Source organism: Thermovenabulum sp., assembly GCF_049723235.1.
In the GTDB taxonomy this organism is placed as follows: domain Bacteria; phylum Bacillota; class Thermosediminibacteria; order Thermosediminibacterales; family Thermosediminibacteraceae; genus Thermovenabulum.
On sequence record NZ_JBNARB010000011.1, the window covers coordinates 1 to 57,671 of the forward strand.

The 57,671-nt window shown below is 35.5% G+C and carries 58 protein-coding genes and 1 tRNA gene (1 of these 59 running past the window's edge); 56 read left to right on the forward strand and 3 right to left on the reverse strand.

The window, feature by feature from the left end; genetic code table 11:
- Positions 1-194 precede the first annotated feature (194 nt).
- Positions 195-437, forward strand: coding sequence for a hypothetical protein (locus ACPLOV_RS06810; RefSeq protein ID WP_424909425.1), 243 nt, complete (start codon positions 195-197; stop codon positions 435-437).
- A gap of 98 nt (positions 438-535) precedes the next feature.
- On the opposite strand, the gene ACPLOV_RS06815 is transcribed toward ACPLOV_RS06810, so the two are convergent.
- Positions 536-769: an FmdB family zinc ribbon protein gene (locus ACPLOV_RS06815; RefSeq protein ID WP_424910872.1), complete on the reverse strand. Its 234-nt coding sequence runs from the start codon at positions 767-769 to the stop codon at positions 536-538.
- A 159-nt stretch (positions 770-928) separates the two neighbouring features.
- Between ACPLOV_RS06815 and scfB the strand changes: the two genes are divergently transcribed.
- The 3 genes from scfB to ACPLOV_RS06830 all read left to right on the forward strand — a co-directional run bounded on the left by scfB (position 929) and on the right by ACPLOV_RS06830 (position 4,141).
- Entirely contained in the window at positions 929-2,299 is a 1,371-nt protein-coding gene (gene scfB / locus ACPLOV_RS06820) for a thioether cross-link-forming SCIFF peptide maturase (protein ID WP_424909427.1), read from the forward strand.
- A 178-nt stretch (positions 2,300-2,477) separates the two neighbouring features.
- Positions 2,478-2,657, forward strand: a complete 180-nt coding sequence (locus ACPLOV_RS06825) for an aspartyl-phosphate phosphatase Spo0E family protein (protein ID WP_424909428.1) — start codon at positions 2,478-2,480, stop codon at positions 2,655-2,657.
- 98 nt (positions 2,658-2,755) lie between these two features.
- Positions 2,756-4,141 carry an aspartate aminotransferase family protein gene (locus ACPLOV_RS06830; protein ID WP_424909429.1) on the forward strand — a complete coding sequence of 462 codons (1,386 nt, stop codon included), beginning with the start codon at positions 2,756-2,758 and terminating at the stop codon, positions 4,139-4,141.
- Positions 4,142-4,179: 38 nt separating this feature from the next.
- On the opposite strand, the gene ACPLOV_RS06835 is transcribed toward ACPLOV_RS06830, so the two are convergent.
- A complete protein-coding gene (locus tag ACPLOV_RS06835) occupies positions 4,180-4,824 on the reverse strand; it encodes a hypothetical protein (RefSeq protein ID WP_424910873.1) in 645 nt (214 codons plus the stop codon).
- 40 nt (positions 4,825-4,864) lie between these two features.
- Positions 4,865-4,941, reverse strand: a tRNA-Pro gene (locus ACPLOV_RS06840).
- Positions 4,942-5,139: 198 nt separating this feature from the next.
- Here ACPLOV_RS06840 and yfmF point away from each other — a divergent pair.
- From yfmF to thrB, 52 genes are all read left to right on the forward strand, one after another.
- Positions 5,140-6,408: an EF-P 5-aminopentanol modification-associated protein YfmF gene (gene yfmF, locus ACPLOV_RS06845; RefSeq protein ID WP_424910874.1), complete on the forward strand. Its 1,269-nt coding sequence runs from the start codon at positions 5,140-5,142 to the stop codon at positions 6,406-6,408.
- 25 nt (positions 6,409-6,433) lie between these two features.
- Positions 6,434-7,702 carry an EF-P 5-aminopentanol modification-associated protein YfmH gene (gene yfmH / locus ACPLOV_RS06850; protein ID WP_424909432.1) on the forward strand — a complete coding sequence of 423 codons (1,269 nt, stop codon included), beginning with the start codon at positions 6,434-6,436 and terminating at the stop codon, positions 7,700-7,702.
- A 134-nt stretch (positions 7,703-7,836) separates the two neighbouring features.
- Entirely contained in the window at positions 7,837-8,268 is a 432-nt protein-coding gene (gene mraZ, locus ACPLOV_RS06855) for a division/cell wall cluster transcriptional repressor MraZ (protein ID WP_424909433.1), read from the forward strand.
- Positions 8,269-8,280: 12 nt separating this feature from the next.
- A complete protein-coding gene (rsmH, locus tag ACPLOV_RS06860; RefSeq protein WP_424910875.1) occupies positions 8,281-9,192 on the forward strand; it encodes a 16S rRNA (cytosine(1402)-N(4))-methyltransferase RsmH in 912 nt (303 codons plus the stop codon).
- A gap of 16 nt (positions 9,193-9,208) precedes the next feature.
- Positions 9,209-9,571, forward strand: coding sequence for a cell division protein FtsL (ftsL, locus tag ACPLOV_RS06865; protein WP_424909435.1), 363 nt, complete (start codon positions 9,209-9,211; stop codon positions 9,569-9,571).
- Positions 9,572-9,588: 17 nt separating this feature from the next.
- Positions 9,589-11,655 carry a stage V sporulation protein D gene (locus ACPLOV_RS06870; protein ID WP_424910876.1) on the forward strand — a complete coding sequence of 689 codons (2,067 nt, stop codon included), beginning with the start codon at positions 9,589-9,591 and terminating at the stop codon, positions 11,653-11,655.
- A gap of 21 nt (positions 11,656-11,676) precedes the next feature.
- Positions 11,677-13,137, forward strand: coding sequence for a UDP-N-acetylmuramoyl-L-alanyl-D-glutamate--2,6-diaminopimelate ligase (locus tag ACPLOV_RS06875; protein WP_424910877.1), 1,461 nt, complete (start codon positions 11,677-11,679; stop codon positions 13,135-13,137).
- Position 13,138: 1 nt separating this feature from the next.
- Positions 13,139-14,533: a UDP-N-acetylmuramoyl-tripeptide--D-alanyl-D-alanine ligase gene (locus tag ACPLOV_RS06880; RefSeq protein WP_424910878.1), complete on the forward strand. Its 1,395-nt coding sequence runs from the start codon at positions 13,139-13,141 to the stop codon at positions 14,531-14,533.
- A 1-nt stretch (position 14,534) separates the two neighbouring features.
- Entirely contained in the window at positions 14,535-15,497 is a 963-nt protein-coding gene (mraY, locus tag ACPLOV_RS06885) for a phospho-N-acetylmuramoyl-pentapeptide-transferase (RefSeq protein WP_424909397.1), read from the forward strand.
- Positions 15,498-15,517: 20 nt separating this feature from the next.
- Positions 15,518-16,882, forward strand: a complete 1,365-nt coding sequence (gene murD / locus ACPLOV_RS06890; RefSeq protein WP_424910879.1) for a UDP-N-acetylmuramoyl-L-alanine--D-glutamate ligase — start codon at positions 15,518-15,520, stop codon at positions 16,880-16,882.
- 12 nt (positions 16,883-16,894) lie between these two features.
- Entirely contained in the window at positions 16,895-17,992 is a 1,098-nt protein-coding gene (gene spoVE, locus ACPLOV_RS06895) for a stage V sporulation protein E (protein ID WP_424910880.1), read from the forward strand.
- A gap of 5 nt (positions 17,993-17,997) precedes the next feature.
- A complete protein-coding gene (gene murG, locus ACPLOV_RS06900) occupies positions 17,998-19,116 on the forward strand; it encodes an undecaprenyldiphospho-muramoylpentapeptide beta-N-acetylglucosaminyltransferase (protein WP_424910881.1) in 1,119 nt (372 codons plus the stop codon).
- Positions 19,117-19,245: 129 nt separating this feature from the next.
- Complete coding sequence (gene murC, locus ACPLOV_RS06905) at positions 19,246-20,631, forward strand: UDP-N-acetylmuramate--L-alanine ligase (RefSeq protein ID WP_424910882.1); 1,386 nt, start codon at positions 19,246-19,248, stop codon at positions 20,629-20,631.
- A 34-nt stretch (positions 20,632-20,665) separates the two neighbouring features.
- Positions 20,666-21,928, forward strand: coding sequence for a UDP-N-acetylglucosamine 1-carboxyvinyltransferase (murA, locus tag ACPLOV_RS06910; RefSeq protein WP_424909392.1), 1,263 nt, complete (start codon positions 20,666-20,668; stop codon positions 21,926-21,928).
- Between the two features lie 41 nt (positions 21,929-21,969).
- The gene (locus ACPLOV_RS06915; protein WP_424909391.1) at positions 21,970-22,728 is read left to right on the forward strand and encodes a cell division protein FtsQ/DivIB; all 759 of its coding nucleotides are present in this window, start codon (positions 21,970-21,972) and stop codon (positions 22,726-22,728) included.
- Positions 22,729-22,771: 43 nt separating this feature from the next.
- On the forward strand, positions 22,772-23,500 hold the full coding sequence (locus tag ACPLOV_RS06920) for a DUF881 domain-containing protein (RefSeq protein WP_424909390.1): 729 nt from the start codon (positions 22,772-22,774) through the stop codon (positions 23,498-23,500).
- A gap of 1 nt (position 23,501) precedes the next feature.
- Positions 23,502-23,849 carry a DUF1290 domain-containing protein gene (locus ACPLOV_RS06925; protein ID WP_068748202.1) on the forward strand — a complete coding sequence of 116 codons (348 nt, stop codon included), beginning with the start codon at positions 23,502-23,504 and terminating at the stop codon, positions 23,847-23,849.
- 78 nt (positions 23,850-23,927) lie between these two features.
- Complete coding sequence (gene ftsA / locus ACPLOV_RS06930) at positions 23,928-25,145, forward strand: cell division protein FtsA (protein WP_424910883.1); 1,218 nt, start codon at positions 23,928-23,930, stop codon at positions 25,143-25,145.
- Positions 25,146-25,165: 20 nt separating this feature from the next.
- Positions 25,166-26,215, forward strand: a complete 1,050-nt coding sequence (gene ftsZ / locus ACPLOV_RS06935; RefSeq protein ID WP_068748082.1) for a cell division protein FtsZ — start codon at positions 25,166-25,168, stop codon at positions 26,213-26,215.
- A 137-nt stretch (positions 26,216-26,352) separates the two neighbouring features.
- Positions 26,353-27,243 carry a sigma-E processing peptidase SpoIIGA gene (locus ACPLOV_RS06940; RefSeq protein WP_424909998.1) on the forward strand — a complete coding sequence of 297 codons (891 nt, stop codon included), beginning with the start codon at positions 26,353-26,355 and terminating at the stop codon, positions 27,241-27,243.
- Between the two features lie 50 nt (positions 27,244-27,293).
- Positions 27,294-28,022: an RNA polymerase sporulation sigma factor SigE gene (gene sigE / locus ACPLOV_RS06945; protein ID WP_424910904.1), complete on the forward strand. Its 729-nt coding sequence runs from the start codon at positions 27,294-27,296 to the stop codon at positions 28,020-28,022.
- Between the two features lie 77 nt (positions 28,023-28,099).
- A complete protein-coding gene (gene sigG / locus ACPLOV_RS06950; RefSeq protein WP_424910884.1) occupies positions 28,100-28,873 on the forward strand; it encodes an RNA polymerase sporulation sigma factor SigG in 774 nt (257 codons plus the stop codon).
- Between the two features lie 14 nt (positions 28,874-28,887).
- A complete protein-coding gene (locus ACPLOV_RS06955) occupies positions 28,888-29,040 on the forward strand; it encodes a hypothetical protein (protein WP_424910885.1) in 153 nt (50 codons plus the stop codon).
- Between the two features lie 94 nt (positions 29,041-29,134).
- On the forward strand, positions 29,135-29,386 hold the full coding sequence (locus tag ACPLOV_RS06960; RefSeq protein WP_424910886.1) for a YlmC/YmxH family sporulation protein: 252 nt from the start codon (positions 29,135-29,137) through the stop codon (positions 29,384-29,386).
- A gap of 75 nt (positions 29,387-29,461) precedes the next feature.
- Entirely contained in the window at positions 29,462-31,117 is a 1,656-nt protein-coding gene (locus ACPLOV_RS06965; RefSeq protein ID WP_424910887.1) for a radical SAM protein, read from the forward strand.
- A gap of 20 nt (positions 31,118-31,137) precedes the next feature.
- Complete coding sequence (gene pgeF / locus ACPLOV_RS06970; RefSeq protein WP_424909586.1) at positions 31,138-31,920, forward strand: peptidoglycan editing factor PgeF; 783 nt, start codon at positions 31,138-31,140, stop codon at positions 31,918-31,920.
- A gap of 14 nt (positions 31,921-31,934) precedes the next feature.
- On the forward strand, positions 31,935-32,630 hold the full coding sequence (locus ACPLOV_RS06975) for a winged helix-turn-helix domain-containing protein (RefSeq protein WP_424909587.1): 696 nt from the start codon (positions 31,935-31,937) through the stop codon (positions 32,628-32,630).
- A 20-nt stretch (positions 32,631-32,650) separates the two neighbouring features.
- A complete protein-coding gene (locus tag ACPLOV_RS06980; RefSeq protein WP_424909588.1) occupies positions 32,651-34,042 on the forward strand; it encodes an ATP-binding protein in 1,392 nt (463 codons plus the stop codon).
- A gap of 102 nt (positions 34,043-34,144) precedes the next feature.
- Positions 34,145-34,888, forward strand: a complete 744-nt coding sequence (gene pstB / locus ACPLOV_RS06985; protein WP_424909594.1) for a phosphate ABC transporter ATP-binding protein PstB — start codon at positions 34,145-34,147, stop codon at positions 34,886-34,888.
- Between the two features lie 22 nt (positions 34,889-34,910).
- A complete protein-coding gene (phoU, locus tag ACPLOV_RS06990) occupies positions 34,911-35,573 on the forward strand; it encodes a phosphate signaling complex protein PhoU (RefSeq protein ID WP_083947349.1) in 663 nt (220 codons plus the stop codon).
- Between the two features lie 91 nt (positions 35,574-35,664).
- On the forward strand, positions 35,665-36,363 hold the full coding sequence (locus tag ACPLOV_RS06995) for a DUF1614 domain-containing protein (protein ID WP_424910888.1): 699 nt from the start codon (positions 35,665-35,667) through the stop codon (positions 36,361-36,363).
- On the forward strand, positions 36,353-37,600 hold the full coding sequence (gene spoIIP, locus ACPLOV_RS07000) for a stage II sporulation protein P (protein ID WP_424909590.1): 1,248 nt from the start codon (positions 36,353-36,355) through the stop codon (positions 37,598-37,600). The genes ACPLOV_RS06995 and spoIIP overlap by 11 nt, the downstream gene beginning before the upstream one ends.
- A gap of 9 nt (positions 37,601-37,609) precedes the next feature.
- Positions 37,610-38,047: a DUF3189 family protein gene (locus tag ACPLOV_RS07005; RefSeq protein ID WP_424910889.1), complete on the forward strand. Its 438-nt coding sequence runs from the start codon at positions 37,610-37,612 to the stop codon at positions 38,045-38,047.
- A 15-nt stretch (positions 38,048-38,062) separates the two neighbouring features.
- Entirely contained in the window at positions 38,063-38,536 is a 474-nt protein-coding gene (locus ACPLOV_RS07010; protein WP_424910890.1) for a DUF3189 family protein, read from the forward strand.
- A gap of 56 nt (positions 38,537-38,592) precedes the next feature.
- On the forward strand, positions 38,593-39,927 hold the full coding sequence (locus ACPLOV_RS07015; RefSeq protein WP_424910891.1) for a DUF512 domain-containing protein: 1,335 nt from the start codon (positions 38,593-38,595) through the stop codon (positions 39,925-39,927).
- Entirely contained in the window at positions 39,906-41,228 is a 1,323-nt protein-coding gene (der, locus tag ACPLOV_RS07020) for a ribosome biogenesis GTPase Der (protein WP_424910892.1), read from the forward strand. Before ACPLOV_RS07015 ends, der begins: the two co-directional genes overlap by 22 nt.
- Before the next feature lie 20 nt (positions 41,229-41,248).
- Positions 41,249-42,244 carry an NAD(P)H-dependent glycerol-3-phosphate dehydrogenase gene (locus tag ACPLOV_RS07025; protein WP_424910010.1) on the forward strand — a complete coding sequence of 332 codons (996 nt, stop codon included), beginning with the start codon at positions 41,249-41,251 and terminating at the stop codon, positions 42,242-42,244.
- Between the two features lie 397 nt (positions 42,245-42,641).
- Positions 42,642-44,120, forward strand: coding sequence for a stage IV sporulation protein A (gene spoIVA / locus ACPLOV_RS07030; protein ID WP_424910893.1), 1,479 nt, complete (start codon positions 42,642-42,644; stop codon positions 44,118-44,120).
- A gap of 298 nt (positions 44,121-44,418) precedes the next feature.
- Positions 44,419-44,832: a methylaspartate mutase subunit S gene (gene glmS, locus ACPLOV_RS07035; RefSeq protein ID WP_424909138.1), complete on the forward strand. Its 414-nt coding sequence runs from the start codon at positions 44,419-44,421 to the stop codon at positions 44,830-44,832.
- 8 nt (positions 44,833-44,840) lie between these two features.
- Entirely contained in the window at positions 44,841-46,229 is a 1,389-nt protein-coding gene (glmL, locus tag ACPLOV_RS07040; RefSeq protein ID WP_424910894.1) for a methylaspartate mutase accessory protein GlmL, read from the forward strand.
- Between the two features lie 12 nt (positions 46,230-46,241).
- Positions 46,242-47,693: a methylaspartate mutase subunit E gene (locus ACPLOV_RS07045; protein ID WP_424910895.1), complete on the forward strand. Its 1,452-nt coding sequence runs from the start codon at positions 46,242-46,244 to the stop codon at positions 47,691-47,693.
- A gap of 31 nt (positions 47,694-47,724) precedes the next feature.
- On the forward strand, positions 47,725-49,023 hold the full coding sequence (locus ACPLOV_RS07050; RefSeq protein WP_424910896.1) for a methylaspartate ammonia-lyase: 1,299 nt from the start codon (positions 47,725-47,727) through the stop codon (positions 49,021-49,023).
- Positions 49,020-49,283, forward strand: a complete 264-nt coding sequence (gene citD, locus ACPLOV_RS07055) for a citrate lyase acyl carrier protein (protein ID WP_068748104.1) — start codon at positions 49,020-49,022, stop codon at positions 49,281-49,283. Before ACPLOV_RS07050 ends, citD begins: the two co-directional genes overlap by 4 nt.
- Positions 49,284-49,329: 46 nt before the next feature.
- A complete protein-coding gene (locus tag ACPLOV_RS07060) occupies positions 49,330-50,199 on the forward strand; it encodes an HpcH/HpaI aldolase/citrate lyase family protein (RefSeq protein ID WP_424910897.1) in 870 nt (289 codons plus the stop codon).
- Between the two features lie 4 nt (positions 50,200-50,203).
- Positions 50,204-51,742 carry a citrate lyase subunit alpha gene (gene citF, locus ACPLOV_RS07065; protein WP_424910898.1) on the forward strand — a complete coding sequence of 513 codons (1,539 nt, stop codon included), beginning with the start codon at positions 50,204-50,206 and terminating at the stop codon, positions 51,740-51,742.
- A 4-nt stretch (positions 51,743-51,746) separates the two neighbouring features.
- Positions 51,747-52,763, forward strand: a complete 1,017-nt coding sequence (citC, locus tag ACPLOV_RS07070) for a [citrate (pro-3S)-lyase] ligase (protein ID WP_424909131.1) — start codon at positions 51,747-51,749, stop codon at positions 52,761-52,763.
- On the forward strand, positions 52,760-53,251 hold the full coding sequence (gene citX, locus ACPLOV_RS07075; protein ID WP_424910899.1) for a citrate lyase holo-[acyl-carrier protein] synthase: 492 nt from the start codon (positions 52,760-52,762) through the stop codon (positions 53,249-53,251). Before citC ends, citX begins: the two co-directional genes overlap by 4 nt.
- A gap of 50 nt (positions 53,252-53,301) precedes the next feature.
- Positions 53,302-54,180 (forward strand): triphosphoribosyl-dephospho-CoA synthase CitG, encoded by an 879-nt coding sequence (gene citG, locus ACPLOV_RS07080; RefSeq protein WP_424909129.1) that lies wholly within the window; start codon positions 53,302-53,304, stop codon positions 54,178-54,180.
- 157 nt (positions 54,181-54,337) lie between these two features.
- The gene (locus ACPLOV_RS07085; protein ID WP_424909128.1) at positions 54,338-54,781 is read left to right on the forward strand and encodes an ACT domain-containing protein; all 444 of its coding nucleotides are present in this window, start codon (positions 54,338-54,340) and stop codon (positions 54,779-54,781) included.
- Positions 54,782-54,803: 22 nt separating this feature from the next.
- Positions 54,804-56,075, forward strand: coding sequence for a homoserine dehydrogenase (locus ACPLOV_RS07090; RefSeq protein WP_424910900.1), 1,272 nt, complete (start codon positions 54,804-54,806; stop codon positions 56,073-56,075).
- Positions 56,076-56,078: 3 nt separating this feature from the next.
- Positions 56,079-57,128 (forward strand): threonine synthase, encoded by a 1,050-nt coding sequence (thrC, locus tag ACPLOV_RS07095; RefSeq protein WP_424909126.1) that lies wholly within the window; start codon positions 56,079-56,081, stop codon positions 57,126-57,128.
- 48 nt (positions 57,129-57,176) lie between these two features.
- A protein-coding gene (gene thrB / locus ACPLOV_RS07100) for a homoserine kinase (RefSeq protein ID WP_424909125.1) crosses the window boundary here: on the forward strand, positions 57,177-57,671 show its 5' portion. Its footprint extends 402 nt past the window's final position; 495 of the gene's 897 nt are visible here — the first part of the coding sequence; the start codon lies at positions 57,177-57,179; its stop codon lies beyond the right edge, outside the window.

Sequence of the window (57,671 nt, forward strand, 5' to 3'; positions counted from 1 at the left end):
CTGTTAACCGGAGGGTCGCAGGTTCGAATCCTGCTCGGGGAGCCAATTTTTTTTTTATGCAATAAAAAAGCTATTGGAGATTTTCCAATAGCTTTTTTTATCTTTTATAGGATGTTTTACAGGACATGCACATAAAAATATTTAATGCAAAGGTTATATTATAAAAAATTAAAAATGATAAAGGAGAAAATAATATGACAGAATCAGTAAAAAATGTAGTTGTTGAAGAAGTAAGCAAGCAAATAATTGAAAATGCTACAACCATCCCTTGTTCTGAAGGTATGCTTGGCAAAATAGCAGTTACTGGGTTCATCGATGTAGAAAAATTAATCAAAGTATGCGGATATAAAACAAAATTCTACTTTTTGGAAAAGAAACTGCCATTTTCTTATGTGCTTCTAAATTTGGATCCTGTTCGGGAAAGAGATGAACAATAATACGTTTAAAGTAATCTATAAAAAAATTAGCTTTATAGTGTAAACATAGGATAACGAATAATCAGGTGGGATGCTGAATCAAAAATCAGCAGCCTTTATTACTTATTGTTTTCATTAGTCGAATTGCTATTGTCAAAAGATTTTGTTTCATTTTTATGCACATAATCTGTTATATGAAAACCCGATCCCTTAAAAACCAGGCCGACATTTCGGCTTATTATTCTTTTTACAGGTCCACCGCATTTTGGACAGGAAGACAGAGGAGATTCTTTTATATTTTGCTCGTATTCAAAGTCACCGCAAACTGCACATCTATAATCGTACATTGGCATGGTCGTTGCACCTCCTGAAAAATATAGATTTTTAATTATCAATAAAATTTATACTCTGTTTTTAATTAATAGTCAAGTTGTTTTAATTCAGAAGCTATTATGATAAAATGTATTAATGTATTGGATAAATTATAAATATAATACGAAAGGGTGTAGGTTTTGAAGGGGCAAATTCATGCCTTTAAAATATTTGATAAAAATCTTGTTCTGGATGTGGGAAGCGGTTCAATATTTGAGGTGGATAATATTGCATATGAGGTGTTAAAGCTATTTGAAGAAGGCTGTAATGAAGAAGAAATTACTAAAAGATTGGCAGGAGTAATTGATTTAAAAGAAATTGAGGAGGCCCTGGAGGAGATTAACCAACTAATCAAAGAAGGTATTATCCTCAGTGAAACAAATGCTGAATCCATTTTAAATAAGATAAAAAATGAAAATAGGGTGAAAGCATTGTGTTTAAATATAGCCCATGATTGTAATCTTTTTTGCAGATACTGTTTTGCTTCGAAAGGAGATTATAATTTAAAAAGGAACATAATGTCAAAAGAAGTGGGTGAAAAGGCTATTGATTTCCTTTTAAAAAATTCAGGGGATTTAAAGAATCTTGAAATTGATTTTTTTGGTGGAGAGCCGTTGATTGCTTACGATACGGTAAAACATATTATAGAGTATGCACGTTTTAAAGAAAAAAATTACGGGAAGAAAATAAAGTTTACCATTACGACCAATGCATTGCTTTTGGATGATGAAAAAATAAAATTCCTCAACGAAAATATGGACAACATAGTAATGAGCTTGGATGGTAGAAAAGAAGTAAACGACAGGATGAGGGTGAGAATTGATGGTAAAGGGAGTTACGATGATATTCTCCCAAATATAATAAAATTAACGGAATTGAGAAAGAAGGATAATAAATCCTATTATATAAGGGGAACATTTACAAGGTACAACCTTGATTTTGCTGAGGATGTAAAACATCTATCCGATTTAGGATTTTCAGAAATATCCATAGAACCGGTTCTCGCAGAAAAAGAGGATTACGAAATAAGGGAGGAAGATCTAAATATAATATACGATCAATATGAAAAAATAGTGGAAGAATTTTTAAATAGAAAGAACAGCAATAAGAAATTCAGGTTTTACCATTTCAATATAAACCTTTATAAAGGACCCTGTATATATAAAAGGATTATTGCCTGTGGTGCGGGAAGGGAATATTTTGCCGTATCACCGGAGGGAGATATTTATCCTTGCCACCAATTTGTAGGATTGGAAGAATTTAAAATGGGAAATGTATCCCGGGGAGACCTGGATGAAAATATAAGGGATAAATTCAAAAATACACATATTTTCTCAAAAGAAGATTGTATAAATTGCTGGGCGAAATTTTTCTGCAGCGGAGGTTGCAGTGCATATAATTATAAGAAAAATAAAGATTTGAATATACCTGATAAAATATTTTGCAGGATGCAGAAAAAAAGGATTGAATGCGCTCTTTATTTAAATTTTTTAAATCAGCAGGATGCATGACAAATTTTTTATTGAAGTAAAAAAATACAAAAAATGATATAATTTGTAAAAAATTAATGAAAAATGAAGCCATCAGGCAATATATATTAAAATATTAAAAAAATGATAGTTTGCTAATTGAATACTAAATTGTTAGAATAACTTTGTTATTATAAAAAATAAAGGGGAAAAATTAACAATGCATTTTAAAAATTCTCTTGAGAAAAAAATCTTTGAATTAAAAAGGGAGTTGTATGAAAAATTAAACGAAAAACCTTTTCTGGAAACTGACATTTACCTTCTAAGCCAAAAACTTGACCTTTTGATACTGGCGTACCAAAAAAGATATTTAGCAAAGAATAAAATAATTTTTGAGTAGTGCACAAAAGACGCTGCATCAAAGCAGCGTTTTTTACTTTACTTTTAATATAAATTTTATTAATATTCAATTATAGAAAAATATAAGGGGTGTTTTACATGGAACTTTATGACATTAATGATGTCGAGAAATTTGATAGACAGGAAGTGAAGAAACTTTATTCGGATTACGTAAATCCCGGACTTGCTTCTATGATAGGATTATTGAACTTTGACAGGGTTTATGTCCGGGCAAAAGGTGCATACGTATGGGATAAAGAAGGCGAGAAATACATAGATTTTCTGGGTGCTTATGGAGCAATAAATTTAGGCCATAATCCTGATGAAGTCATAGATGCTTTAAAAGAGGTTTTTGAAAGACCAAATTTATTACAAGCGACAATTAATCCTTTTGCGGCTGCTCTGGGTGCCAATCTTTCAAAAATAGCTCCCCAGGGTCTAAAGCATTCTTTTTTCTGCAATAGCGGAGCCGAGGCGGTAGAAGGGGCATTAAAGACTGCAAGAGCAGCTACCGGGAGAAAGAAAATTATTTCCTGTGAAGGTTCTTTCCATGGAAAGACTTTTGGAGCTTTATCAGCGACGGGCAGGACCAAATATCAGGGGCCTTTTATGCCATTGGTTCCCGAATTTGAAAGAGTGCCTTATGGGGATATAAAGGCATTAGAAGAAAAATTAAAAAATCGCGATGTAGCGGGATTTATAGTTGAACCAATTCAGGGAGAGGGTGGAGTTATAGTACCTCCTTCTGGATATTTGAAAAGGGCAAGGGAACTTTGCACTGAATACGGAACACTGCTTATTATGGATGAGATTCAAACAGGATTTGGAAGAACGGGAAAAATGTTTGCGTGCCAGCATGAAGGAATTACCCCGGATATTATGTGTGTGGCAAAATCATTGGGAGGAGGAGTAATGCCCATCGGAGCATTTATAACCAGGGATGAGGTATGGGAAAGGGCTTATGGAGGATTCGATAAAAGTTTGCTGCACACATCAACATTTGGGGGAAATACTTTTGCCTGTGCCGCTGCCATAGCATCGATTAATGCTATTGTAAAGAAAAACCTTTCAGAAAGAGCCGAAAAGTTAGGGAATTATTTCCTCGAAGGACTGAAATCCTTAAAAGACCGGTATTCTATAATTAAGGAAGTTAGAGGGAAGGGGTTATTAATAGGTATTGAGTTCGAACAGCCAAAGAGCGGAATTTTGAATACTATCACAGGTGGTGCCGTAAATAAATTTTACGGAGAATTTACAGGGGCTATTGTAGCAGGTGAACTATTGAATAAGCATAAGATTATAACAGCTTATACTTTAAATAATCCCAATGTAATAAGACTTGAGCCTCCGCTTATTATAGAAAAGGAGGATATTGATTACGCTCTTAACGCCTTGGAAGATATATTATCCAAAAATAGCGGCTTTTTAAATATAACTGTAAACGCTGCAAAAACAGTGTTTGGCTCTATTTTTTCAAAAAAGTAATATAAAAAATTAAGGCTGGTACATTACCAGCCTTAATTTTAAGGGCAATTTTTGTGAAGGAAAACGGTATTTTCTCTATTTGTAAAAAACCTCAGAATTTTTACCGGCGAGTTTTTTAAGATTTTTTTTCCGCATTTTAAGCATATAAAATTATTATCAGCCGGCAATATCCCGTAGCTAATATTAATATCAACTGCACCGTATTTTTTCCAGCTTTTCCAACCGGTCTTACAAAGTTTTATTCTATTTTCATAATCGGCAAAAACCCATTTTAAAAGCTTATGGAAGTGAAAGGGGTATTTGGTATAAATTATATAATCCTTTGGAAGACCCAGGGATACGATATGATTTGAAAAAGCATTTTCTACTTCAGTTTGCAATTTGCCCTCAATTTTTATACTTTTAAAATTATATCCATTCATAGACAGATATTCTCTAACCTTATCAAATATATATCCTCTGCACACTAAGATTTCTTCTTTTTTGTTTACACCGTAAGAATGAAAAAACTTTTTGACAATGTTTACAGCAAATTTTTGGTATTCTTTTTCTTTGAAATTAATATCGTTGAAAAATTCCACGGGAATTAAGTCATAATAAAAAAAATCCTTTTCTTTATGGTAAAATCCAATGCATACACCGCCTATTAAGCTTCCGCTTCCGGCATCATCAATGTATATCATAACGACAGCTCCAGGTTTAAGTTTGAATAATAAAAAAAAATGGTCGGGGCGGCGGGACTTGAACCCACGACCTTTCGGACCCGAACCGAACGCGCTACCAAACTGCGCTACGCCCCGACGCTCTTAATTATACTATAAACCCATGGGAATTTCAATAGTAACACATTAATTAAAAATTGGCCTCTTGAATATATTTTGAACAAAAATTTTTTGTTTATATATTTATTTTTCTTTCACATATACTAAAAAAAGGTTATTATAAAAATATGTTCCAGATTATGCTAAACCAACTCATTTTACGGGGAGGTATTGATTTTGGAAAGATTTATAAAAAAAAGATTGGATAATGGTTTAAATGTTTATTTATATCCGACAAAAAAATTTAAAACCTTAACTTTTTCCTTTTTTATTCATCGAAATCTGGAAAAAGAGAATGCTACTAAAAATGCTTTATTGCCCTTTGTCTTAAAGAGGGGAACAAAAAGTTTACCCACTGCGAGAAAATTATCGAGGTATTTAGAATCTCTTTACGGAGCGGACTTGGGAGCCGATGTGGTAAAAAAGGGTGAAAGGCATATAATACAAATACTTTTGGATGTGGTCAATCCGGATTATTTAGGGCAGAATGGAGACTTTTTAGATAAATGCCTTGAAATTTTCAGAGAGATGATACTGGAACCCTATTTAGAAGAGGGTAGTTTTAAAAAAGAATACGTGGAACAAGAAAAAGATGTTTTAAAAAGGATCATAGAGTCCTTGTTTAATGATAAATATAACTATGCTATAGAACGGTGTTTGCAGGAAATGTGCAAGGATGAGCCATATTCTATATATAAGTATGGTAGCATTGATGATTTAGCTGGTATCAATGAAAAAAATTTGTATGAGTATTATCTGGAAATTATTAAAACTTCCCCTATGGACGTCTTCGTGGTAGGGGATTTTAATGTGGAAACAATATGTGAAAAACTAAATAACTTATTTAAATTCCAGCACAGTGAAATACCGTTGAAACCGGTATCGGTAAAAAAAGAAATCCTTGAAGAAAGATTTGTGGAAGAAAAGCAGGATGTAAATCAGGGTAAACTTTCTATTGGTCTTAGAACCAATGTAAAATACGGTGATGAGGATTTTTACGCATTATTAGTTTTAAATAGTATCCTTGGAGGAGGTCCTTATTCTAAACTTTTTCAAAATGTGCGGGAAAAAGCAAGCTTAGCTTATTATGCCTTTTCAAGGTTGGAAAAATCCAAAGGCATAATGCTGATTAGCAGCGGAATAGATTTTGAAAATCTTGATAAAGCTATTGATATTATTAAAATTCAGTTGGAAGATATAAAAAAAGGAAACATTACCAATTACGAGTACGAAAGTTCTTTAAAGGATTTAATTAATTCTCTTAAGCAGGCCAAGGATAGCGCTCCATCTATAATATCGTTATTTTTAGATGGTGTAATAAACAAAATAGAGGAAAATATTGACGATTATATTGAAAAGATAAGAAGGGTGACAATAGATGATGTGGTAAGGGTTGCACAAAATATTAAGCTCGATACAATTTATTTTTTAAATAAAAAGGACTAAATCAATGTACGGGAAGGTGAATTTAATGAAGCTTTTAGATGGCATGGTAAAAAAGGTTCTGGGAAATGGGCTAAAAGTTTTTATACTCCCCATGAAAAATTACAACAAGACCATTGCGGTGTATTCTACAAAATATGGTTCGATAGATAGTGAATTTATACTTCCGGGATCTGAGGAAAAAATAAAAGTGCCCGAGGGAATTGCTCATTTTTTGGAGCACAAAATGTTTGATATGGAATACGGAAATGCGTTCGATAAATTTTCAGAATTAGGTGCGGAAAGCAATGCCTTTACCAGTTATAACAATACAACTTATTATTTTTCTACCACATCAAACTTTTACGAATCTTTAAAAGTCCTGCTGGATTTCGTAGAAACACCCTATTTTACTGAGGAGAGCGTAGAAAAGGAGAAGGGCATAATTACTCAAGAACTCAAAATGTACGAAGATGATCCCGATTGGCAGGTATATTTAAACCTCTTAAAGTCTCTTTATCATGCATTTCCTGTTAGGATTGATATAGGTGGTACTGTAGAGTCCATTCAAAGAATAAATACGGAATTACTCTATAAATGCTACAATACCTTTTATCATCCAAGTAATATGGTATTATTCATAATTGGACCCGTTGAAGCAAAAGAGGTTTTAGAATTTGTAGAAAATCACGAAGAAAAACGAAACCTGGAATCTCAAAAAGAAATTAAAAGGATATATCCTGAAGAACCCAAAACTGTCTTTCAAAAAGAAATAAAAATACGCCACTCGGTAACACAGCCATTATTGCTCCTGGGTTTCAAAGATATTGATACGGGCTATGATGGAGAGAAATTATTAAAAAAAGATATTATAATGGGCATACTGCTTGAAATTATGTTCGGCAAGAGCTCTGAAACCTATGAGCGACTTTATGAAGCTGGATTAATTGATGATAGATTTGGTTTTTCCTTTGAGGCTTATAAAGATTACGGTTTTTGTACAATAGGTGGAAATACCAGGGATCCAGAAAAATTGGCAAAAGAAATTATAAAAAATATAAATAATTTTAAAACTAAGGGAATAAGCAGGGAAGATTTTAAAATTATTAAGAGGAAATTTAAGGGAGATTTTATTCAAAGTTTGAATTCCCTGGATTTTATAGCAAATTCCTTCATTTCCTATTACCATAGAGGAATTGATATGTTTGATTTTCCCTTAGCTTTAGAAGAGCTAAGCTTTGATGAAGTGGTAAATTATATTGAAAGCTTTTTTGATGAGGATAGAATGTCAATTTCAATGGTTCTTCCCAAAGGCTAAACTGACTAAAATAGATGGGCAAAAACCCATCTATTTTTTTTTAATCTTTGAAGGATTTTTACAACCTTTCGTAGAATAGATAAAGTGGTGAAAAGTGGTAGAAAGTGGGATAAAAATAAGGGGAAGTGCAGAGAATGTTTATCGGGCAATATTTACATTCCCTTGATTCTAAAGGCAGGGTAATAATGCCTTCGAAATTTAGAGAAGGTTTGGGAGAAAATTTTATTTTAACAAAAGGTTTAGACAGATGTCTTTTTGCCTATCCTATGAATGAGTGGAAGGTAATTGAAGAAAAACTCAAGGCACTTCCTCTGGCGAAAAAGGAAGCAAGGGCTTTTTTACGCTTATTCTTTTCCGGAGCGGTAGAGGCGGAAGTGGATAAACAGGGAAGAATTTTAATTCCTCCGATTTTAAGAGAATATGCAAGAATTGAAAAAGATGTGGTAATAATAGGTGTTTCTAACCGAGTAGAAATATGGAGCAAAGAAGAATGGGATGTTTACAGCAAAGGTCAGGAAGAGTCTTATGAGGAAATAGCCGAAAACTTAGTGGAACTTGGAATATAAAGGGTGAAGGATATGCAATATTACCATAAACCAATAATGGTAAAAGAGGTTCTGAATTATTTAAATGTAAAAGAAGAAGGAATATACGTGGATGCAACACTGGGTGGAGCGGGACATTTTCAAGAAATTTTGAAAAAGGTGGGAGAAAAAGGTCTTGTCATAGGAATAGACAGGGACATAGAATCAATTGAAAACGCAAAAGAAAAATTTAAAGAAAATAAAAACGTAGTATTTGTCCATGATAATTTTAAAAATTTAAAAAGTATATTAAAGGATCTTAACATATCTTCAATTGACGGAATCTTATACGACCTTGGTGTATCTTCCTATCAATTGGATAAAGAAGAGAGAGGTTTTTCCTATCAAAAAGATGCGCCTCTTGATATGAGAATGGATACAAGGCAAAAGCTGACGGCAAGGGATGTGGTCAACACTTTTGATAAAGAAGAACTAAAAAGGATTATTTGTGAATACGGAGAGGAAAGATTCGCAGGACGTATAGCAAATTTCATTGTAGAAAGGCGAAAAAATAAACCCATAGAAACCACCCTTGAACTCGTTGAGGTCATTAAAGATGCAATACCTGCTAAAGCAAGAAGAAGAGGACCGCATCCTGCAAAGAGGACTTTTCAAGCCTTGAGGATATTTGTAAATGAGGAACTGGTAGGTTTAGAACAGGCTTTTAAAGACGCTATTTCATTATTAAAGGATAAAGGAAGAATAGTAGTTATTTCTTTCCATTCCTTGGAGGATAGGATTGTAAAAAGGCTTTTTAATGAATTTAAAAGAGAAAACGGTTTAACGTATAAATTGCGTATTCTTACTTCAAAGCCAGTATTACCGGAGGAAGAAGAAATTATAGAAAATCCAAGGGCACGTAGTGCCAAGTTAAGGGCTGCAGAGAAGTTTGATGTTCTAAAATAAAAAGGGAGTGAATAAAGTGATATTAGCAAAAAAAGATTCTCCTTATTTTATTTCGGAGTATTATCCTAATGAGGAATCTAAAAAGATTGCTTCTAAGAACCAGAAAAAGGTAAAAAAAGGACGGGTAATATTGACCGTCATTGCATTAACCTTAGCATCACTTTTTCTTCTTTTTAGAGCTGCAGCCATTGCCGAAGCTACCTATAAGATTGAAAAAATGAAAACTGAGCTATCTCAAATAAAAAATGATAACGAAAAGTTGAAGATAAAAATAGCCGATTTAAAATCCATGTCGCGCATTGAACAAATAGCAAAAAATGAGCTTAAAATGCAGGAACCATCTTCGAGTCAGGTGATATATATTGGAGGTTCTAAATAGCAACAGGGGGTTTACCCATGGCTAAGAATCTTTTAAAAATTAAAAGGAGATTAGCATTTCTCCTTTTATTTTGTTTATTATTAAGTTGTGTTATGATAATAAGGGTTTTTTGGATTCAATTCGTAAGGGGAGATGAATTAAGAGCAAGAGCAGAGGAACAATGGACCAAGGATACACCTGTGGAACCGGTGAGAGGGACAATTTTTGATAGGAACATGAATCCCCTTGCAATTTCGGCAAAGGTAAATTCCGTTATGGCAAGTCCACCGGATATAAAGGATGTGGAATCTACAGCAGAAGCGCTATCAGAAATTCTAAATATAGACAAAGAGAGTTTAATTAACACTATAAATGACGCAAAAGCGAAAAAGAAAGGTGCTATATATATAAAAAGAAAAATAACCGATGAAGAAGCTCAAAAAATCAGGCAGTTAAATTTGAAAGGCATATACTTTACAGAGGAGAGCAAAAGATTTTATCCCGAGAGGAACTTAGCTTCTCATATTCTTGGTTTTACCGGTATTGATAGTCAGGGATTGGATGGAGTTGAACTTGTTTACGATAAATTTTTAAAAGGGATTCCGGGAAGAATTATAAAAGAAACGGATGCACTGAGCCGTGAACTGCCCTTTGGAGATGAAAGGTATATACCACCCAAAGAAGGTTTAAATCTGGTACTCACAATAGATAAAGTTATTCAATACATCGCTGAAAGGGAACTGGAAAAGGCAATTGCTGAAAATAAGGCAAAACGAGGCACAATAATTGTTATGGACCCAAAAACAGGAGAAATTTTAGCACTGGCAAATAAACCTGATTACGATCCTAATGATTACAGGAATTATCCCCAGGAAGCAAGGAGGAATTTTGCGGTTTCGGATACTTATGAGCCGGGATCTACTTTTAAGATTGTTACTGCCTCGGCAGGACTGGAAGAGGGTGTGGTAAGACCTAATGATCGTTTTTATGACCCGGGATATATCACCGTTGCCGGGGTTAAAATCAGATGCTGGCGGGCAGGCGGACATGGCAGCCAGAGTTTCATTCAGGTAGTTCAAAATTCCTGCAATCCTGGCTTTATAGAAGTGGGAATGAGGTTGGGAAAGGAAAGGTTTTTAAAATACATAAAAGCTTTTGGTTTTGGGGAAACCACCGGAATAGATTTACCGGGGGAGGCAAAGGGAATTTTAGACCCAAATAAAATTGGGCCTGTAGAGCTTGCCACCATTTCTTTTGGTCAGGGTATTTCCACTACTCCCATTCAGCTGCTAACTGCTGTTAGCGCGGTTGCAAACGATGGGCGCTTAATGGAACCTCATGTAGCAAAAGCTTTACTGGATAAAGATAATAATAAAGTAATGGAGTTTAAGCCGAGGATGGTAAGGCAGGTAATATCAAAGGAAACGGCAAAGGAAATGCAAAGGATTTTAGAAAGTGTGGTAACTAACGGTACGGGCGGAAGAGCCAAAATAGAAGGTATTAAAGTAGCGGGTAAAACGGGCACTGCTGAGAAATATGCCGATGGCAAATATATTGCATCCTTTGTAGGATTTGCACCTGCGGACGATGCTAAACTTGCAGCTATTGTAATAATAGATGAACCTTCAACAGGAATTTATTACGGAGGACAGATCGCGGCACCCGTTTTCCAGAAAGTAATGTCCGATTCTTTAAAGTATTTAGGAGTAAAACCTGAAATCACTTCTGAAGAAGATAACCGGGTAGAGGTGCCCGATATAAGGAATATTTACGTAGAAGATGCGAAAAAAATTCTGAAGGAGAAAGGACTGGATGTAATCACGGAGGGGAATGGTTTAATAGTAGGCGAGCAAACTCCATTACCCGGTATAAAAATAAACAAGGGTTCTAAGGTTGTTTTGAAGCTGACGGAATCAAAAACCGATAAAAATCCCATTGTGGTTCCGGATCTTACCGGGAAAAATATTAAAGAAGTTACAAATGTGGCAAACGTTTTAGGACTTAAGGTCGAAGTTATCGGCACCGGGTATGCGAAAAGACAAATACCGGAGCCGGGAGAGGAAGTAGAACAGGGTACGGTATTAAAGGTGTTTTTTGAACCTTAACTTGGGAGGGAAATGTTATTAATGATAAAGGGTTATGAACTGATTAAAATTTTAAAAGAAGTGAAAAAGGTTTCAGGCAATACAAATGTAACAATTGAAGATATACAGTATGATTCAAGAAAAATTAAGAAAAATAGCCTTTTTGTAGCGATTACGGGTTTTAAAGATGATGGTCATAAATATATAAACGATGCTATCAAAAAAGGTGCATGCGCAATAATATCGGAAAGGGAAGTTGAAATAAAGCAAGATGAAGTTCTATATGTGGTTGTTGAAAATTCAAGAAAAGCTCTTTCTACCGTATCCGACTATTTTTATGAAAGCCCATCAAAAAATATGAAGATTGTAGGTGTTACCGGAACTAATGGAAAAACAACTACCACATACCTTATTAAAGAAATTTTCGAAAATGCGGGACTAAAAGCAGGAGTTATAGGTACTCTGGGTATTTTTGTCAACGGTGTACTTTTTCCTTCCGAAAGAACAACTCCCGAATCCTTAGAACTCCATAAGACCTTTTATGAAATGCGGAAAAATGGGATAGAATATGTAAGTATGGAAGTATCCTCCCATTCTTTAAAACTTTCAAGGGTTGATGATATATCCTTCGAGGTGGGGGTATTTACAAATCTAACTCAGGACCATTTAGATTTCCATCCGGACTTTGAGGATTACTATATTTCCAAGAGAAAACTTTTTTCCCTTTCTAAAAAAGCTGTTATCAACGCAGACGATTTTCATGGAAATAGGTTAATGGAAGAAATAAAAATACCGTATATTTCTTATGCCATTGAAAATGACGCTGATGTTAAAGCTGTAAACGTAATAATTTCTGAAGATGGAGTAAGTTATGATTTAATCCATAAGGGGGAAAAAATTAATATTAACTATCAGGTTCCGGGGAAATTTAGCGTATATAATTCCCTGGCGGCAATTTCAGCAGCTTTGCTTTTGGGCATAGACTTAAAGACTTCGGCGAAAGCAATATCCAAGGTAAAAGGAGTACCGGGAAGGTTTGAACCTATTAAAGAAGGACAAAATTTCAGTGTTATTGTGGATTACGCACATACCCCTGATGGCCTTGAAAATGTCTTAAATACCATAAAAAGTTTTACAAAAGGCCGCATTATTACCGTTTTCGGGGCCGGAGGCGATCGAGACAAAACCAAAAGACCTAAAATGGGGAAAATTGTGTCGGAACTTTCGGATTACTTTATTATTACTTCGGATAACCCCAGGAGTGAGGATCCTGTTAAAATAATTGAGGATATAGAAAAAGGAGTAAATCCCGCAAAAAGCTATGAAAAAATAGTTGATAGAAGAGAAGCGATAAAAAAAGCGATTGAAATTGCTCATAAAGACGATGTGATTTTGATAGCGGGGAAGGGGCACGAAAATTACCAGATTATAAAAGATAGGATTATTCCTTTTGATGACAGGGAAGTAGCCAGGGAATTTTTAAAGGCGAAAGGAGAAAAATAGAGTGAAAGTTTTAGATTTATTAGAAGTAGTTAATGCGGTTAAAGGTAATATTTTTAAAAATTATAAAAGAACGATTACCGGCGTTTCAATAGATAGCAGAACGATAAACAAAGGAGATTTATTTATACCGATTAGAGGAGAAAACCATGATGGTCATGATTTTATAAAAGAGGCATTTGATAAAGGTGCGGCAGCAAGTTTATGCGAAGAAGAATCAAGGGATAAAGTTAAAGATCTTGCCGAAAAAGAATTTCCAATTGTATTAGTAAAAGACAGTAAAATTGCTCTTCTTGATTTGGCAGGTTACTATCGAAAGCAATTTCCAGTACCTTTTATAGCCATCACTGGAAGTGTGGGCAAAACTACTACAAAGGAACTTACCGCTTCTATTTTATCCACAAAATACAAAGTAATAAAAAATGAAGGAAATTTTAATAATGAGATTGGGCTTCCTCTAACCTTATTTAATCTGGAAGCCCACCATGATTTTGGTGTTTTGGAGATGGGGATGAGCGGTTTAGGAGAAATCCGAAGGATGTCATCTATTGTGGAACCAGAAATAGCGATTATTACCAACATTGGAGTGTCACATATAGAAAAATTAGGGTCAAAGGAAAACATAGCTAAAGCAAAGCTGGAAGTTGTAGAATTTTTAAAAGATGACGGGGTATTGATATTAAATGCAGATAGCCCGGAATTATATGCTAAAAAAGGTCATATTCCTAAAAAAGTAATTTATTTTGGTGTGGAAAAAGGAGAAGTGAAAGGGAAAAACCCTCGTTTCTTGGAAGACGGGGGAATGGAATTTGAAATAGAAGGCATTTTTGGAAATCATTTATTTAAAATACCTCTTTTAGGATTGCACAATGTGTATAATGCCATTGCTGCCATCACTGCAGGTTTTATAATCGGGCTGGAGGCAGAAAGGATTCAGGAAGGGCTTTCAAGGGTTTCAAGCACAAAGAGACGATTGGAATTTAAAAAGACGAATACGGGGAAAGTTATCATCGATGACTGCTATAATGCCAGCCCTGATTCAATGAAAGCTGCCTTAGAAGTACTTGAAAAAGTAGGAACGCGTAAAACTAAAGCAGCCGTTTTAGGAGATATGCTGGAACTGGGGGATATTTCGACAGATGCCCATTTAGAAGTAGGAGCCTTTGTAGCAGCGAAGGTGGATAAACTTATTGCTGTAGGGGAAAGAGCAAAGAATATTGCGGAGGGAGCTATAAAAAATGGATTATCCCGGGAGAAAGTATATTACTTTAACAATAAAAAAGATATTGAAGAAGAAAAAATTCTCGATTTGTTAAAGGATATAGATATCATTCTGGTAAAGGCGTCCAGAGCGATGAAATTCGAAGACATAGTAAATATGCTAATCAGGAGGTTTTAAAATGATCTACCTTTTTTTTGCTGCAGCTACAGCCTTTACAATTGTTGCAGTTGCCGGTAATTTTGTAATCCCCGCGCTTACTTATCTGAAATTCGGGCAAACGGTAAGGCAGGATGGACCCAAAAGACATTTAAAAAAAATGGGAACTCCGACAATGGGAGGAATAATGATAATCCCGGCAATAATAATTGCAACGATTATTTTTTCAGGAATAAATAAAAATTCTTTGCTTGCGGTAATAGCTGCTGCTGGCTTTGGATTAATAGGATTTTTGGATGATTATATCAAGGTAGTAAAAAAAAGATCTTTGGGATTGAGAGCCAGCCAAAAAATTTTGATGCAATTGCTACTTTCAGTAATAATCACCCTTTATGCATATTATATATTTCCGGGTGATTCCAGGGTTTTATTCCCTTTTTTAAATAAACCGGTAGATTTGGGATTATTCTACATACCCTTTAATTTATTTATTGTTTTGGGAGTTGTCAACAGTGTAAATTTAACCGACGGTTTGGACGGTCTCGTTTCCGGCATTATGTTAATTATAAGCTTTTTTTACACTTTAATAGGACTGTATTTCGGTTCCCATGAGATATCATTTTATTCAGCTTCAATTAGCGGGGCGGCCCTGGGCTTTTTACTCTATAATCATTACCCTGCAAAGGTATTTATGGGAGATACGGGTTCTTTGGGGTTTGGAGGAGCTTTAGCCTTTTTAGCAATTTCAACAAAAACGCAGTTTTATCTTTTGTTTTTTGGTTTTATACTGGTAATGGAAACCCTTTCGGTAATTATTCAGGTCCTTTACTTCAGGGCAACGGGGAAGAGAATATTCAAAATGGCTCCTCTTCATCACCATTTTGAATTGTGCGGACTGAGTGAAATAAAAGTAGTTTTGTTTTTTTGGGCCATTGCATTACTGTCCTGTTCAATTGGGTATTATATATTTAACCTGTCGTTTTAAAAATTTTGGGGGGACTATTTATGGATGTAAAGGATAAGAAGGTTCTGGTAGTAGGATTAGCCAGGAGCGGTACGGCAGCCTGTGAAGAATTATTAAAAATGGGGGCAAAAGTAACTGCAACGGACATAAAAAAAGAAGAAGAACTGAAAGAAGTTATTAAAAAATTTGAAGGTAAAGAAATAAAATTTATCCTTGGGCATCATCCGTTGAGCCTTTTAGATGATGTGGATTTTATCGTGGCAAGCCCCGGAGTTCCGCTGGATATTGAACTTTTTCAAAAGGCGAGGGGGAAAAACATACCCGTAATAAGTGAACTGGAACTGGGATATATGTTTAACAAAGCGCCTATTATTGCGGTAACCGGAACAAATGGTAAGACTACAACTACCACGTTAATAGGAGAAATACTAAAAAATGATGGCAAAAATATTTCTGTAGCAGGCAACATTGGAATACCTTTTATTCAGGAAGCGGATAAAAAAGGGATTAAAGATTTCCTTGTCCTGGAAGTTAGCAGTTTTCAACTGGAAAATATTATAAGCTTTAGACCTCATATTGCAGTGATTTTAAATATTACAGAAGATCACTTAAATTACCATAAAACCTTTGACAACTACATAAGGGCAAAAGCAAGAATCTTTGAGAATCAAACCGAAGAAGATTATTTAGTATTAAATTATGATGATCCAATTGTATTTTCATTATCCAAATATGCTAAAAGCAAGATTATTTATTTTAGCAGAAAAGAAGAATTAAGTCAGGGAGTTTTTGTGAAAAATGGAGTTATTGTTATAAAGGAAAACCAGGAAATTTTACCCATTTTAAAGGCAAAAGAAGTAGGGATAAAAGGCTCTCATAATTTAGAAAACGCTTTGGCGTCAGTAGCGGCATGCTGGGCGGCAAGAACAAATCTTAATACAATGGCTGAATCTTTAAGAGATTTCAAAGGAGTAGAACATCGTTTGGAGTACGTCGACACCATAGACGGGGTAAAATTCATTAATGATTCAAAGGGGACGAATCCGGATGCTGCGTTAAAAGCTTTAGAGGCCATTGAAGATCCCATTATTCTTATTGCAGGAGGATACGACAAAAATGCTGATTTTAAACCCTTTGTTAAAGCTTTTTCGGGGAAAGTAAAAAAAGCAATATTGATTGGTCAGACGGCGGATAAAATAGAAAAGGCCGCCAGGGAGGAAGGGTTTTACCAAATTGAAAAGGCATCTACTTTAAAAGAAGCTGTGGAGATGGCTAAAAATTCAGCATCTCCCGGGGATACGGTATTGCTATCTCCTGCATGCGCCAGCTGGGATATGTTCTTAAATTTTGAAGAGAGGGGAAAGGTTTTTAAGGAAGCGGTTTATTCTTTAAGAGAAAGGGTATAAGGAGGTATAGATATGAAATACAAAAGGCCTCCTGATTTTACTTTTTTAATGTGCGTACTTATCCTTCTGTGTTTTGGAATAGTAATGGTATTTAGTTCCAGCAGTGCCTGGGCTTATTATCAATACAAAGATAGCTTATATTTCTTAAAGAAGCAATTACTCTGGTCTTTATTCGGTGTAATAGCAATGGTGTATTTTTTAAATTTTGATTACAGGAAAATCAAAAAGATAGCATTTCCTCTACTTTTGTTAAATTACCTTTTGCTGATTTTAGTTTTGATTCCGGGTATTGGAGTTAAAATTAATGAAGCCAGAAGGTGGATCGGTGTGGGCTTTTTTTCTATACAGCCCTCCGAAGTAGCCAAACTGGCATTGATTATATATTTTTCCAGTTATTTAGAAAAACGGATGGACACTATTGAAAACTTTTTTAAAGGTGTTTTGCCTGTTTTAATCATTATGGCTACTACTTGTGCGCTGGTGCTTATCGAACCCCACCTCTCAGCGACCGTAGTAATTGCAGTATTAACCATGATGCTTCTATTTGTAGCCGGAATGAGGTTTACCCATATATTATCTTTAATGGTAATAGGAGCAGCGGTTGCAATAAAGCTGGCATACGGCAAAGAGTACAGGGTAAGAAGGTTAACATCATTTTTAAATCCATGGGAAGATGTCAGGGGAAAGGGATATCATATAGTCCAATCATTGTTTGCTTTAAGTTCGGGAGGACTTTTAGGCGTAGGTTTAGGCCACAGTAGACAAAAATTTTTCTATTTACCCGAGCCCCAAACGGACTTCATTTTTGCTATAATAGGAGAAGAACTGGGTTTCATAGGTGCTGTATTTGTAATAATAGTTTTCGCAATTTTAATCTGGAGAGGTTTTAAAATAGCCATAAACTCTCCTGATGCCTTTGGGAAATTTCTTGCTACCGGTATAATATGCCAGATAGCTATTCAATTTTTGATTCATGTAGCTGTTGTAACAGCATCTTTACCCGTTACGGGTATGCCGTTACCTTTTATAAGTTACGGTGGCTCTTCCTTAGTAATGACCCTTATTGAAGCGGGGATAATATTAAATATTTCAAGATTTACGGAGGCTTAAACACAATGAGAAAAAAGGTTCTCTTTGCGGGAGGCGGAACGGGAGGACATATATATCCTTCAATAGCTATTGCAAAAGGGCTTATGAGCAAATTGGAAGATATCGAAGCGGTTTTTGTAGGTACCGAAAGAGGAATGGAAAAAGAACTCGTACCTATGGCTGGTTTTAGATTGGAAAAAATAAGGGTAAAAGGATTTAAAAGAAGGATTTCTATAGATACTCTTGTTACATTAAAAGAAATGGTTTTAGGAGGTTTTGATGCCATAAGGATTTTGAGAAGGGAAAAGCCTGATCTGGTAATAGGTACGGGCGGTTATGTTGCCGGACCCGTTGTTTTTTTTGCTGCCCTTATGGGAATACCCACTTTGATTCATGAACAAAATGTAAAACCCGGTATAACTAATAGGATACTCGGTAAGTTTGTGGACAAGATAGCTATCAGTTTTGCTGAGTCGGTAAAATACTTTCCATCGGGGAAATGCGTTTTAACAGGTAATCCCGTGAGACCGGAGATAATTTATGCGGATAAGAGAACTGCTTCGGAAATTTTGAATATAAACAGCAATATTCCGTTAGTACTCTCTTTTGGTGGAAGTCAGGGTGCAAAAAAAATAAATGAAGCAATAATGGACCTGATAGTAAAAATAAAGGATAAAATAGAGTTTCAATTACTTCACATTACGGGGAAAAATAATTACGATGTATTTCTAAAAGAGTTGGAAATAAGAGGAATAAATTGGGATAGGTTTGGACACATTAAAATAAAACCCTATCTTTATAATATGCAAGATGCTTTGGCCTGCGCAGATTTGGTGGTTTCCAGAGCGGGAGCTATAACAATTTCGGAAATAACGGTGTGTGGAAAGCCCTCAATCCTTATACCCTTACCTTCTGCTGCGGATAACCACCAGGATTTCAATGCAAGGTATTTAGAAAAAAACAATGCTGCATTGGTAATTGAAGAAAGGTTTTTGAATGGTGAAATTTTATACAGGTATATAAAGGAAATTCTTGGCGATAAAAATAGATATAAAAAAATGGCACAGGCCAGTAAAGAACTGGGAAAGCCGGATGCATTAAATAAAATTGTGGAGATTGCGATAGGACTTCTCTACAAAAAATAAGTAAATTTTCCCATACAGAGTTATGGCATTTTGTGTTAGTATATGTAACATGGAGCAATTTGAAGGCATATTATAATAAATATAGAATTTTTAATGCTTTACATTGAGTTTCGGAAGGAGAGAAGGGTGTTGATCGGCAATTTTAGACATATTCATTTCATAGGAATCGGTGGTTCCGGTATGAGCGCAATAGCTAAAATTCTTTTGGAGATGGGTTACGAGGTCTCGGGTTCGGATATTAAATATTCGGAAATACTGAATAAACTTCAAAATCAGGGGGCAAAGGTGTTTATAGGGCATGACTCACAAAATGTAAAAGGGGCAGATCTCGTAGTAGTGTCATCTGCAATCCCCCAAAGCAATCCTGAATACATGGAAGCACAAAAGCAAAATATAACAATACTTCACAGAGCAGACATTTTAAGCTTATTAATGAAACAAAAAAAAGGAATAGCTATCTCTGGAGCTCATGGAAAAACAACTACTACTTCCATGATTTCTTTAATTTTAGAAAAAAATGGGTATCAACCCACCGTGCTCATTGGGGGAGAATTAAATGACATAGGTGGGAATGCAATCTTAGGAAAAGGGGAATTTCTGGTGGCTGAAGCAGACGAGAGCGATGGTTCATTTTTAAAATTAAGGCCTTATGTGGCAGTTGTTACAAATATCGAAAATGACCATTTAGATTATTACAAAAATATGGAAAATATGAAGAAGGCATTTATAAATTTTATTGAGAACGTCAAAGAAGATGGTTTTGCTTTTTTATGCGTGGATAATGACAACGTAAGGGATATATTACCCGGCATAAAAAAGAAAATATTCACATATGGAATGAAGTACAATGCCGATTATATGCCCAAGGACATTGTATTAAAGGGGATTTCTTCAATTTTTGGTGTATATTATAAGGGAAAATATTTAGGAGATATTGAACTTAATGTTCCGGGAATTCATAATGTATATAATGCCACAGCAGCTGTGGGGGTAGGGCACCAGCTGGGAATAAATATTAAAGATATAGCTTCAGCTCTAAAAACTTTTAAAGGAGCTCAAAGAAGATTTCAAAGCATCGGTGAAGTTAACGGTATAAAAATTTTTGATGATTATGCTCATCATCCCACTGAAATTAAGGTGGTATTAAAAACGGCGAGACTTTTAAATCCAAGAAGGATATATGCTGTTTTTCAACCTCACAGGTATACGAGAACCAAATTATTGGCAGATGAATTTGGAACCGCTTTTTTTGATGCTGATGAGGTGATTGTCACCAAACTTTACAGTGCGGGAGAAGAACCAATTCCTATGGTGTCATCACACCTAATTGTGGATGCCTTAAAAAAGAATAATGTAAATGTAAAGTATATTGAAGAAAAAGAAGATGTGATTGATTTTCTTATAAACAAATTGGTTCCCGGTGATTTAGTAATTACAATTGGTGCAGGAGATATAAACAAAGTTTCCTATGAACTATTAAAATCCCTTGAACTAGCTATGCGTGATGTGGGATAAAATTTAATTCCGCTAAAATGCGGAGGTGAAAATAGTGGGGGCATTTCTTATAAACGGGGGCAATAGATTGGAGGGCAAATTAAAAGTTCAGGGTTCAAAGAATGCCAGCTTACCAATACTTGCCGCTACAATATTGAACTCCAATAAAAATGTAATAAAAAATATGCCGGATATCATAGATATTTCGGTAATGATGAGTATTTTAAGAATACTTGGTGCAAAAGTTTTAAGAATAGATGATGGAGTTATGGTGGACACTTCAAATGTAGACAAATGGGAAGTTCCGGAAATTCTTATGAGGAAAATGCGTTCTTCCATAATATTGATGGGTCCCTTACTTGCTAAATTTGGGAGGGTGAGAGTGTCATACCCGGGAGGATGTGAAATAGGGCCAAGGCCTATAGATCTTCATCTTAAAGGCCTTGCTGCCCTGGGGGTAGAAATTAAAGAAGGTTACGGTTTTATTACTGCTGAAGCAGGAAAATTAAAAGGAAACGATATTCACCTTGATTTTCCAAGCGTTGGAGCAACGGAAAATTTAATGATAGCAGCGGCCCTGGCCGAGGGTAGGACGATAATAAGGAATGCTGCAAAAGAACCGGAAATAATTGATTTACAGAATTTTCTGAATAGAATGGGTTGCCAGATAAGAGGAGCAGGAACGGATACCATAAAGATTACAGGCTGCAAAATAGAAGATTTAAAGCCTGTTGATGAATATAGTGTTATACCGGACAGGATTGCGGCGGGTACTTATCTTATAGCCTGTGCAGCGACCAAGGGGCACGTAATATTAGAAAATGTAATTAGTGAACATATAGAACCCCTTCTGGCAAAAATGAGAGAGATGGGATGCAATATAAATTCTTATAATGATAGAATTGAATTGTCGGCAGAAAGACCTCTGAAGGCTTTGGAGAATTTAAGGACACTTCCTTATCCTGGATTTCCCACTGATTTACAGGCTCCAATGATGTCTCTTTTATCAATTGCAGAAGGTACCTCAGTGATTATTGAAACGATATTTGAAAATAGATTTAAACATGCAGAAGAACTCAGGAGAATGGGTGCCAATATAAAAATAAACGGGAATACGGCAATAATTACAGGTGTAAAAAAACTTACGGGAGCCGTGGTGGAAGCAAAAGATTTAAGGGCAGGGGCAGCTTTAGTGATTGCAGGATTGTGTGCCGAAGGTACTACGGTGGTAGAAGGGGTTAGTCATATTGAAAGGGGTTACGAAAACTTTGATAGAAACCTGCAAAACCTGGGAGCAAGGATTACCAGAATAGATTAAATTGCCCCTTTTTTGTAAAAGGAGGAAGGACAAGTTATTTTATGGGGTACAATGATTTTAACAAAGGTAAAAAAAAGAAGGGTAACCTGAAAAATCTATTGAGAATAATAGCCTTTTTTTGTATAATTACATTAATTTACTGGGTTTCGAATTTGTATTTAAAAATAGAAAGTATTGAAATTACAGGAAATCAAAATATTAAAACCGAAATTATTGAAGAAAAATTATCCTACCTGAAAGAGAAAAACCTTTTAACTATTAGACCAAGAATTATCGAAAAAAGTTTATTAGATTCCCTTCCCTTAGAAGAGGCAAAGATATCAGTTAAATTTCCAAATACTGTTTTGGTAAAAATCAAAGAAAGAAATATTACAGCGGCGTTACCTTTCAATTCTGATTTTCTTCTTTTAGATGTTATGGGAAATGTTATTAAGATCGATTCGGATATAAAAAACTATTCGGTGCCTATCATAACAGGAATTACGGTAAAACAGGCTGAAATAGGAAGAATACCGATATTCCAGGAGGAAGAGGGAGTATTTTCAAGTACTTTTGAAGTTTTAAAAGGAATTTTACCAATCCTGAATCAAATTGTAGAAATTCATGCCGAAAAAGCCGATGAAGGCACGAATTTTTTTATTTATACTGTAGATGGAATAAGAATTTGTTTTAATCAAAACAGGTTAAAGCAAAATAATTTAAGAAACTTGCCGAATATTTTAGAGGATATAAGAAAAAACAGCAGGGGTAGGGGAGAAATAGACCTGAATCAAGATATTCCCGTTTTTAGACCCTATTAATTTCTATTAATTTCTTTTTTAGAACTAAGGAGGAAAAGTTTAAATGCGAGAAAAGTTAAGAGCAAATATTATGATTGCAATTATATGTTTTATATTGGGTTTTATGCTCGTTACACAATTTAGAAGCACTGAAAAAAGCGGTAGCGCCATTACCTCGCTACAAAGGGTTCAGGAACTTACGGCACAACTGAAGAGTTTAATGGATGAGAAAGAAAAACTTCAGGGAGAAGTGAAGGAGCTTAGAAATAGACTCACCGAATATGAAAATTCAGCATCAAAGATCAGCGGTGTTACGGAAGCAATGAAAAAAGAACTTTTAAGGGCGAGGATGGTGGCGGGTCTGGTAGAGGGCTATGGACCGGGTATTACGATCACCTTAGATGATAGTAATGTTCCCAGACAACCCGGAGAAGACCCCAATTTATTCTTAATCCACGATGAAGATATATTAAAGGTTGTAAATGAGTTGTTCGCTGCAGGGGCAGAAGCGGTATCGGTTAATGGGCAGAGGATAATTGCCACTACTGAAATAAGGTGTGTTGGGCCAACAATTATTATTAATTCCATCAGGATGGCTCCGCCTTTCACTATTGATGCGATTGGGGATCCTGAATATCTCGAGAGTTCGATGAAAATGAGAGGTGGTATTATAGAATCCCTCCAGGTTTTTGGAATACAGGTCAGCATCAAGAAACAGGAAAAAATTTACATGCCTGCATATACAGGGCCAATCCAATTTAAATATTTTGTTCCGGAGAAAGCGGGTGAATAATGTGCTTCTACCTCTAATTGGATTATTACTGGGTATTATAATAGGACTTGTTTATCCCATATATATTCCCGTTAATTATGCACCGTATGTTTCTATCGCCGTACTTGCCGCATTGGATTCGGTTTTTGGGGGATTAAAGGCTGTAGGTGAAAATAATTTTGATGTATACGTATTTATAACTGGTTTCTTTACAAATGCTTTACTTGCCGGGTTCCTGGCTTATATAGGAGATAGGCTTGGAATTCCAATATATTTGGCTGCTATTTTTGTATTTGGTGTACGTATATTCCAGAATTTAGCTATTATTCGTCGGGATTTTTTGAACAAATTTTTAAAAAATCAAAAATAATTTTTTATAAAAAAGGAAATTACGCATAAATGTGGAATAATTTTAATATGCCTTACCCAAAAAAGGGGAGGTGAAGGCTTGGCAAGAAATGAAATAATAACTGGAATTGATCTGGGAAGCTCCAAGGTGTGCTGTTTAGTTGCAGAAATAAATGAATCCGGGAATATTGATATTCTTGGATATGGTATTTCTCCATCCTCCTATTTGAAAAAAGGCAATGTGGTTAACATAGAAGGTTTGACCAGGTCGATTAACGATGCGGTTAATCAAGCTGAAACAATGGCCAACCTTAAAATTGAAGAAGCTGTGGTAGGGCTCTCTTTGATGAACGTAGATATTTTAAGAAATAAAGGGGTAGTAGCAATACCCAAAAGTACCAGTGAAATTACCGGTCAGGATGTAGAAAGGGTTATACAGGCTGCAAAAATTCTTGCAATTTCTCCCGACAGGGATGTGGTTCAGGTAATTCCGAGAGAATTTATAGTTGATGGTTGTGAGGGTATTAATGACCCTGTAGGGATGGTTGGGACAAGGCTTGAGGTTGATTCTTATATTATAACGGCTCCGATAACCGTTATGCAAAATATTCAGAAATGCTTTCAAAGAGCAGGTATTTTAATCCATAATATTTATTTAAAACCCTTTGCAGTAAAAAAAATATTATTATCCTGGGATGAAATTGAAATGGGAGTAGCTCTGATAGATGTAGGAGCTACAATTACCGAAATAGCAGTTTTTAAAGGAAACGATATTGTAAAGTACGCTACATTGCCTGTAGGAGGAGATTATATTACAAACGATATTGCTGTTGGATTGAGGCTACCTTTTAATTATGCCGAAATCATTAAAAGACGATATGCCTGCGCCCAGGAAAGCTTGGCTTCTGAAAAGCAGGAAATTGAAATTCAAAGCATAGGAGAAGTTTCTACAAGAAGGATTAACCAAAAAGAATTGGCTTCGATTATTGAACCCAGGGTTCATGAAATAATAAGCCTGATAAAAAGAGAACTGGAATTTGATAATCAAAAGATTAATTTAGCTGCAGGTGGAGTAATAACGGGTAGCGGTTTGCTTCCCATAAGAGGTGCGATCGACCTGGCACAAAAAATATTAGGTATGCCTCTAAGAGGCGGCAAAACTGAAATGTACGGCTATGATCAAACATTTACCGTTTGTTTGGGGCTTTTGAGCAGTGTTATTTCTTCTATTAATTTTAACAGGAAAATTATAGAAAAACAAAAGCAAAGAGTTTCTTTTTTAGAAAGGGCAAAAAGGTTTTTAAGAGAATATTTTTAGCAGCTCAAGGGGGTAATAAAGTGCTAGAATTTGATGTACCTTTACAGCAGTTTGCAAATATAAAGGTTATTGGGATTGGTGGTGGCGGTAATAATGCCGTAAACAGGATGATTGACGCCGGTTTAAAAGGAGTAGAATTTATAGCAATTAATACCGATGCTCAGGCACTTTATCTGTCAAAGGCTGACAAAAAAATACAAATAGGAGAAAAATTGACAAAAGGACTCGGTGCCGGCGCAAATCCCGATATCGGTAGAAAAGCTGCAGAAGAGAGTAAGGCAGAAATCGAAGAAGCAATTAAAGGAGCTGACATGATATTTATTACCGCAGGCATGGGGGGAGGAACGGGCACGGGAGCAGCACCAATTGTCGCTGAAATTTCCAAAAATATGGGAATTTTAACCGTAGGAGTTGTAACAAAGCCCTTTACTTTTGAAGGAAGGCGCAGAATGGCTCATGCTGAAATGGGAATAAACAATTTAAAGGCATGCGTTGATACGCTCATTACTATACCGAACGACCGACTGCTATCAATTGCAGAAAAAAAGACATCTATACTGGAAGCCTTTAGAATAGCCGATGATATTTTAAGACAGGGTGTTCAGGGTATTTCGGACCTTATCGCTGTTCCGGGGTTGATAAATCTGGATTTTGCCGATGTCAGGACGATTATGATGGATACGGGTCTTGCCCATATGGGTATTGGCCGGGGAACCGGAGAGAACAGAGCCTTGGAGGCTGCAAAGCAGGCTGTATCAAGTCCTTTACTTGAGACTTCAATTGAAGGTGCTAAAGGAGTACTGTTAAATATTACGGGAAGCAGTAATTTGGGCATTTTAGAAGTAAATGAAGCTGCTGAATTTATTTCCGCAGCCGCTGATCCCGATGCTAATATTATTTTTGGTGCGGTAATCGACGAAAAATTACAGGATGAGATTAGGATAACGGTTATTGCCACGGGATTTGAACAAAAAGAAAAACTTCCTAAGCAGGAGGAAATAATAAATATTAATTTTGACGAAAGTGATCTTGAAATTCCTGCCTTCTTAAGACGGGGAAGAAAAAGATAAAAAAAGAGCGCATTATGCGCTCTTTTTTATTTTTTATTAAATTTAAAACGACATTTTTCTTTAATGTTTGTTGATAAAATTTATCATAAATACCTGAAAAAATGAATATATATTTTTTATAGCCGGGTAGTGAAAAAATGGTTATCTATATTGATGTTGTTTTTTTAATAAATATGTTTATGAATTTCATAATTTTGTGGGCTACTTCCTTTGTTCTTCAAAAAAAAATTAAGTTTTGGAAAATGCTTTTCGGGGCCTTCATTGGAAATTTAGCCTTAATAGAAATGCTGTTACCGGAAAAAATGAATTATTTAGGGAAAATAATAAAATTCCTACTGCCTTTTGCCGTGGTGATGACAAGTTTTAACCCCCGGAGCAAATTGGAGTTTTTTAGATTATTAATTGTTTTTATTTTTATGTCCTTTTTAACCGGGGCAATTACCTTAGCTTTTTATTATCTTTTTAATTTGGACTATGTATTTAACTATCCTATAATAAATAATATTTCGATAAAATGGTGGTTATTACTATTAACTACCATATTCATTGTCTTATTTTTAAAAGAAATATGGCCTAATTTTCTAAAAAAAGTGAATAAAGAAGATATGATCCTGGATATTCAATATACTTTGAATAACAGAAGTGGAAAGGCAAAAGCATTACTGGATACTGGACATGAATTAAAAGAACCGATAGATGGGCTTTTAGTAGTAATTATAGAATTAGAAAAAATTAGGGAGATTTTAGAACGTAAAGACTTTGATATAATAAAAAAATTTTATATAAATCCGGATTATAATAGTTTGGTAAATAATATCAGTGATGATATAAAAAAGAGATTGAGGATAATTCCCTATAAAACCATCGGTAATACGAACGGTATTCTACTTGGTATAAAGATAGATTTTTTAAAAATTTACTGGAAAGGAAAAACCTCAATTTTAGAAAATGTTATACTGGGATTATTTGAAGGAGCACTTTCCTCCGATGGTAGTTACAGAGCATTAATAAATTATGATTTTATATAAATAAAAAAAATAAAAAATTTAATCGTTCAGGGGGGAGATTTGTGTTTAGAATAATAATAGATTTTTTTAAAAATCACATTTATAGTATTAGGATTTTTATCAAGAGAAAACTTTTAAGATTTTTTAAAAAGCCGATTTATTATATCTCCGGAACAGAGACTTTACCACCACCTTTAACATTGGAGGAAGAAGCTCAGCTGCTAAAAAAATTGGAAGAAGGAGATTTTTCGGTAAGAAATGTATTGATTGAGAGAAATTTAAGATTGGTAGTATATATTGCGCGAAAATTTGAAAACACATATTGTCCCATTGAGGACCTGATATCCATCGGAACCATTGGACTTATTAAAGCGATAAACACCTACGATCCAACAAAAAGGATTAAGCTTGCCACATATGCCTCTAAATGTATTGAGAATGAAATTTTGATGTATTTGAGAAGGAATAATAAAAATACAGTGGAAGTTTCCATAGATGAACCTTTAAATACTGATTGGGATGGAAATGAATTGTTGCTTTCAGATATTCTTGGAACGGACGGTGAAATAATCTATAAAAGTATTGAAGAGGACGTGGAAAAGGAGTTGTTAGGAATTGCCCTGAAAAAGTTACCAAAAAGAGAGCGATCCATAATGGAACTCAGGTATGGGCTAAACGGAGGAAAAGAAAAAACGCAGAAAGAAGTTGCTGAAATCCTGGGAATCTCTCAATCATATATATCCAGATTGGAAAAAAGAATAATAAAAAGGTTAAAAAGAGAAATCGTAAGGATGATGTAAAAATTTTTAAAATGCATAAAAACTTCCCCCTCTGGCAAGAATTAAAATAAGAGAGTGGAAAGTTAGGGGGAAGTTTTATGAGTTTAAATAAAGTGGAAATATGCGGGGTGAATACTTCCAAGCTTCCGGTTTTATCCAACAGCAAAATGAAAGAACTCTTTTTAAAAGCTAAAAATGGAGATAAGGAAGCAAGAGAAAAATTAATTTACGGCAATTTAAGGCTGGTATTGAGCGTAATTCAAAGGTTTACTAATAGAGGGGAATATGTGGATGATTTATTTCAGGTTGGTTGTATTGGACTTATGAAGGCAATAGATAATTTTGATTTAAATCAAAATGTTAAATTTTCCACTTATGCAGTCCCCATGATTATCGGTGAGATCAGGAGATATTTAAGGGATAACAACCCAATCCGGGTAAGCCGTTCTTTGCGGGATGTAGCGTACAAAGCTTTGCAAATCAGGGATAATCTTGTCAATAAAAATTCCAGAGAGCCCTCTATAAATGAAATAGCAGAAGAAATGGAAGTTCCCCGGGAAGAAATAGTTTTAGCTTTGGACGCAATACAGGAACCCGTTTCTCTTTTTGAACCCATTTATCACGATGGAGGGGATCCCATATTTGTAATGGATCAAATTAGTGATGATAAAAATAACGATGAAAATTGGTTGAAAAGCATTGCTATAAAAGAGGCTATGCAGAAGTTAAATGAGCGGGAGAAAATGATTTTAATGATGAGGTTTTTTGAAGGGAAAACTCAAATGGAAGTAGCCCAGGAAATAGGTATCTCCCAGGCTCAGGTATCAAGGCTTGAAAAATCCGCACTAAAACATATGAGAAAGTACATTTAAAAGGGGTGAAAAAAGTGCTAAAAAGATTAATAGCGTTAGTACTGATAATGCTTATCTTCGTATTGTATTATTTAACTCCAAAATCCATTGTAGCCTATAACACAAACAATTTGAATTTTGATAATACCTCAAAGACAAAGGTAGTAATGCAAATAAAAGAAGAATGAAAGCCTCCTAAAAAGGCTTTTTATTTTTTCTCATTTTATAAAAGGCGGTTTAATAAAATATTTATTAGAACTTAGAAATAATGGAGGGAATTGTATGTTAAAAGCTACCGATTTGAGGCAAAAGGAGGTAATAAATATTTTTGATGGTAAAAAAATGGGATTTATAGTAGATATAGATATTGATACGGACTACGGGAAAATAAAATCTATTGTATTGCCCGGGGTTTCAAGAGGGTTTAATTTATTTTTGAGGAGTGAAGAAATTGAAATACCCTGGGAAAAGGTAAAAAAAATAGGAGAGGATGTAATACTTGTAGAATATCAGGATACATTAAAAAAAGGATAATAAGGCTTTAAAAGCCTTTTTATTTTTTGTATTAATGATTATAATTGAAGTGAAAGCAATAAGGGGGAATAAGTATTGCGCTGGGAAATAAAAAAGAAGTTACAGCAACTAAAAGATTCGGAGCTTCCTTTAATTCAGATTAAAGAGTATGGTTCTGCTTTGGTGAATTTTGCCCTGGTTTTTCCGAATACCTATAATATCGGCATGACGAATTTGGGATTTCATTCTATATACCGGGAAGTTAACAAAAGAAAAGATTCTCTATGCCATAGGGCTTTTTTCTTCGGCAAGGGGTTTAAACCTTACACCATTGAAGCGCAAAAGGAAATTTCTTCATATGATATTATAGGTTTTTCTATATCTTATGAGATGGATTATATAAATATCCTTGAAGTATTAAAGGAATCAAATATCCCTTTTCTTGCCCGGGACAGGGATTTCCCATTAGTTATGGCAGGAGGGCCTGCCGTTACATTTAATCCGGAACCTTTATCACAATTTTTTGATTTTTTCGTTATTGGTGAAGGGGAAGAGGTAATTCATGAGATAATGGAAGTGATGGAGGAAAATAAAACAGCAAAAAAAGAAGACGTATTAGAAATGCTTTCTCAAATAGAAGGGGTATACGTTCCGTTACTTTATAAGAAGGAAAGAGGCAGGATAAAGAAGCGCTATTTGAGAAATCTTAATGATTTTTTTACGGAAACCGCGGTATTTACAAAGAATAACGAGTTTAAGGATATGTTTTTGATTGAGATTTCCCGCGGTTGCGGTAGGAACTGCAGGTTCTGTATGGCCGGATATTGCTACAGAATTCCGAGGATAAGGGATTTAGAAGTTGTCCTGAAAAGGGCGGAGTTTGCCAAAAAATTTACTGACAAAGTGGGTCTTGTAGGGGCGGCGGTATCGGATTACCCGGATATTGAAAAACTTTCCCGGGAATTGATGAAAAGGAATATTAAGTTTTCTGTTTCCTCTTTAAGGGCTGATTCCTTGGTTACCCCTCTCCTTGAGGGCCTTTCTTTCAGCAATCATAAAACCCTCACCGTTGCGCCTGAAGCTGGATCGGAAAGGCTAAGGAAAATAATAAATAAAGGGATAAAAGAGGAAGACATTTATAAAGCGGCAGAGGGAGCATTTAAATTCGGAATAAAAAATCTGAAACTTTATTATATGGTAGGTATCCCTACCGAGAAAGATTCTGATATAGATGAGATGGTAGTTTTTTTAAAAAATCTGAAATACTTTATGATAAATATCGGGAATAAAACCGGGGAACTTACAGTCAGCATTAATCCTTTTATACCTAAACCCTTTACTCCCTTCCAATGGTTTGGTATGGAAAAAGAAAATATATTGGAAGAAAGGATAAACAGGATAAAAAGCACTTTAAAACCCTTGGGGATAAAGGTAATAAATGAAAGCCCGAGATTGTCCGTAATACAAGCATCTTTAGCAAGAGGAGATAAGGAGAGCGGGAATTTGATTTTAAAAGCCCACGAAAGAGGAGGCAAAACAACGGATTTTAAAAACATTGATATTAATGGGAAAGATATATATTTTTATGCCTATAGAAATTTAGATTTATACGAAGAACTACCCTGGGATATAATTAACATGGGATTTGATGAGGAGTTACTAAAAAGAGAATATAAAAAGGCTTTGAAAGAAGAAAGTACGAGCCCCTGCACTAAAGAAAAATGTAAATTATGTATGATCTGTGAAAAATGATTTTACGGGTGGTGCAAAAAATGACCTTTGAATTAAGAGAAAGGAATGGAGTAAAGTTCTTTATTATTCCTGCTTTTGAAGCTACGGGAATTGTAAGACACGGTTTTTCAGCAAAACCTTTAGATTTTGCTATTAAAAAGCAGGATAAAAGAAATGAAGCCATCTTGAATTTTAGAGAATTCTGTAAAATATTAGGGGTTAACCATGAAAACCTTGTGTTATCCGATCAAATTCACGAAGATAAAGTATATTATGCAAAAGAAGAAGATAGGGGAAAAGGAATTTTGAGGGACTCGAATATTAAAGGGCAGGATGCCCTTATTACGGATAGAAAAAATGTCGCTCTTGTTACATTTTATGCGGATTGCGTTCCGCTATTTTTCCTCGATAAAGAAAAACCTGCAATTGGCCTTGCCCATTCTGGATGGCGGGGGACTGCAAAAAGGATAGGGAAAAAAACAATTTTGAAAATGGTAGAATATTTTAGAACAAACCCGGAAAATCTTTTAGCCGGGATAGGGCCGTGTATTGGAAGATGTTGTTTTGAGGTAGATGAGCCAGTGATAGATGTCTTTAGAAAGGAAAATTTCAATTACGGTGATTTTACCTTTTTTAAAGGCAAAGGAAAATGGATGATGGACCTTGTTTTGGCAAATAAAATCATCCTTATGGAAGCAGGGGTAAAAGAAAAAAACATTATAGAAAGTGGTTATTGTACTTTTTGTAATCGGGATTTATTATTCTCCTATAGAAGAGAAAAAGAAAAGGCGGGTAGCCTTGTTGCCATTATAGAATTGGTTTGACAAGGGGGGAAATTATGGCCAATGAAAAAATATTGATAGTAGACGATGAGCCCAATATATTGGAACTTCTAAAATTTAATTTAGAAAACAATGGATTTAAAGTAATTAAAGCTTTAAACGGTGAACAAGCTTTAGAATTGATAAAATTAGAAAAACCGGATTTAATTCTTTTGGATGTTATGCTTCCGGGAATAGATGGATATGAATTATGTAAAATTCTAAGGAGAAAAACAGATACTTCAGAAATACCTATAATATTAATTACAGCAAAAAACGAAGAAATAGATAAAATTTTGGGCTTAGAAATTGGAGCTGATGATTATATTACAAAACCTTTCAGCGTGAGAGAATTGATTGCAAGGGTGAAGGCCGTACTTCGCAGGGTAGAAAAAAAGGAGAAGGGAGAAAATACGATAAGGATTTCGGATATTTGTATAGAAGTTGATAAATTTGAAGTTACCGTAGATGGAAGGAAAATTGATCTAACACCAAAAGAATTTCAACTGTTAAAACTTTTTGCCCAAAACCCGGGCAGGGTTTTTTCAAGAGATTATTTGCTGGAAAAAATCTGGGGGTATGATTACCTGGGAGATACGAGAACCGTAGATGTGCATATAAGGCATTTAAGGCAAAAATTAGGAGATGAACAAGATGAACCTAAATATATAGAAACGGTTAGAGGGATAGGATATAAGTTCAAAGAAAAGTGAATTTTGGGAAGGTGCCTTAAATGCTTGATAAAAAAATAAAATTCTTTTTCATTTTTGAAGGTATTATTACCCTTTTTTTAGCCATTGATTTTATATTATTTTCCCCGTCACAAGGTATACTGGAGATTTTTGCGAAATATAAATTTTTAGCCTGGATTGTAATTGGAAAATTAATCCTGGTAATTGTTAATATTTACGTTTTATTTAATGCTTATTTTCGAGCGAAAGAAAAGCTTATATTTCCGATACAAAAAATTACGAAAATATTACAAAATTTTGCTTTGGGGAACTTCGAAAGAACAATTCATTATTCGTGGTCAAACGAAGTGGGTGACTTGAGCAATGCTGTCAACAGGATTGGAAAAAGATTCCGGCAGTTAACTGAGGAATATTCGTTTTTAAAGGAAAACTTTTATCAACTTTTAGATTGTATTGAAGAAGGGGTCCTTTTTCTTTACGGCAATACAAAAATATTTTTTTTAAATAAAAAAGCTACCGAATTGTTAGGAATGCCTTTAGAAAAAATTACCGGAAAGAGCTTATTGAGCGTTATAAGGAATTACGAAATAATTAAGAAAACGGAAGAGGCTTTAAAGGATGGAAAAATTAGAGAGCTGAATTTGAGCTATTTTATAAAGGAAGGTACCTATAAGATATTGATTATTCCGGTTAAAGAGAATTTAAAAATAATAAACTGTGTAATATTAATTAAAGATTTGACCTATGTAAAAAATATGGAGAAAGTAAAAACCGAGCTTATAGCGAATATCTCCCATGAACTTAAAACTCCTATTACCTCAATCAAAGGGTTTATTGAAACCTTGCTGGATGGAGCATTCAAAGACGAAGAAATCACATTGAGATTTTTGAATATTATCGATTTTGAGATAGGCAGGCTTTACAGGCTTATTGTAGACTTGATAAATCTTTCTGAAATTGAATCGGGGCACTTAAAGATTAAAAAAGAAAAATTAAAATTGGAGGAAGTTTTCGAAGAAATAAATTTGATTTTTAAGAAACGTTTTGAAGAGAAAAACTTAGAATTCAGTTATAAAAGTTCGATAAGTGAGCTGATTAGTGACAGGGACAAATTGATGCAGATATTGATTAACCTGGTAGACAATGCTATAAAATATACTCCCGAAGGGGGTAAAATATGGATAGAATCGGAAGGGCAAAATAAAGAAGTAACAATAAAAGTTTGCGATACCGGAATCGGAATACCCGAGGAGCATATAGGGAGGATTTTTGAAAGGTTTTATAGAGTGGACAAGGCCCGTAGCCGTGAAAGCGGAGGAAGTGGATTAGGCCTTGCTATTGTAAAACATTTAGCAGGAGCCCTTGGAGCAGAGATAAAGGTAGAAAGTAGGTTGAATCAAGGGACTAAATTTATTATTACCTTTAAAAGTTAATCACAAAAAATTAACAAATTGTAAAATTGCATTTAACATGCTTTTATTAAAATAAAAATAATTAATTTACTGCTCGAGGGGGAGATTAAAATAGAAGATAAAATAATAACAGAAAATCTAAACTTTTATTACGGAAATTATCAAGCTTTAAGAAATATAAACTTAACGATAAAAAATAAAAAGGTAACCGCCTTAATAGGACCGTCAGGATGCGGCAAATCCACGTTTTTAAGGACTTTAAACAGGATGAACGACTTAATTGAAGGATCGAGGGTGTCGGGTAAGATTATACTGGATGGAAAAAATATTTATGAGCCCGGTGTGGATGTGGTGGAATTAAGGAAAAGGGTGGGAATGGTATTTCAAAAGCCAAATCCTTTTCCCATGTCGATTTACGATAATGTGGCTTACGGTCCTCGAATTCATGGAATGAAAGATAGAACAAAACTTGATGAAATTGTGGAAAAAAGCTTAAAAGCGTCGGCTTTATGGGATGAGGTTAAGGATAGGCTAAAAAGTTCTGCTCTGGGTCTATCGGGGGGGCAACAGCAGAGACTTTGCATTGCAAGGGTTTTAGCTGTGGAACCTGATGTAATTTTAATGGACGAACCCTGTTCTGCCTTGGATCCTATTTCTACAATGAAAATAGAAGAACTGATTATAGATTTAAAAGAGAAATACACCATTGTTATCGTTACCCATAACATGCAGCAGGCAGGAAGGGTGTCGGATTTTACGGCATTTTTCTTAAACGGAGAACTTGTAGAGTACGGAATAACGGAAGAAGTCTTTTATAACCCTAAGAATAAAAAGACGGAAGATTATATTACGGGGCGTTTTGGATAATTAAGATTAGGAGGGAAAGCCTTTGACCAATTTACGATCCGGGTTCAATAAAGAACTGGAATTACTGCAGCAGGATATACTGAAAATGGGGAGTGTAGTAGAACAGCAGATTTTTAATGCGGTGGAATCTCTGGTGAAAAAAGATGAGAAACTGGCAATAAAAGTAATTGAGGATGATGATATAGTGGATAATTTACAGCACTTGATTGAGGATAAATGCATTAAACTTATTGCAACCCAGCATCCCTTAGCCAAGGATTTGAGAGTAATTTTTACCGGAGTAAAAATAGTTACGGACCTGGAAAGAATGTCCGATAATGCGGTAGACATAGCAAAAACCACTATAAGATTGTTAAATGAAGAATATATAAAGCCATTAATTGATATCCCACGTATGGCTCACTTAGCTAAGGAAATGGTAAAAAATGCCCTTGATGCTTATGTGAATGAAGATGTGGAAGCAGCAAAAAAAGTATGTGAAGCGGATGATGAAATAGATCATTTGTATTCTCAAATTTTCAGAGAATTGCTAATTATTATGATGCAGGACCCCAAAACCATTTCGCAGGCTACGTCACTGTTATTTGTGGGCAGGTATTTAGAAAGAATAGCGGATCATGCCACCAATATTGGTGAATGGTTAATATTTTTGGTTACCGGTGAAAAAAAGGAGTTAAACAATTAGAGCGCTGGCAAAGCGCTTTTTTTATTTTGTATAAATTATCTTACCCGTGGAAAGCTAAAAAAGAAAAAATTTTGTATTTAGAGGTGATAAAATGCCTTTTGGAATAATTTTACTTGTTGCAGTAGCTATTTTAATATATTTTGGTGTTTTACATCGGGTTCTTGATAGGATGAAATTGAACGATAAAACAGCCCTCCTATTTTTGGCAATAATGGTAGTAGGATTTTTTTTACCAGCAATTCCTTTAAGTAGCAGTTTATCGATAAATATTGGTGGAGGAATAGTACCGATAATCTTAGCTTTATATTTAATAGTAACGGCAGATGAAGCTGCGGAGAAAATAAGAGCAATTGTAGCTTCGGTAATCAGCGGTATAGCAGTATTTTTGGCGGGTAGGCTATTACCTGCAGAACCCGATGTAATGATAATAGATCCGCTTTTTGCCTTTGCAATAATTTCAGGAATTGTATCCTATATTTTCGGCAGATCAAGGCGCGGAGCTTTTATTGCAGGTATAATGGGTATTTTAATCGGGGATCTTTTATACGTTTTTGGGGTAGCGGGAAGACCCATTGGTACTGTTATAGGAGGAGCAGGAGTTTTTGATGCGACAATAATTTCGGGTGTGATAGCGGTCCTTTTATGTGAATTAGTTGGGGAGACAAGGGAAAAGCTTCAGGGAGGAACGGCAAAAGCAAATTTAAATACAAGAAAACAAGAAGAATCAACTCAAAATAATATTTCGCAAGATGATTTTACACAAGAAGGGGATGAAAAAAATGAGGAGTAAAATAAAGAGATTATATATTTATTTGTTAATAATATTTATTGTTTTTTCATTTTTTTCAATTGTTCACGCTGAAGAAGAAACAAAAGATGGCTATTTTACGGTTTATGAAGAGGGTACCAACGATATTGTATTTCGAACCAGCATGTATGTAACTGTGGGAGATCAATATTTAGATGAAAATAATAATTTGTACGAAGTTACAGAGGTGAAGGGTAATATAGCTTTTGCAAAATTTATAGAAAAAATTGATATTGAAAGTGCTCTTCAAACCAATGAACAGGAAGGTGTTCAGGAAGCATTTAAAGAATCAGGACAAAAAGTAATAGCCATATATCATACCCACAGTGATGAGTCGTATGTTCCTACCGATGGTAAATCCAGCATTCCATATAGGGGAGGAATATTCAAAGTTGGAGAGGCTTTAAAAAAAGCCCTGGAGCAAAAGGGAGTAAAGGTGATTCAATCGGAAAAACCCCATGACCCTCATGATGCCGGTGCTTACCATCGCTCGAGGCGTACCGCCATGGAGCTTCTAAAACAGAGACCCGATGCCGTTTTAGATGTACACAGGGATGCAGTACCCGCCGAAGAGTATACCGGCAGTGTAAATGGAAGGCCGGTAGCGCAGATTAGGCTTGTTGTTGGAAGACAAAATCCGCAGATAAAAATGATAAATAATTTTGCCTGGCAGATTAAGGCCACTGCAGATAAAAAATACCCTGGCCTTCTAAAGGGAATATTTTACGGTAAGGGCAACTACAATCAGGACCTTTTCCCCAGGACAATATTGGTAGAAGCCGGGACTTACACAAATCATAGAGAAAAGGCTGAAGAAGGTATTCAACATCTGGCGGATGTAATAATGGCGACCGTATACGGTGCGGATTATCAAAAAGAATCGACACCTCAAGGTTTGGTCGCCCAGGTGCCCGGAGAAAGAAAAAGTGCGGGTACCACAATATTCTGGATAATTTTTATCGCGGTGTTAGGAATTGTAGGATACATGATTATCAGCACGGGGGGTTGGAATGAATTTAAAAGCAAAGTGAAAAAGTTCGGTAGTTCGGAATTCTCCAATTTCCTGGGAAATATTCTTGTAAAAAAGAAAAAGTCTATTTTACAGGAAAACCAGGAAGAAGTAAAAAAAGAGGAAAAAGAAGCTGCACAGATTATTTCAGATCAAGATGATACTGAACCGGAAAAAGAAGAAAATAAAAATGAAGAAAATAATTTATAGGTGGAATTTATGAAAGTGATATATGCTGATTACTGGGGCAGCTACATTTCTGTAGTAGCTGCTTCCATTCATTTAGGACTTATTATTGAATACGATTATGATAAATTGCTAAATTTACAAAAGTTTTGCGATAAAAATTGCTTGGAACAGGGAAGGCTAATTTTTTTTGGAACCGATAAAAAAGGTAGAAAGGTGTATATTTTAGGAGTTAAAAAATCAGGTAAAATTGTGGAAAGGGCTTTAAGAGGAATTTCTGAGATTTACGATATTGGAAAAGATAATTTATCTTTTGTAGATTTATCTGATTATAAGAATATTTACATTAAGGCAGGCGAATTTTTTTGTAAAAAAATGAATTTTAAAAGCATAGGACAAAAACTCATTGTTTATGGAATAAAGAAAAATTTTATAGAATTGAAAAAGTTAATATTAAAGATTAGAGAATAATTAAGGTGATGTTTTATGAAAATATTTTACTATTGTTATGGAAGTGCCCATTCTTCGGTAGTAGCAGCCGCCATTCATACAGGATTTCTTCCGGTGGATAGAATACCCGAATATAACGAATTTATTGAATTACCCTATTACGATAAAACAGAAAATTATGAAATAGGCACACCTTTTTTTATGGGTAAGGATGAATTCGAAAATGAAGTTTTTATTATAGGCATGACCAATGAAAGAGAATTGATAAAGAAAATTATTATTTCCTATTTAAAAGAGTGCGGTATTGATCATCACGAAATATATATGGTTGGCACCTTACAACTGGTAAATTTGAAAACAAAAATTGGTGGGATCTTATCCCGAAGACTCGGGCTCGTTTTTCTGGGAAGACCATTGACAATAAAAGGTATTCAGGAAAGGTATTTTGATTTTGTGGATCTGGTAAAAAAAGTTAAAAAAAATTTAATGGAAATTAATTTCTTGACTTGAATGTTAATTTAATTAATAATAAAGTTTGTAAAGTTTTAAGTAAAAGGGGATAAAAATTGGGGAAGGCAAAGGTTTATTATATAAAAGAAAATAGTTTGGCAAAAAAAGCTGGAATAAATATAGGAGATGAAATTTGTTCCATTAATGGTAAACCTGTTGAAGATATTCTGGATTACAAGTTTTACTCCACTGAAGAAAAAGTTGAAATACTCCTAAAGACAAAAGAAGGGGAAAAAAAAGTATACATTGAAAAGGATTTTGATGAAGATCTGGGAATCGGATTTAAAAATCCCATTATAGATACAATAAAGGTCTGCAAAAATAGGTGTATATTTTGCTTTGTTGACCAAATGCCAAAGGGTTTACGTCCTTCACTTTATGTGAAAGATGATGATTATCGTTTATCTTTTCTTAAAGGCACCTACATCACCCTTACAAATCTAACTCTTCAAGACAAGAAAAAAATTTACGAGATGCATTTAAGCCCTCTTTATATCTCAGTTCATGCAACGGATATAAAAATAAGAAATTTTTTACTGGGGGTTGAAAACGGTTTAAATATCCTTGAATGTTTGGAAGAATTTAAAGAAAACGGGATTAATTTTCACACCCAAATTGTTCTTTGTCCGGGTATAAATGATAAAGAAGTGCTTAAAAAAACTATAGAAGACCTTACGGGACTTTACCCCGCAATTCTTTCAATAGCCGTTGTACCGGTTGGGCTAACCCGCTTCAGGGAAAATTTATTTCCATTGAGGGATTTTACATCAAAAGAAGCTTTTGAGGTGATTAAACTTATACAAAATTTCCAGAAATACAATTTGAGAAAATTTGGCAAAAGGCTTGTTTTTGCGGCCGATGAGTTTTATGAAAAAGCGAGTTTAAACTTTCCTTCCTATAAAACTTATGAAGATTTCGCCCAGTGGGAAAACGGAGTGGGGATGGTTTCATTATTACGACATCAAATTCGTTGCTATAAAAAGAGGCTACCCGGGAAACTGCTTAAAAGAAGGCATGTAACAATTGTTACCGGATTTTCCGGATACCAAATTTTAGCAAATGAACTGGCATTTATGAAAGATATAGAAAATTTAAGATTAGGAATAAAAGCTGTAAAAAACAGTTTTTTTGGTGAATCGGTCACCGTTGCAGGGCTAATAACAGGAACGGATATAATCTCACAGTTAAAAGACGAGGATTTGGGAGATGAGGTACTTATTCCTTCAGTTATGGTAAATGAAGGGAAATTTCTTGACGATGTCACTGTTGAGCAGGTATCAAAAAATTTAAATACTCCTTTTAAAGTAGTTCCTGTCAACGGTAAGGCCCTCCTCAACAGCATAATAAATATAAGATCGGGGGGAAGAACGTGGGATTTACAGCAACCATAATAGGAAGGCCAAATGTAGGGAAATCCACCCTATTTAACAGAATAATCGGAAAAAGAATCTCCATTGTTGATGATAAACCCGGTGTGACAAGGGATCGAATCTACGGTCAGGTGGAATGGAGAGATAAAAAATTTACCCTGGTGGATACGGGCGGAATAGAGCCCGGAAATGAAGATATCATTTTTTCAAAAGTTCTACATCAAGTAAAATTAGCTATAGAGAACACCGATGTAATAGTATTCCTTGTGGATGGGAAAGAAGGATTGACACCAATTGATGAAGATGTGGCCCAGATTTTAAGGAAAAGTAAAAAACCGGTTATTTTAGTAGTAAACAAAGTAGATAATTTTGAAACCCAATCAGAAGCTGCCTTTGAGTATTATAAATTGGGTTTTGGTGATCCTATATTGATTTCTGCCGCTCATGGTGTAAATATTGGTGATTTACTTGATAGGATTGTAGGACATATTCCAGACGAGGAGGTTCCTGAATACGACGAAGATGTAATTAAAGTAGCGGTGGTGGGTAGACCCAATGTGGGCAAATCTTCTCTTGTTAATTCAATCTTAGGAGAAGAAAGGGTAATTGTTAGCGACATTCCTGGCACAACAAGAGATGCTATCGATACTTTGTTTGAATATCAGGGGAAGAAAATGGTGTTAATTGATACGGCAGGTTTGAGAAGGAAAAGCAGGGTTAAGGAGGACATAGAATTTTACAGTAATTTAAGGGCTATCGGCGCCATAGAAAGGGCTGATGTGGTTTTAATGGTGATAGATGCCACTTCAGAAATTACGGAACAGGACAAAAAAATTGCAGGACTTGCCCATGAAGAAGGTAAAGCAATGATTATTGTGGTAAATAAATGGGACGCAGTGGAGAAGGACGACAAAACTATTTATAGATACACTGAAGAAATAAAAGAAGAATTCAAATTTGCCGAATATGCGCCTGTTGTTTTTGTTTCGGCGCTAACGAAAAAAAGGGTGCCAAAAATTTTAGAACTTATTGAATTTGTAATGAATTACTATACCTTTAGAGTAGAAAAAAAGATGTTAAGAGAACTTTTGGATGAAGCTATGACAATAGTACCTCCGCCGGTTATTAAGGGGAAAAGATTGAAAATTTACGATGCTGAACAAATAGGTATAAAACCCCCTACCTTTAGTTTTATTGTAAACGATCCGGAAATCTTACATTTTTCATATCAGCGTTATTTGGAAAACAAATTAAGGGAAAAATTTGGTTTTGAGGGCACTCCAATATTTTTCAAAATAAAAAAGAAGGAAAAGAAAAAATAAATTTTAAGGGGAATATAAATATGAGAATTTCAATTCTGGGCGCGGGAAGCTGGGGAACGGCTCTTTCAAATGTAGTTTCTGATAATAAGCATGAAGCAATTTTATGGGCAAGAAGGAGAGAATTAGCCGAAGAGATAAACCAAATAAAGGAAAATAAGGAATACCTGCCCGGTGCAAAAATAAATTCGAGCATTTTGGCAACTCATGATTTGGAATATGCTGTGAAAAATTCGGAAATAGTGATTCTTGCCACACCTTCTCAGGCCCTGCGGTCCATTCTAAGGGAAGCAAAAAAATATATAGCAAAAGACTCTATTATTTTAAACGCTTCTAAGGGCATAGAGAATGAAAGCCTTATGCGCATGTCTGAAGTAATAAAAGATGAATTACCCCAAAATTCTCAAATTGCAGTTATTTCTGGTCCAAGTCATGCGGAAGAAGTAATAAGGAGATATCCTACCGCTGTTGTGGTAGCTTCCAAGGATAAAAGGGTTTTGAAAATCTTACAGGAGGTTTTTATTAATAATTATTTTAGAGTTTATCGAAACTCTGACGTAATAGGAGTAGAATTGGGAGGAGCTTTAAAAAACATTATAGCTATTTGTTCAGGAGTTTCTGAAGGCCTGGGATATGGCGATAATACTCGGGCAGCTTTGATTACCAGGGGTATTATCGAGATAATGAGGTTGGGGAAAAAGCTGGGGGCTAAAAGCTCCACTTTTTCTGGACTATCGGGAATAGGCGATGTAATTGTTACCTGCAGCAGCATGCACAGCCGTAACAGGAGAGCGGGAATTGAGATTGGAAAGGGCAAAAAAGTTGATGAGGTTGTTAAATCCACAAAAATGGTAATCGAAGGAATATATGCTACAAAAGCTGCAAAAAAACTTTCTGACCTATATGAAGTGGAAATGCCGATAACCCAGGAGGCATATAAAGTATTATTTGAGGATAAAGACCCCAAAAAAGCTGTAGATGATTTAATGGCAAGGCGGGGGAAAATAGAAGTATATTAATAATTTAAGTTACCGGGGTTTAATAAATAATCCCGGTAAAATTATTTTAAGCAAAATTTTTTATACTGTTTAAAGCTTTTTCTCTCCAGCTTCCTTTTTTATATACCAAAAAGGTTATGAAGGCTCCAAATACCCACGCAAATAAAAGAGAAAAGAAGATAGACTCGGGCCTGCCAGGGGGATATTCCGGGCTTTTTGTAAGATAAGCAAGGCCGTAGGCAATAGGTACCCTCAGAAAAATTGTGGTTATAAGAGAATTTTATTTTTATTATTTTTAATCCCTTAACTTTTTAGCAATCTTTTGTAATATTCCCAAAAAGGTGTCCATATATATATTAGTGATAAATGAATGGGAATTCTTCGTTCAAAGTAAATCTTAGGCTAAGGAGGGGAGATGATGGAAAATTTTGATCTTTTCAGGGATATTGCTGAACGAACCAAGGGAGATATTTACATCGGGGTAGTAGGTCCTGTGAGGGCCGGAAAATCAACTTTTGTAAAAAAGTTTATGGAACTCTTGGTGCTTCCAAATATCGATGATCCAAATGCAAAGCTGAGGGCAAAAGACGAACTGCCACAAAGCGGTGCGGGCAGGACAATAACTACAGCAGAACCGAAATTTATTCCAAGTCAGGCCGTGGAAATTACTATAAAGGATAACATTAAATTAAGAGTAAGACTTGTGGATAATGTCGGTTTTACCGTAAGAGGAGCCCTGGGTTATGAAGATGAAAATGGACCGCGGATGGTGAGTACGCCCTGGTATGAGAAGGAAATACCCTTTCAGGAAGCAGCAGAAATCGGTACAAGGAAGGTAATTGAAGAGCATTCCACAATAGGTATTGTGGTTACTACCGATGGTTCAATCACGGATATTCCGAGGGATAATTACGTTCAGGCAGAAGAAAGGGTTATAAAGGAAATGAAGAATATCGGAAAACCCTTTGTGGTGGTTTTGAATTCAGCAAAGCCCGAAGATGAATTAACAAAGGAATTAAGGGAGATACTGGAGGAAAAATACGATGTACCGGTTCTTTTGTACGACTGTCAAAACTTAAGACAAGAAGATATTTATGAAATTCTTGAAAAGACTCTTTATGAGTTCCCTGTAATGGAAATCAATATTAAGATGCCAAGATGGGTGGATGCCCTTGAAAAAGAGCACTGGTTAAAGAAAAATATTGAAGAGACCCTCCGGGAAAATGTGAAGAATATCTATCGCCTGAGGGATGTAGAAAAGGTATTGGAATCTTTCAAAACCTGTGATTTGATAGAAAACGTCAGGGTGAAAGAACTAAATCCCGGAACCGGAAAAGCCGATATCGAAATCTCCACACCCGATAGGCTCTTTTATAAGGTACTGAGTGAAATTTCCGGCGTTGAAGTGACGAACGATCATAGTTTAATTAAAACATTGAAAGAATTTTCAAAAGCTAAGAAAGAGTATGACAAAGTCGCAAAAGCTTTGGAGGATGTAAAACGGGTAGGATACGGTATTGTTCCACCGCAATTAGATGAGCTAACCCTGGAAGAACCGGAAATTATAAGACAGGGATTCCGCTTTGGAGTAAGATTAAGGGCGGTGGCTCCTTCAATTCATATGATAAGAGCCGATATTCAGACCGAAGTTTCTCCTTTAATAGGTACGGAAAAACAGAGTGAAGAACTGTTAAATTATTTAATGAGCGAGTTTGAAAGAAGCCCTGAAAAAATATGGCAGACAAATATTTTTGGCAAATCATTGCAGGAGCTTGTTAGGGAGGGAATACAGAACAAACTACAACATATGCCCGAAGCAGCTCAAGTAAAGCTTCAGGAAACTTTGCAGAGAATTGTCAACGAAGGAAGCGGGAGCATCATATGTATTATTTTATAAATCAAAAAAAGTTAAGATTCTTACAGGTTGGTGGTAAGCCAACCTTATATTTTTGTAAGTTTTTTTTTAGGGATTGACAAAAAATTTATTCGTATTTTATATTAAAATAAAAAAAATGTAAATAGTAATACAAGAATTGCTTTTCTGTTTATATAAAAAATTAAATTCATGTATACAATATACTATATTCAATAATCTAAAGGAGCTATGGTATAAACTATAAAGACTAACGAAAATTAAACAATTTAAAAAATGAATTAATAAAACTTTTTATTTTAACTGGAAAGGAGGCAATTATATGCAAAAAACTGTTGTTTTAGGTGTTATTGGAGCTGACTGTCATGCTGTAGGGAATAAGATTCTTGAAAGAGCACTTTCAGAAGCAGGATTTAATGTTGTAAACATAGGAGTTATGTGTTCACAAGAGGAATTTATTAATGCTGCTATTGAAACAAACGCGGATGCAATATTGGTTTCGTCCCTCTACGGCCATGGGGAAATAGACTGTAGAGGTTTAAGGGAAAAGTGTGATGAAGCAGGGCTTAAAAATATTTTACTTTATATCGGTGGCAATCTTGTGGTTGGAAAACAAGATTGGAGTGATGTTGAAAAAAGGTTTAAAGGGATGGGCTTTAACAGGGTTTATCCACCCGGAACATCTCCACAGATAGGTATAAGAGACCTCAAAAGGGATTTAGGGATAGAGGATTAGGTGGTATCATGGATGCAGCACTTTTGATAGATTTTGGAAGCACGTACACGAAACTTACTGCAGTTGATTTAGAAAATGAGGAAATACTTGCAACGGCAAAGGACTTAACAACAGTTCAAACAGATATAATGATAGGATTTAAAAATGCCTTTGAAAAGTTAAAGGAAAAGATAAATTTAAATAAGGTAAACTTTGTGGAAAAATTGGCCTGTTCTTCCGCTGCAGGTGGACTAAAGATGGTAGCTATTGGATTAGTGCCTGAATTAACAGCTGAGGCTGCAAAAAGGGCTGCCCTTGGTGCCGGTGCGAGAATTCTTGGCGTATATAGCTTCGAACTTACAAAGTTTGAGATTGAGGAGATTATAGACAAAAAGCCAGATATAATTCTTCTCGCAGGTGGGACAAATGGTGGAAACAAGGACTGTATAATCCATAATGCAAAACTTATAGCAAAATATATAAAAAATGTTCCAATAGTTGTTGCTGGGAATAAAAATGCACAGGATGAGATAAGTGATATATTCAATAAATACAATATTTATTATAAGATTACCGAGAACGTTATGCCAAAGCTTAACCAAATAAACGTAGAACCTGCGAGGAAAGTTATAAGAGAAATTTTCATGAAAAAAATAGTCGAAGCCAAAGGGATGAAAAGGGCAGAAAAGTTTATTAACAGCATATTGATGCCAACTCCTGCAGCAGTATTAAAGGCTGCAAAGATACTCGCTGATGGAACAGATAAAGAAGGAGGGATAGGAGAGCTTATTGTTGTTGACATTGGAGGGGCAACTACAGACGTTCATTCTATAGCAAGTGGAGAGCCTTCAAAGGCCGGAGTAACTTTAAAAGGACTTCCAGAACCCTACGCAAAAAGGACGGTTGAAGGAGACCTTGGTATGAGGGTTAGCGCAGTATCCCTTTTGGAGACTGCAGGAATTAAAAGAATTAGTAAGTTCATACCTAATAGCAAATGCGATATTGAAGAAAGATGTAAATTTCTTCAATCCAATATAAGTTTTGTTCCTAAGAATGAGGAAGATTTGGAATTTGATGAAAGTCTTGGAATGGCAGCAACAGAAATTGCTATGGAAAGGCATGTGGGAACAATCGAGTGCTTATATACTCCTTTGGGGGCAATTTACTCTCAGGTAGGGAAGGATCTTTTGAATGTAAAATATTTGATTGGAACAGGAGGAGTTATAGTCCATAGCAAGAACCCTGAAAAAATACTTTCAACGGGAAAATTCAATCCTGCAGCTCCAAATTATTTAAAACCGGTAAATCCTGAAATATTAGTAGATAAAGAGTATATATTGTCTGCCATGGGATTATTAGCTGAAAAGTATCCGGACAAAGCTTTAAGGATTATTAAAAAGTATATAGTAAAGGTTTAAGGGGGGAATAATGTGGAACTTAAAAATAAGAAGTGGACAGAAGATAAATTTTTTAGAGTAAGAGAAGAGGTATTAAACCAGTGGCCAACGGGAAAAGGAGTGAATTTAGAGGAGGCTGCAGAATATTTAAGGAAAGTGCCAGAACATAAAAGTTTTCCTTTTAAGCTAAAAAAGGCTAAGGAACAAGGAATAACTTTAGCACAGCCAAGGGCAGGTGTTGCATTGATAGAGGATCATATAAACCTCTTAAAATATCTTCAAGATGAAGGGGAAGCAGACTTATTGCCGACAACTATTGACAGTTACACGAGACAAAATAGATATAAGGAATGTGAGATAGGGCTTGAAGAGAGTAGAAAGGCCGGCCGTTCGATGCTAAATGGATTTCCTGCGGTAAACCACGGTGTTGAAGGATGTAGAAGGGTCTTTGAGGCGATTGGCCTTCCACTTCAAGCAAGGCATGGAACACCGGACGCAAGGCTTTTATCTGAAATAATACATGCAGCAGGGTGGACTTCAAACGAAGGCGGTGCAATTTCATACAATATTCCTTATGCAAAAAATGTGAGCCTCGAAAAGTCAATACTTGATTGGCAGTACTGCGATAGATTAGCTGGACTTTATGAAGAGATGGGAATTTCTTTAAACAGAGAACCATTTGGTCCATTAACAGGAACCTTAGTTTTACCCAGTATATCAAATGCAGTTGCTATAATAGAGGGATTACTTGCTGCAGAACAGGGTGTTAAGAATATCACCTTAGGATATGGACAGTGTGGAAATTTAATTCAGGATGTCGCAGCAATGAAGGCTTTAGAGGAGCAGGCTAATGAATACTTTAAAGAATACGGATATGATGTAGAGCTTACAACTGTATTCCATCAATGGATGGGAGGATTCCCACAGGATGAGGCAAAGGCCTTTGGAGTTATTTCATGGGGTTCAGCAACAGCAGCCCTCGCAGGAGCTACAAAGGTTATAGTAAAGACTCCTCATGAAGCTGTTGGAATTCCAACCAAAGAAGCTAATGCAGCTGGAATTAAGGCAACAAAGCAGACGTTAAACTTATTAAAAGGTCAGAGGCTTCCTATGTCAAAGGAATTAGAGGAAGAAATCAAACTTATTAAAATGGAAACAAAGTGCATACTTGATAAGGTGTTTGAGGTTGGGAAAGGCGATCTTGCTGTAGGGGTTGTAAAGGCCTTTGAAATGGGAATTTTAGACATTCCCTTTGCACCAAGCAAGTTCAATGCAGGTAAAGTACTTCCTGCAAGGGACAACAATGGTGCAGTTAGAATACTTGAATTTGGAAACCTCCCGTTTACAAAGGAAATCAAGGATTTTCATAGAAGCCTTTTAGAGGAAAGGGCAAGGTATGAAAAGAGGAAAGTAGGATTCCAAATGGTGGTGGATGATATTAATGCTGTCGGGAAGGGATTCTTAGTAGGAAGGCTAATTTATTAATTAAACATTGTGAGAGAGGTTGGGAATTTTTATGAAAATTGTAGATGTGTTAATATCAGCAGGAAGGACGGGATTTTTCTTTGATGACCAAAGGGCTATAAAAAAGGGTGCTCCACATGATGGATTTGTTTACATAGGAGAGCCTGTAACTGAAGGATTTAAGACCATAAGAATGGCTGGAGAGTCTATTTCTGTTATGCTTATATTAGAAGATGGTCAAATTGCCTTTGGTGATTGTGCAGCTGTTCAATACTCAGGTGCAGGTGGAAGAGACCCTCTATTTTTAGCTGAAGAGTTTATTCCAGTTATTGAAAAATACATTTCACCAAAGCTTATAGGAAGGGAAATAACAACCTTTAAAGAAATGGCCCAAGAAATAGACAATATGGAAATAGCGGGGAAAAGGCTCCATACTGCAATAAGATACGGAGTAACTCAGGCTATATTAGATGCAGTTGCAAAGGCAAGAAAGGTTACTATGGCGGAAGTAATAAGAGATGAATATAATACAGGCGTTGAATTTAAAAAGATTCCTATTTTTACACAATCCGGCGATGATAGATACATCAATGTTGATAAGATGATTCTAAAGGGTGCAGATGTATTGCCGCATGGCCTTATAAACAACGTAAAGGAAAAGCTTGGGGAAAAGGGAGAGCTTTTAAAAGGGTATGTAGCTTGGCTTAAAGATAGGATTCTAAAATTAAGGACTTCTCAAGGATATAATCCAATTCTTCATATAGATGTTTACGGAACCATTGGAATAGCTTTTAACATGGACTATGAAAAAATGGCAAATTATTTGGGCGAACTTGAGGAAATAGCAAAGCCATTTAAATTAAGGATAGAAGGGCCTGTGGATGTTGAAAATAGGGAAGGGCAGCTTGAAGCACTTAAAAAGCTTAGAAACCTTTTAAAGCAAAAGGGAATTCGAGTTGAAATCGTTGCGGATGAATGGTGCAATACCCTGGAAGATATTAAACTATTTGTTGATGAAGGTGCTGCTGATATGATTCAGATAAAGACTCCAGATCTTGGGGGAATAAACAATGTTGCGGAGGCAATACTTTACTGCAAAAAGCATGGAATAGGAGCGTACTGCGGAGGAACTTGCAATGAAACCGATAGATCAGCACAGGTTTTAACAAATATAGCTATAGCATGTAATGCAGACCAGTGCCTTGCAAAACCGGGAATGGGCGTTGATGAAGGATTTATGATAGTCTACAATGAAATGCAAAGGGTGTTAACATTATCAAAAAATAGGGAAAGAATAAACGAGGCTATTATTAATTCAAACAAAGTGAATACAATGGGAGGGGTGCTATGAAAATAACTAAGCCTGCTAAGGCAGGTACGATGGAATCAAATGATATCTACATCATGGTATATCCAAATGAAAAAGGAAATGAAATTCAGCTTGATAGCATAGTTTTAAAGCAGTTTGGAAAGCAGATAGAAAAGGTTATTATGGATACTTTAAAAGAGCTTGAGGTTGAAAACGCCCTTGTGGTGGCAAAGGATAGGGGTGCTCTTGATTATACAATAAGAGCGAGGGTAGAAACAGCGATAAAAAGAGCAATAAAATAGTGTCAAAAAGTCAAAGTGGATGCCACTTTAGGAGAGGTGATACCTTATGAGAAGGAGTATGCTTTTTATTCCTGGGAATAATCCGTCTATGATTCAAAATGCGCCTGTACTTGGTGCGGATAGTATAATCTTAGACCTTGAGGATGCGGTTAGCATAGATGAAAAGGATTCGGCAAGGTTTTTGGTCAGAAATGCCCTTTTAGAGCTTGACTTTAATGGGTGTGAAAAAGTTGTGAGGATAAATTCTATAAATACTGAGCTTGGATATGAGGATATAGATGTTATTGCAAGGGTAAAGCCCAATGCCCTTTTGGTTCCAAAGGCAACGGAGGATGCAATCAAGGAGATAGATGAGCTTATTTCGACTATTGAAAGGGAAGAAGGCTTTAAATTAGGAAGTATAAAGCTTATTCCCCTTATAGAAACTGCCTTTGGGGTTGAGGATGTATTCAACATTGTTAAATCCTCTAAAAGGGTAGCTGCGGTTTTGCTTGGTGCTGAGGATTTAACAGCTGATATGGAAATAAAAAGGACAAAGGAAGGAGAGGAAATTTTTTATGCAAGAAGCAGGATCGTTTTTGCATGTAAAGCTCTAAAAGTTGATGCAATAGATACTCCCTTTACGGATATAAATGACTTTGAAGGATTAAAAAGGGATTGCCAAAGAGCAAAACTTATAGGCATGACCGGAAAGGCTGCTGTAAATCCAAGGCAGATAGATATAATAAACGAAGTTTTCTCAACAAGCATTGAGGATATAGAGTGGGCAAAAAGGGTTATTGCAGCCTATAATGAGGCACAAAGGGAAGGAAAAGGAGTATTTTCCCTTGATGGTAAAATGGTAGATGCTCCTTTATTTGTAAGGGCTAAGAATGTCTTAGAGAAGGCAAAGGCCATAGGCCTTATAAAGGAGTGATATCATGATAAATGCAGTAAAGAGGGAACTTCCTGAATACATAGAAGGCTACGGAAAGGTTAAACCCTTTATAGGAGCTTATGAAAATATTGGTGAAGTTAAAAAAACTTCAGTAAAAATAAAAAGCGTAAAGCCTGGTGAAAATAAAGTTCTTCCTTCATTAAGGGATGCACTTTTAAAGTGCGGCATAGAGGATGGAAAGACTTTATCCTTTCATCATCATTTAAGAAACGGGGATTATGTTTTAAACATGGTTTTAGAGGAAGTTGCAAAGCTGGGGATAAAAGATATAAAGGTTGCGGCAAGCTCAATATTCCCATGCCACGCCCCGTTAGTTGAACATATTAAAAATGGAGTTGTAACTCAAATTTATACAAATTATATGTCGGGACCTGTCGCTGAGGCTGTATCTTGTGGACTCTTAAAATATCCTGCTATTATGCACACCCACGGAGGAAGGGCAAGAGCTATAGAAAGCAAAGACTTGGATATAGATATTGCATTTATTGCAGCGCCAACCTGTGATACTTACGGAAACATAAACGGAGTTGAAGGAAAGTCAGCCTGCGGAAGTTTAGGCTATGCTATTCCCGATGCGATGTATGCTGAAAGGGTTGTTGCTATAACAGATAATCTTGTTGATTATCCAGCATGCCCTATTGAAATAAGTCAGGAATATGTTGATTATATTGTGAAGGTTGATTCAATTGGGGATCCTAAGGGTATTGTTTCTGGAACTACGAGGATAACAAAGGATCCTGTAGGACTTAAAATTGCAAAACTTGCTGCACAGCTTATTGATGAATCAGGTTTGTTAAAAGATGGTTTTTCCTTCCAAACAGGTGCGGGAGGAACTTCCCTTGCTGTTGCAGCCTATGTAAAGGACATTATGAAAAGAAAAAATATTAAGGGGAGTTTTGCAGCAGGTGGAATTACGGGATATATAGTGGAGATGTTTGAGGAAGGATTGTTTAAAACCTTATTTGATGTTCAGTGCTTTGACCTTAAAGCAGTAGAGTCTTACAAAAACAACAAGGCCCATCAGAGAATGTCAGCATCAATGTATGGCAATCCCCACAATAAAGGTGCAGTTGTAAATAACCTCGACGTTATGATACTCGGTGCAGCGGAAATAGATACCGATTTTAACGTTAATGTTACAACAGGATCAAAAGGAATTATAATGGGAGGATCTGGAGGTCATTCGGATACTGCAGCAGGAGCTGAGCTTGCAATTGTTGTAACTCAGCTTACAAAGGCAAGGCTTCCCATAATCGTGGATAGGGTAACTACAGTTACAACCCCAGGTGAAACCATTGATGCCGTTGTTACCGAAAGGGGAATTGCAATAAACCCAAAACGAAAGGACCTTTTAGAAAGACTAAAGGATTCAAATCTTCCGATATTCACAATAGAAGAGCTTAAAAACATGGCAGAAAGATTAACAGGTGTTCCTGAAAAGGTAGAGTTTGATGAAAGAATAGTTGCAGTTGTTGAGTATAGGGATGGGACTGTTATTGATGTTGTAAGGCAGGTTAGGTGATTTTATGGAAATTTTTGAAACAAAGGATTTAGAAGAGGTAAGAAGCTTTTTAAAGGAGTTTGACCTCACTTTAGAGGAAGATGTTGAAATAACCTTAGTTGCGAAGGAAAATGGTAAAGTAGTTGGAACTTGTTCTGCAGCAGGGGATATAATAAAGGATTTTGCTGTTTCTAAAGAATTCCAAAATGAAGGAATTGCAGCAAAGCTTTTAACAAGTATTCAAAATAAGCTTTTTGACAAGGGTATATATGAAACTTTTATTTTTACAAAACCTGAAAATAAAGCTATCTTTGAAGGATTGGGCTATAGGTTTGTTGAAGGAAATGAAGATGTTGTTCTTCTTGAGGGAGGGGCTGCAAATATACAAAAATATGTAAAGAATAGTTTTTTAAAAAGTGGATTAAGTTCAAATGAAAAGGCAGCCCTTGTTGTGAACTGCAATCCCTTTACATTAGGCCATAGATACCTTATAGAAACCGCATCGAGGGAAAATTATGAGGTTGTAGTTTTCGTAGTTGAAGAAAATAAATCCTTATTCCCTTTTGATGTTAGATTAAAACTTGTAAAGGAAGGGGTTAAGGATTTAAAGAATGTAAAGGTTTTGCCTGGAGGGAGATATATAATCTCTTCAGCCACCTTCCCAAGCTATTTTTTAAGAAGGGAAGATGAAAGATTAACAGCTTTTGCAAGGCTTGATGCAGCAATATTTGGAAGGTATATAGCAAAGGAATTTAATATAATAAAAAGATATGTAGGAACAGAACCTTACTGCAAGGTAACAAATGCATACAATAATGCCCTTAAGGAGATTTTACCCTCCTTTGGAGTTGAGGTAAAATTAATTGAAAGATTGAAAATAAAAGATGCTCCAGTTAGCGCATCTTTTGTAAGAAGTCTTATAAAGCAGGGAAGAATTGAGGATACAAAAATTTATCTTCCTGAGACAACATATAGTTTTTTAGTATCAGAAGAAGCAAAAGGAATAATAGAAAAAATAAAAAGGAGCGATAGTCCCCATTGATAAGAATACTTGAAGATAGGGAAAAAAGGTTTTTAAAAATATTAAAGCTTTATGAAGAATATAACCTTCCTGTTCTTTGCGGAAAGATAAATTACCCTGGGGATAACAAAAACACATTAGAGGCAAACCTTGCCTTTAATGTGTTGTATTCTCTACTCATTAAAAAATTTAAAAAGTTTATAATCCATAGGGAGACAGATGAAGGTTATGATGGGAAAAGCTTATTGCTCGTATTAAATATGGACAAGTTTGAGACAAAAAAGTTAGCTGTTGAAATAGAAGAAAGTCACCCGTTAGGAAGGATTTTTGATATAGATATATACGAAGGGGAAGTTCCTGTGTCAAGGATAGAACTTGGATTTGACGAGAGAAAATGCGTCCTGTGCAGTAAAAGTGCAAGAGAATGTTCAAGGGAAGGGATGCACAAAGTAGAAGAAGTTGTCAGGGCTATTAATTTAAAAATACAAAATTTTATAAGTAAAGGATAATAATTTCAATAAAATAGCATTAATTTAAAATTAGTAAAGGAAGATGCGGTTTGTTACAAAGTCTTTTAACAGATGAGTTTTCAAAAAATGTTGGCAGGATTTTGACCGAAGGGATGCTTGTTGAAATTAATTCCCATCCATCCCCGGGATTAGTTTCACCCTTTTCAAAGGGAAGCCATAGGGATATGGATTACAATACCTTTTTAAGAAGTACAGCTACCCTTTCTAAATATATGCCCTATTTTGTTCAGATAGGGCTCAAATACGATGATGATATTTTAAAAAGAATAAGAAAAATAGGCTTATTAGCTGAAAAGGATATGTTTAGTGTGACCTCTGGAGTGAATACGCAAAAGGGACTTATTTTTCTTTGTGGGCTTATAGGGGCAAGTGTGGGAAGGTGCAGAAAATTAAATCTTTCTATTGATAGAAAAAATATATCAAATATTATCAAAGATATAACAAAAGGAATAGTTGAAAGGGAGCTAAATAATATTGATGTGAATAAATACCTTACAAATGGAGAAAGGCTTTATTTGAGGTATGGGATTGAGGGTATAAGAGGAGAGGTGGAAAGGGGTCTTCCCACGGTTCTTGAATATGGACTTCCTGCTTTCGAGGAAGGATTAAAAATTGGACTTAATTTAAACGATTCGTCAGTCCACTCTTTAATTCATATAATGGCTGAGGTCGAAGATACAACTGTGATAAACAGAAAAGGCCTTAAAGGCTTATATCTTATGAAAGACCATGCAAAAAATGCAATTTACTTAGGTGGAATGTCAACCAAACAGGGACGATTATATATAGAGAAAATGGATAAGTATTTTATAAGGGAAAATATAAGTCCGGGCGGAGCTGCGGACCTTTTGGCAGTTACTTATATTATTTACAAACTTGAAAAAATGGAAAATCATGATGAAATTTAACTTCTTTTTTTCGCCTATTATTAGCAAAATTAGGCGTTTATTTATTTTTTGTTAAATTTTAGTACAAAAATTAATAATTGCTAAAAAAAAACCAATATGATATAATGTCTATCATACAAAGATAAATGTATATATAATGTAGACAGGAGGTGTTGTTTTGACGGACACTAAAGGGCTATATATTGTAAAAGAAGAAATACTACCAGAAGTTTTAAAAAAGACTGTTAAGGCCAAGGAATTAATAAAAAATAAAACGGTTAAAACTGTAAATGAAGCCTGTGAGAAGGTAGGAATTAGCAGGAGCGCTTTTTATAAATATAAGGATTACATTTTTCCATTTTATGAAGCCAGCTTGGGCAAAATTATTACCATTGCTTTAATTTTAGAGCATAAGCCCGGGGTCTTATCAGGCATTCTGGAAGAGATTGCAAAAGCGAGAGGTAATGTATTAACCATAAATCAGAACATACCCATCCAGGGTTCGGCAAGTGTAACGATTTCCTTTGATACCAAAGAATTGTCAAAGAATATCGAAGAACTTTTAGAAATTTTAGAACAAAAGCCCGGGGTACAGAAAATAGAAATTTTAGCTCAGGAATAAAAGAGCAAAAAGGGGGATAAGGTTGTATAACATTGGAATCTTGGGTTTCGGTACGGTAGGGAGCGGAGTTGTAGAGCTGATTTTAAAAAACAACGGCAATATTGAAAAGAAAGGCGGCTTAACCTTAAATATTAAAAAAATCCTTGTAAAGAATAAAGTAAAAAAAAGACCGGAATACTTAAAAGAACTTATTACATATGAGCCAGAAGATATTATTTATGATCCGGAAATTGACCTTGTGGTAGAAGTGATGGGAGGAGAAGAACCTGCTTTAACCTATATTCAACAGGCATTGAAAAATAAAAAACACGTGGTTACGGCAAATAAAGAAGTAATATCAAAACACGGCAGAGAATTACTGGAGCTTGCACTTCAAAATAAAGTTAACCTCCTTTTTGAAGCAAGTGTAGCAGGAGGAATACCCATAATAATACCTTTAAAAGAAAGTCTCATAGCCAATGAATTTGCTAATATTACAGCCATATTAAATGGGACAACCAATTTTATTTTAACCCAGATGGAAGAAAATAAAGTGGATTTTTCTACAGCACTGGAAATGGCTAAAAAGCAGGGTTATGCTGAAAGCGACCCCTCAGCTGATATTTTAGGTTTTGATGCCGCAAGGAAAATAGCGATACTTGCGTCAATAGCCTTTAACGTAAGGGTAACGCCGGATAAGGTGTATACTGAGGGAATAAATGGTATTTCTTATACCGATATTAATTATGCACAGGAATTGGGATTTACAATAAAACTAATTGCAGAAGCACAGCGTACGAAAGATGGAATTTTTGTGTTGGTGGCACCGGTTCTTTTAAGGAAAGAGCATCCGCTAAGTTCGGTAAAAGATGTATATAATGCGGTGATAGTCGAGGGCGATGCAGTGGGAAGGCTCATGTTTTACGGAAAAGGGGCTGGTAAGATGCCTACTGCCAGCGCTGTAGTTTCGGATATTATAAAGGCATTAAAAACGGATGAAAAAAATAGACTAAACTGCACATGTTTCAGAGATGAAAGGGTTTTACCCATCGAACTTTTCCGTTCGGCTTATTATTTTAGAATAAAAGCTATGGACAAGCCCGGTGTGCTCTCTAAAATTTCGGGGATATTCGGACAAAACAATATAAATCTTTATATGGTTATACAGAAAAATTCCATTAAAAATATAGCGGAAATAGTAGTAATTACTTATGAAACCACCTTTAAAAATATTCAAAAAGCTGTGGATGAAATAAATTCCTTGGATGATATAGCTGAAGTATCTAACGTAATCAGGGTAAAAGAGGAGGTATAAATAATGGCAGGAATAATCGAAAGGTACTTTGACTACCTTCCGGTAAAGGAAAAGAAAAATATTATAACATTGAATGAGGGGAATACTCCATTGATAAGGGCTTATAACTTGGAGGAACATTTAAATACTAAATGCGAGATTTACTTGAAGTATGAAGGCATGAATCCAACCGGCTCTTTTAAGGACAGGGGTATGACGGTGGCAATATCTAAGGCAAAAGAAAATGGCAAAAAAGCGGTAATTTGTGCATCTACGGGTAATACATCGGCTTCGGCTGCTGCTTATTCCGCAAAGGCAAAAATAAGCTGCACTGTATTGGTGCCTCATAATGCGGTAGCCTTGGGAAAATTGTCTCAGGCGGTAGCTTACGGTGCAAAGATAATAGCTATTGAAGGCAATTTTGATATGGCATTGAAGATGGTAAGAGAAATTTCTGAGAAGTATCCTATCACATTAGTAAATTCTATAAATCCTGACAGGATAGAAGGCCAAAAAACCGCTGCTTTTGAAATATGCGATGAGCTAAAAGATTCTCCTGATTATTTGGCAATTCCTGTTGGTAATGCGGGGAATATCACCGCTTACTGGAAGGGCTTTAAGGAGTATTATTCTTTGAAAAAAGTAGAGAAGCTTCCTAAAATGCTGGGTTTTCAAGCGGCAGGTGCAGCACCAATAGTGGAAGGCAGAGTTATAGAAAATCCGCAGACCATAGCAACGGCTATAAAAATAGGTAATCCGGCCAGCTGGGAAAAAGCTGTAAAAGCTAAGGAGGAGTCAAAAGGGCTTATAGATAAAATTACCGATGAGGATATTTTAAATGCCTATTCTTTAATAGCAAAAAAAGAAGGGATTTTTGCAGAACCCGCCTCATGCGCTTCGGTGGCAGGTGTTATAAAACTTTGCAGGGAAGGGTTTTTCAAAGCAAAAGAAAAAGTAGTATGCGTATTAACCGGTAATGGATTGAAAGATCCTGAAACGGCCATGAAATTAGAAAAAGATTATTACATTTCTTCTCCAGATATAAATGATTTGGTTAAAATAATTTTTCAGTAAAAGAAAATATCTAACAGTTTCTAAAAATTTATTAAAGGATGGATGTAAATGGTAAGGGTAAAAGTTCCTGCTACTATAGCAAATTTGGGCCCGGGTTTTGATACCCTTGGAGTAGCGGTATCCCTTTTTAATATAATAGAGATGGATTTTTCTGATGAGATAAAAATAGAGGTATTAAATGAAGGTCAAAATATTTTACCTGAGAATGAAGCAAATCTGGTTTACCAATCGGCAAAAAAAATAATCGACCGTTTTGGTTTTGAAAAAAAATTACATATAAGATTAATTAATAATATTCCGCTTGCCAGGGGACTTGGTAGCAGCGCAGCTGCAATTGTTGGTGGGATAGTAGCTGTAAATGAACTTTTGGGGAATCCCCTTTCGATGGACGAAATTATTAACATAGCTACTAACATAGAAGGGCACCCCGATAATGTAGTTCCAGCTCTTTTAGGGGGGTTTACCATTTCCCTGTTTGATGGAGAAAAGGTTTTTTATAAAAAATTTAGTTTACCTGAAAAAGAACTGTGTTTTGTTGTTGCA

Coding starts and splice junctions, on each gene's coding strand:
- ACPLOV_RS06810 (WP_424909425.1), top strand. CDS start 195: ATGACAGAATCAGTAAAAAATGTAGTTGTTGAAGAAGTAAGCAAGCAA.
- ACPLOV_RS06815 (WP_424910872.1), bottom strand. CDS start 769: ATGCCAATGTACGATTATAGATGTGCAGTTTGCGGTGACTTTGAATAC.
- ACPLOV_RS06825 (WP_424909428.1), top strand. CDS start 2,478: ATGCATTTTAAAAATTCTCTTGAGAAAAAAATCTTTGAATTAAAAAGG.
- ACPLOV_RS06830 (WP_424909429.1), top strand. CDS start 2,756: ATGGAACTTTATGACATTAATGATGTCGAGAAATTTGATAGACAGGAA.
- ACPLOV_RS06835 (WP_424910873.1), bottom strand. CDS start 4,824: ATGATATACATTGATGATGCCGGAAGCGGAAGCTTAATAGGCGGTGTA.
- yfmH (WP_424909432.1), top strand. CDS start 6,434: ATGAAGCTTTTAGATGGCATGGTAAAAAAGGTTCTGGGAAATGGGCTA.
- mraZ (WP_424909433.1), top strand. CDS start 7,837: ATGTTTATCGGGCAATATTTACATTCCCTTGATTCTAAAGGCAGGGTA.
- rsmH (WP_424910875.1), top strand. CDS start 8,281: ATGCAATATTACCATAAACCAATAATGGTAAAAGAGGTTCTGAATTAT.
- ACPLOV_RS06870 (WP_424910876.1), top strand. CDS start 9,589: ATGGCTAAGAATCTTTTAAAAATTAAAAGGAGATTAGCATTTCTCCTT.
- ACPLOV_RS06875 (WP_424910877.1), top strand. CDS start 11,677: ATGATAAAGGGTTATGAACTGATTAAAATTTTAAAAGAAGTGAAAAAG.
- mraY (WP_424909397.1), top strand. CDS start 14,535: ATGATCTACCTTTTTTTTGCTGCAGCTACAGCCTTTACAATTGTTGCA.
- murD (WP_424910879.1), top strand. CDS start 15,518: ATGGATGTAAAGGATAAGAAGGTTCTGGTAGTAGGATTAGCCAGGAGC.
- spoVE (WP_424910880.1), top strand. CDS start 16,895: ATGAAATACAAAAGGCCTCCTGATTTTACTTTTTTAATGTGCGTACTT.
- murG (WP_424910881.1), top strand. CDS start 17,998: ATGAGAAAAAAGGTTCTCTTTGCGGGAGGCGGAACGGGAGGACATATA.
- ACPLOV_RS06915 (WP_424909391.1), top strand. CDS start 21,970: ATGGGGTACAATGATTTTAACAAAGGTAAAAAAAAGAAGGGTAACCTG.
- ACPLOV_RS06920 (WP_424909390.1), top strand. CDS start 22,772: ATGCGAGAAAAGTTAAGAGCAAATATTATGATTGCAATTATATGTTTT.
- ACPLOV_RS06940 (WP_424909998.1), top strand. CDS start 26,353: ATGGTTATCTATATTGATGTTGTTTTTTTAATAAATATGTTTATGAAT.
- sigG (WP_424910884.1), top strand. CDS start 28,100: ATGAGTTTAAATAAAGTGGAAATATGCGGGGTGAATACTTCCAAGCTT.
- ACPLOV_RS06960 (WP_424910886.1), top strand. CDS start 29,135: ATGTTAAAAGCTACCGATTTGAGGCAAAAGGAGGTAATAAATATTTTT.
- pgeF (WP_424909586.1), top strand. CDS start 31,138: ATGACCTTTGAATTAAGAGAAAGGAATGGAGTAAAGTTCTTTATTATT.
- ACPLOV_RS06975 (WP_424909587.1), top strand. CDS start 31,935: ATGGCCAATGAAAAAATATTGATAGTAGACGATGAGCCCAATATATTG.
- ACPLOV_RS06980 (WP_424909588.1), top strand. CDS start 32,651: ATGCTTGATAAAAAAATAAAATTCTTTTTCATTTTTGAAGGTATTATT.
- ACPLOV_RS06995 (WP_424910888.1), top strand. CDS start 35,665: ATGCCTTTTGGAATAATTTTACTTGTTGCAGTAGCTATTTTAATATAT.
- spoIIP (WP_424909590.1), top strand. CDS start 36,353: ATGAGGAGTAAAATAAAGAGATTATATATTTATTTGTTAATAATATTT.
- ACPLOV_RS07005 (WP_424910889.1), top strand. CDS start 37,610: ATGAAAGTGATATATGCTGATTACTGGGGCAGCTACATTTCTGTAGTA.
- ACPLOV_RS07010 (WP_424910890.1), top strand. CDS start 38,063: ATGAAAATATTTTACTATTGTTATGGAAGTGCCCATTCTTCGGTAGTA.
- ACPLOV_RS07025 (WP_424910010.1), top strand. CDS start 41,249: ATGAGAATTTCAATTCTGGGCGCGGGAAGCTGGGGAACGGCTCTTTCA.
- spoIVA (WP_424910893.1), top strand. CDS start 42,642: ATGGAAAATTTTGATCTTTTCAGGGATATTGCTGAACGAACCAAGGGA.
- glmS (WP_424909138.1), top strand. CDS start 44,419: ATGCAAAAAACTGTTGTTTTAGGTGTTATTGGAGCTGACTGTCATGCT.
- glmL (WP_424910894.1), top strand. CDS start 44,841: ATGGATGCAGCACTTTTGATAGATTTTGGAAGCACGTACACGAAACTT.
- ACPLOV_RS07050 (WP_424910896.1), top strand. CDS start 47,725: ATGAAAATTGTAGATGTGTTAATATCAGCAGGAAGGACGGGATTTTTC.
- citD (WP_068748104.1), top strand. CDS start 49,020: ATGAAAATAACTAAGCCTGCTAAGGCAGGTACGATGGAATCAAATGAT.
- ACPLOV_RS07060 (WP_424910897.1), top strand. CDS start 49,330: ATGAGAAGGAGTATGCTTTTTATTCCTGGGAATAATCCGTCTATGATT.
- citF (WP_424910898.1), top strand. CDS start 50,204: ATGATAAATGCAGTAAAGAGGGAACTTCCTGAATACATAGAAGGCTAC.
- citC (WP_424909131.1), top strand. CDS start 51,747: ATGGAAATTTTTGAAACAAAGGATTTAGAAGAGGTAAGAAGCTTTTTA.
- thrC (WP_424909126.1), top strand. CDS start 56,079: ATGGCAGGAATAATCGAAAGGTACTTTGACTACCTTCCGGTAAAGGAA.